Origin of the sequence: Sphingomonas sp. (assembly GCF_035758555.1) — a bacterium.
GTDB lineage: Bacteria > Pseudomonadota > Alphaproteobacteria > Sphingomonadales > Sphingomonadaceae > Sphingomonas_B.
Genome location: NZ_DASTXI010000179.1, coordinates 1 through 51,856, shown reverse-complemented (window position 1 = coordinate 51,856; position 51,856 = coordinate 1). Strand labels below are relative to the sequence as shown.

The following is a 51,856-nucleotide window of genomic DNA, read 5'->3' as shown; positions in this document are numbered from 1 at the left end:
TGTGGCGTTCATGTTCGCGCGGCGCTCAGCCCTTCCGCAGCGATCCGCTCTGCTTCGGCGCACAGCGCCGGATCGACGGTTGCGCCCGAGGCGGCGGCATTCTCCTCGACCTGCTCGGGGCGGCTGGCGCCGACGATCGCGGACGCGACGTTCGGCTCCTTCAGCACCCAGGCAAGCGCGAACTGGCCGAGCGTGAGCCCGGCTTCGGCCGCGAGCGGTTTCAGCTTCTGCACTGCCTCCAGCACCGGCCGCTGCATCCAGCGATCGACGAACCCGCCCATTTCGTCGGACGTGGCGCGCGTGCCCTGCGGCGGCGGGGCATCGGGCAGATATTTGCCGGTCAGCACGCCCTGAGCGAGCGGCGACCAGACGATCTGCGAAATGCCGTTTTCGCGCGAGAGAGGGATGATCTCCTCCTCCGGCCGGCGCCACAGCAGCGAATATTGCGGCTGGCTGGAAACGAATTTCTCAGCGCCGGCCACCGCCAGCGCTTCGCGGATGCGATCGGCCGGCCATTCGGAAAAGCCGAGCCAGCGGACCTTGCCCCCCTTCACCGCGTCGGTCAGCGCCAGCATCGTCTCGTCGACCGGCGTGTCCGGATCGTGGCGGTGACACTGGTACAGATCGATCGTATCGACACGCAGCCGCTTCAGCGACGCGTCGAGCTGCTTTTCGACCTGGGCGCGGGAGAGGCCGCGGTCGCTCTCGGTCATCGGGAAGAACAGCTTGGTCGCGATCAGATAGCGGTCGCGCGGCACCCCACTCAGCACCTCCCCCAGGAAGCTCTCCGCCGCCCCGCGCCCGTAGATATTCGCCGTGTCGATGAAGTTGATGCCCAGTTCCAGCGCCCGATGCACGCACGCCGCGGCCCGATCGGCACCCACGCCGACGCCGTAGGTGAGCCAGGAGCCCAGCGAAATCTCGGAGACCTGAAGGTCGCTCGAACCGAGCTGCCGATAACGCATGCGAACCGCTCCTGCCTTGCCACCCCATATCGGGCGTCTGCGTTAGCTCAGTCGCAACGCAGCCAAACGCAACCCCGAAAGCGCACGATGAATGGCTTACCGCGATCGTAGTTCACCCGGATAGCCGATGTCGGCTTCCGACCCATAGCGGACGTTGCATCGCTCACCCCTTCGTCACCCCGGCCTTGAGCCGGGGTCCCGCTTCTTCTGATTTTTTGGCCAGCGGCAAAGGATCCAGTCGAACAGATCGTTCCAGTCCGGACTGCCGCGCTCGATCAGCGCGACCTTCCATTCATTGGTCCATGCTGCAAGAACAGAAGAAGCGGGACCCCGGGTCAAGCCCGGGGTGGCGAAGCCTGTTGGGCGGCGGGTTTCGGGTCAGAGGACCGAGCCATGCCCCATGGAGAAGGGATAGCCATCGCGATCGACCCATCGCGCATGGCGCACCACGGCTGATGGCCGTTACTGCGACAGCTTGCCCGTGACGCCCCAGGTGTCGGCGACGACATAGCCGGCCGGCCAGGGGTCGGTGGGGTCGAGCCGGTAATGGTGGTAGCCGGTGATCCAGGCGCGGCCGCGGATTGTCGGGACGATGGCGGGGCGGCCGCAGATCTCGGTGGTTCGGACGATGCGGCCTTCGAACGACGAGCCGATGATCGAGCTGTGGGCCATCGGCTCGCCGACACCGATCTGGCCGCGCGCGTGGAGCACCGCCAGTCGCGCCGAGGTGCCGGTGCCGGTGGGGCTGCGGTCTGATCGGCCGGGCGACACGATGCAGGTGTTGCGCGTCGATTTTCCCGGCCCTTGGAACGGCTCGGCGAACTGGACGATCGAGACGCCGTTGATGCCCGGATTTTCGGGATGCACGACGTCGAGCTGCTCACGGGCGGCGACCCTGACTTTCTCGCCCAGCTCGGCAAGCACGCGCGCATTTTCAGGCGCGACCCTCAGCCCGAACTGCGTCACGTCGACGATCGCGAAAAACATGCCGCCATAGGCGACGTCCAGCGCGACCGCGCCGACGCCCTCCACTTCGATCGTCGCATCGAGCCGGTCGACGAAACACGGCACGTTCTCGAACTCGACCGACACGCACTTGCCGCCCCGACAGGTGGCCGTGGCGCGCACCACGCCGCCGGGCAGGTCGAGCGTGACGATCGTCTCCGGCTCCGTCATGGGCACGATGCCGGTTTCGAGCAGGACCGTGACGATGCACATCGTGTTGGAGCCCGACATCGGCACATATTCGGTCGGCTCCATGATGATCGCGCCGACCTCGCAGTCCGCCCGGGTGGATGGAACCAGCAGGTTCACATGGCGGCTGACCGTCCCGCGCGGCTCGCACAGCAGCAAGCGGCGGATATGGTCGTGCTCGCGCTCCATCGCCCGCATCTTCGCAAACATCGTGTCGCCCGCCGGCGGCAGCACGCCGCCGATGATCACGTCGCCGATTTCCCCTTCGGCATGGCAACCCACCACGGAAATGATCCGTCCCGTCATGCTCTCCCTCGCGGCCCACGACGCAGGCGCTCAGCTGCATCCTGCTTCTCTCGCCAACCCGGCGCTAAACAGTATACGATTTTGGCGCAACCGTGCCGCGAACACCGGCTCAAAAGGGCAGCGGGTGGTTCTGCGCCATCTGCTCGAAACGGCGGGCGCCGCAGGCCCAGGGATCGTCGCGCTCCACTGCGGCGAGCAGCGAGGCGTAGCTGGTGGCGAGCCAGGTCGGCAACGCTGGCGCCCCCTCGCCGGCAGCCGTCTTCCGGCAGGAATCGACGAAAGCATCCGCCTGTGCACAGAGCTTCGGGTCGATGCTCATCCGGCTGTCCGCGGGGTAGCGCTGCTGCGCCTTGTAGCGGAAGGACGAGGGCAGCGGCGCGCTCATGTCCCAGGCGATCGCCGGCATCCTGACGATCGGATAGTCAGAACCGAAGGCGAGCAGATGGGGACCCAGGTCGATCAGCCGGTCCCCCGCCTCCACCCAATAATGGGGGTGCGGCTCGCGGCCCGACTTGAAGCCCTGGACCGCCAGCCGTCCCTGGTCCGGCGTCATCACGAATGCGGCGAACTGTCCGCCGACCAGCACGGCGTCCACACCGGCATCGCGAAGCAACGCGCGGACGCCGAAGGCGGCGAAGGGGCAGCGGCGAAAGAAATCGTCCGGGAATGTTTCGCACAGGCGTGCCTCGACGATGGCCAGGACGCGTTCGATCTCCGCGAGACCGATGGCGCTCATCCAGCCGTAATAGCCGGTTGCAAGCATGACTGCCGCGCCGTCAGCGGCGCGCCAACGTGAATCATTTTTTCGGAACCCCCCGCTCCGGTTTGCCATAGCTAAGCCGGGATTTACCATCCCGTATTGGACAAATGCGACATCCGCGCGCCGAAGTCACGGGAATTGAACCGGTTTTTTGACGCGCGAATCCTATAGCGGCAGGTGAAACACACCAGCTAAACCTATTGTTTTGACTCAGGAAAGGTCCGGCGGGACGAAGCTCAGCCGCGCCTCGACCGAAAACAATAGCCCGGGCGAGTAGAAGCGGAGCGGCCAGTCGCGGCGGCCGCGGTCGCTCAGCAGCAGCGCGTTAACGCGGGTGCAGAGGTCCTGCCCTTCCGTCTCGGCGGCATGCGCGCGGACGGCCGCCAGGAACACCCGCGTGATCGTCTCGTGATAGCCTTCGCTGTCGGTATTCCGGCCGCCGACGCTCTCATTGTAGCGGCGGATGATGCCGGGCAGTTCGGCGTCGAGGTCGATATCGGGCCGCTCGACCACGAGCCAGCTGGTCGCGGCCAGGTGCGCATCGTGCGTCCATTCGGGCCGCGGCAGCGAGCGTGCGAGCAGCCCCCTGCCGATGCGGCGGATCGCGTCGGCGGAGGCGAACAGGCGGGGTGAAAGTGCGGTCATCGGATCGGGCTTTCTCCTGGGAGTGCCCGATCCTTCAGACCGGGCCAGTTAAGCGGCTTTGGGCGCGCTCTGGCGGACGCCCTCATCGACATGCGCTTCGAATTGCGCGAAATTGTCGATGAATTGCTGCACCAGCTTGCGTGCGGTCTGATCGTAGGCGTCCTTGTCCGCCCAGGTGCCGCGCGGATCGAGGATCGACGGATCCACGCCCGGCACCGCGACCGGCACCTTGAAGCCGAAATTCGGATCGGTGCGGAATTCGGCATTGTTCAGGCTGCCGTCCAGCGCCGCGTTCAGCAGCGCGCGCGTCGCCTTGATCGGCATGCGCTTGCCGGTCCCGAATTTGCCGCCCGTCCAGCCGGTGTTGACCAGCCAGCAATCGACGCCCCCCTTGGCGATGCGCTCCTTCAGCAGATTGCCGTAGACGGACGGGTGGCGCGGCATGAATGGCGCGCCGAAGCAGGTCGAGAAGGTCGCCGACGGCTCGGTGACGCCGATCTCCGTGCCGGCGACCTTGGCGGTGTAGCCCGACAGAAAATGGTACATCGCCTGATCGGGCGTCAGCTTCGCGATCGGCGGCAGCACGCCATAGGCGTCTGCGGTCAGCATGATGATGTTCTGCGGAACGGGGCCGAGATTGTCTTCCGACGCATTCGGGATGAAGTCGATCGGATAGGCGCCGCGGCTGTTTTCGGCCAGGGTCGCGTCGTCCAGGTCGAGCTCGCGCGTGACCGGGTCCATCACGACATTCTCGAGCACCGTGCCGAAGCGCTTGGTGGTCGCGTAGATTTCCGGCTCCGCCTCGGCCGAAAGGCGGATCATCTTGGCATAGCAGCCACCTTCGAAGTTGAAGACCGCGGTGTCGGACCAGCCATGCTCGTCGTCGCCAATCAGCGTGCGGCTGGCATCGGCCGACAGCGTCGTCTTGCCGGTGCCGGACAGGCCGAAGAACACGGCAGTGTCGCCGTTCGGGCCGATATTCGCCGAGCAATGCATCGGCATCACGCCCTTCACCGGCAGCAGGTAATTGAGCACGCCGAACACGCTCTTCTTCATCTCCCCGGCATAGGCGGTGCCGCCGATCAGGATCAGCTTTTCGGAGAAATTGACGGCAACGACCGTCTCGCTGCGGCTGCCGTGGCGTTCCGGGTCGGCGCGGAAGCTTGGCAGGTCGATGATCGTGTATTCGGGCACGAAATCGGCCAGCTCATGCGCTTCCGGCCGCACCAGCATCGTGCGGATGAAGGCGTTGTGCCAGGCAAGCTCGTTGATCACCCGGACGCGGACGCGGTGCTCCGGCTGGGAGCCGCCGAATAGATCCTGCACGAACAGCGTCGGCTTGGTCTTCAGCGCGTCGAGGAAATCGGCCTTCAGCGCCTGGAAGTGATCGGGCGTCATGCCGCGGTTGCTTCCCCACCAGATCGTGTCCTCGGTCTCCGCATCGCGGACGATGAACTTGTCGTTGGCGGAGCGGCCGGTGTGCTTGCCGGTGGCGACGACCAGCGGCCCGTCCTTGGCAAGCAGCCCCTCGCCGCGGCGCACGGCATGCTCGATCAGGGGCGCCGTCGTCAGGTTCCAGTGAAGCTCGGCACCGGTTTCGATACCCTGAGAACCAAGCGAATAAGCAGGCGCGCGATCGGCCAAGAGAACCTCCCCAAGCAAAGACAAAGGGCGCGCTCCTGAGGACCAGGGCGCGCTCCAGACACCCCGGCCGATTACTCCCGGGGACCCTTTCCGTCAAATCAACGAGATGGTGAACGGGTTCCCGCACGCGCGCATTCCTCCCCGAGCTTGCTCGGAGAAGGGGGCCGCCGAAGGCGGTGGAGGGGCGGCGGCGGTGAAACCGACGCCGTTGGGGTCGGCCCCTCCACCATGCTTCGAATGGTTCCCCTCCCTTCAGCGTTGCTGAGGGGAGGACCGAAGTGCCAGAGGGTCTATAAGCCGGGTTCTGTCCTCGCGCGAACGCGATGTGCGGCCATTCCTCTCGGGCTGCCGTTGCCGACAGCCTCCAGCAACCAACCCGGGCGACGGGCCGGAACAAGGCCCATATGCCGCCCCTATTCGGTCTTGCTCCCGGTGGGGTTTGCCGTGCCGTTCCCGTTGCCGGGCCCGCGGTGGGCTCTTGCCCCACCCTTTCGCCCTTGCCCGGCCGAAACCGTGGCGGTCTGCTTTCTGTGGCACTGTCCCTGATCCCGCTTGCGCGGAACCGCCGGGCGTTACCCGGCACCGTCGTTCCGTGGAGCCCGGACTTTCCTCGGCGCACCGAAATGCGACGCGGCCGCCCGACCCTCTGGCGGGGCCGGATATAGGTCAGCTCGGCAGTTGCGCCAAGCGTTGCTCCAGGTCCGCCTTCCACGGCGCATCCGCAGGCGCGCGGGCGAGCAGCTCGGTCCAGATCGCGCGGGCTTGGGCGAACTGGCCCGATTGCGCCAGCGCCAGCCCCATGAAGAAGGGCGGCCCAGGATGGTTCGGCGCGATCTCCGCCGCCTTCTGGAACGCATAGGTCGCGGCCGGCGAGACCATGCCGCCGCTATGCACGACCAGCGCGTTGCCGAGCCCGACCCACAGGTCTGGGTCGCGCGGGTTCTGCTTCAGGCCGGACTTGATATAGGCGACCGCCGCGGTCGGCAGTCCGGCGCGCATAGCGCCGTCGGCGGCCATCAGCCAGGACGGGCCGGTGCCGAACCGCTGCTGGCCCATCTGGTTGCGGATTTCGATCTCCGCTTCCTTGGCCTTCGACAGGTCCTCGGGCGGCTTGACCGGATGGTCGGGCAGGTTCGGGCTACCTTGAAGCGCATAGCCGGCAAGCCCCAGCAGCAGCGCCGCCGCGATCGGCTCGAAAGACGAGCGCGGCAGGCGGCCCCATTTCCACAGCGCCCCGCCGGCGATCGCTGCGAGCGCGACGACGATCGCCCAGCCCATCAGCGGTGCCTCCGGAAACGGCCCCGGGCGAGGAGCGCGCCCAGCCCAAGCAGGATCAGCGGCGCGAACCAGAGCGGCCAGGTCAGCGGCTCGACCACGGGTTTGTAGCTGACCCATTGTCCGTAACGGTCGATCAGCCAGCGCCGGATCGCTTCCGGCGTCTCGCCCGCGGCGATCCGGCTGCGCACCATCGCGCGCATGTCGCCAGCGAGCTCGGCGTCGGAATCGGCGATCGACTGCCCCTGGCAGACGACGCAGCGGATCGTCTCCATCAGCTCCGTCGCCTGCGCTTCCTGGCGCGGGTCAGGCAGCTGCTCGTTCGCCCATTTCGCGGCCGGCATGTTGGAATCGGCCAACGCGGGGGTGGCGAGGAGGGCGAGGGCAAAAACGAGGAGAATTCCCCTCCCTGAAAGGGAGGGGTTAGGGGTGGGTGTCGGCCGCAAGCCGAGCGAAGCGCGGCTGCCGAGGGTGCTCGCTCCGCTCGCTACCCACCCCCTGCCCCACCCTAAAAGGGAGGGGAGATTCGGAACGCCCCTCACCGCGCCTTCTCCAGCTGCTCGAGGATTTCCGGCACGTCCTCCGGCCTTATGTCGCCGATGTGCTGGTGGCGGATCACGCCTTTGGCGTCGATCACGAACGTCTCCGGAACGCCCGACGAACCCATCGCGAGCTGCACGCGCGAAGCGGTGTCGGAGCCGATCTTGTCGTACGGATCGCCGTTGCGGGCGAGGAAGGCGGCGACGTCTTCCGGGCGGTCGCGGATCGCAATCGCGTCGATCGTCACGCCCTGCTGCTTCAGCTGCATCAGCACCGGCGCCTCGGCGATGCAGGGGATGCACCAGCTGGCGAAGATGTTGAGCAGCCTGGGCCCGCCACCCTGTAGATCCTTGCTGGAGAAGGCGGTACGGCCCGGTGCGCCGGCGGGCAGGTCGAAGGCGGGGATCGGCTTGCCGATCATCTGCGATTCGATCTGGCGATTGTCAGGCCTGATCAGCCCGAACGCCACCACGGCGAAGAAGATCACGAAGCCGGCGAGCGGCGCCCAGAGCCAGAAACGTTTCATGCCCAGGCGATCCGATCCTGATAGCGCCGTTCGCGGCGCAGGCGGCCGAGCAGCGACAGCGCGCCGCCGAATGCGACCATGCCGCCGCCGAGCCAGATCAAGGTCACGAACGGCTTCCACCACAGGCGGAGCTGCCAACGTCCGTCCTCGTCCTGCTTGCCGAGCACCGTGTAGAGCTGGCCGTCCCATTTGGTCGAGATCGCGGATTCGGTGGTCTCGGTCGGCGGGTTGGGCCAGCTGCGCGATTGCGGCTTCAGCACGAAGGGCGTGCCGCCGTTCCGAGAGGCGGTGAGCGTTGCCTCAAGCGCCGTCCAGTTCGGGCCCGCAATCGGCTCGATATCGTCGAGGCGGACGCTGAACGGACCGACCTGCCTGGTCTCGCCGATCTTCGCTGCGACGAGAGTCTCCTTGGTGAACGCGCTTTCGCAAGCCATGCCGGCAAGGGCGACTGCGATGCCCAGATGTGCAATCACCATGCCCCAGGTGAAGAGCGGCGTGCGCCTGAGATTGCGGCCCCAGAGCGGTGCGAGGCTGGCCGCGCCGACGCCGATGGCGAGGATGAGCCCCAGCGTCGGCAGCACGCCGATGGGTGGTGCGAGGGTGACGACCAGCAGCAATATGATCGCGGTGCCGAGGATCGGCAGCGCCAGCCGGTTCAGCACGATCCGGAACCGGTCGCGTCGCCAGCGCATCAGCGGCCCGGCGGCCATCACCACGACCAGCAGCAAGGCAAGCGGCCCGGCGGCGCTGTTGAAATAGGGTGGGCCGACCGACAGCTTCTCGCCCGACAGCGCCTCGACGAACAGCGGATAGAGCGTGCCGACGAACACGATGCCGAGGATCGCGGTCAGCAACAGGTTATTGACGACCAGCGCGCCTTCGCGGCTGACCGCCTCGAACTGCGCGCCTTCCTTCACGGTCGAGACGCGAAGCGCGAACAGCGCCAGCGCGCCGCCGATATAGATGGCGAGCAGCGCCAGGATGAAACTGCCCCGCTCCGGATCGACCGCGAAGGCGTGGACCGAGGTCAGGATGCCGGAGCGCACCAGGAACGTGCCGACCATCGACATCGAGAAGGCGACCACCGCCAGCATCACCGTCCAGGCGCGGAGGGAATCGCGGGTCGCGAGCACGGTCACCGAGTGGAGCAAAGCGGTCGCCGCCAGCCATGGCATCAGCGACGCGTTCTCGACCGGGTCCCAGAACCACCAGCCGCCCCAGCCCAGCTCGTAATAGGCCCAGTAGCTGCCGGCAGTGATGCCAAGCGTCAGCAGGATCCAGGCGCCCAGCACCCAGGGCCGCATCGCGCGGGCGAACGCAGCGTTCACTTCGCGCGTGACCAGTGCCCCGACCGCGAAGGAGAAAGCGACCGACAGCCCGACATAGCCCAGGTAGAGCGTCGGCGGGTGGAAGGCGAGGCCCGGGTCCTGCAGCAGCGGGTTGAGCCCCTGCCCGTCCGCCGCCGGAATCGGCAGCCGCTCGAACGGGTTGGACGAGAATAGCAGGAACGCGAAAAAGCCGAGGCCAATCGCCGCCTGTGCCGCCAGCGTAGCGATCAGCATCCGTTCGGACACGCGCCGTTCGAAAATCGCGACCGCCGCGCCAGCGACGCCCAGGATCGTCACCCACATCAGCATCGAGCCTTCGTGGTTCCCCCAGGTGCCGGCGAATTTGTAGAGCAGCGGCTTCATCGAGCTGCTGTTCGCCGCGACCAGCTTCACCGACATGTCCGAGGTGACGAACACCGCGATCAGCGCAGCGAAGGCGAGCAATGTCAGCAGACCCTGCACGATCGCCACAGGGCGCACGATCGCGCCCGCTTCCTCGCGGCCGGGCGTCAGCGCGACAGCGCCCATGATCAGCTGCAGCAGCGACAGCGCCGCCGCCAGCCACAATGCCGCCAGCCCCCCTTCCGCGATCATCGCTCCAGCGTCTCCGTCTTGTGCTCGACCTGCCCGTCCTTGCGCGCCAGCTCGGGCGGCATGTAGCGCTCATCGTGCTTGGCGAGAATCGTGTCGGCGACGAACACCCCGCCGGGATCGAATGCGCCTTCGGCAACCACGCCGCTATTCTCCTTGAACAGATCGGGCGGGAAGCCGCGGAAGCGCACCGGCGTCTTCGCGCCGCCGTCGGTGACGACGAAGTCGATCGTCACCCCGTCGGGCTGGCGCTCGATCGACTTGTCTTCGACCATGCCGCCGAGCCGAATGTGCTTGCCGGCCGCGACCGGGTTCTTCTGCAGGTCTGCGGGCGAATAGAAATAGGCGGCCTGGTCGCGCAGCGCCGAGGCCGCAAGCAGCCCCGCGCCGATCAGCGCCGCCAGCGCAAGCAGCGCCAGCGTCAGGCGTTGGTGCTTTGCTTTCATGAAGAAATGCCGCTCGTCCCGAGCGAAGTCGAGGGGCGCTTCTCCGAGTCTGTGCCAGCGCCCCTCGACTGCGCTCGGGACGAGCGAGAAGTGGAGAGCGCCTCTGCCTGCTTCTCCGCGCGAACCATCCGCAGCCAGCTCCAGAGCGCCAGCCCGGCCATGCCGCCGATGGTCAGCACATAAGACGCGATGATGTAAGGCCAGTGGCTCATGCGGTGGCGAGCCTCCGGAGGCGCGCCTCGACCTTGGCTGAGGCAAGCACGGTGCGCATGCGCATCAGCACGATCGCGGCGAACATCAGTGTGAAGCCAAGCGTCGTGAAGGCGAGCGGCCAGAGGATTTCCGGGGCGATCGTCGAGCCCCTGAGCGTGATGCTCGGGCCCTGGTGCAGCGAGTTCCACCAGACCACCGAGCGGTTGATGATCGGCACGTTGACCGCGCCGATCAGGCCGAAGATCGCGGTCGCCTTCGATACGCTGACCTTTTCGTCGCCAGCATTCGCGAGCGCGATATAGCCGAAATAGAGGAACAGCAGAACCAGCATCGATGTCATGCGCCCGTCCCACTGCCACCAGGTGCCCCAGGTGCGGCTGCCCCAGATGGAGCCGGTGACGAGGCAGATGGCGGTGAACAATGCGCCCGGCGCCGCGATCGCACGCGCGGCGACGCCGGCCAGCGGATGCCGCCAGACGAGTTGCGTCAGGCTTGCGACCGCCAGGCCCATCCAGCCGCCCATGCCGAGCCAGGCCGCCGGCACATGGACGTACATGATCCGCACGCTTTCACCCTGCAGATAGTCGGGCGGGGTCAGGAACAGGCCGGCATAGAAGCCGAATCCCGACAGCAGCGCGCCGAGCCACAGCAGCCACGGCGTCATCGGACGGGCGATCGAAAGGAACCGGGCGGGATTGGCGAACGCGTGCATGGGGACAAGGGTTATGTAGCGGGGCCGGGCCGCAAGCGAAAGCTGGGGAATTGTCCTAATAGCCCCTCTCCCGCTTGCGAGAGAGGGAGGGGCCCGCTCGCGAAGCGAGTGGGAGGGCGAGGGCCTTTCCACGCTCGCTGCGCTTCGCTCTGGTCCCTCACCCCGCTCGCCGCCGCTGGCCGCGAGTCGCCCTCTCCCCGAGGGGAGAGGGGCTGATCCTACCCCCGCCCGATCAGGCGTTGCGCGATGCGGTCCGCGACGCGGGCGGCGGGATCGCCGGAGGTGGCGCTTTCGGCCCAGACCTGCTCCAGCCTGTCCGGGATCAGCCGGATGCGCGAGCGGACCTCGGCTTCGTCGCCGCGGCCGAGATATTCCAGGCCGACATTGATGATGCCGCCGGCGTTGATCACGTAATCGGGCGCGAACAGGATGCCGCGCGCGTGGATGCGGTCGCCGTCCTCGGGCGTGGCGAGCTGGTTGTTCGCGCCGCCCGCGACCACCGGCGCCTTCAGCGCGGCGATGCTCCCCTCGGTCAGGATCGCGCCCAGTGCGTTGGGGCTGATCACGTCGGCCTCGACGCCCAGGATTTCGTCGGCCTCGACCGCCTTGCCGCCGAGCTCCTTGGCAAGGGCGGCCGCGCGGGCGCCGTTGACGTCGGCCAGCGTCAGCTTGGCGCCTTCTTCAGCGAGGAGGCGCGCCAGCCGGCCGCCGACGCTGCCCAGGCCCTGGACCGCGACGTGCACGCCGTTGACGCTGTCCTTCCCCAGCCCCCGCTTGACCGCGGCCTTGACGCCCAGGAATACGCCATAAGCGGTGAACGGGCCCGGATCGCCGCCGGCGCTGCCTTCTGCGACCGGAAGGCCCGAGACGAACTTGGTCGCCTTCGAGATCGCGACCATGTCGTCGGTCGAGATGCCGACATCCTCGGCTGTCACATAGCGACCGCCGAGCGAATCGACGCTTTTGCCGAACGCCTGGAGCAGCGACGCGGTCTTGGTTCCGGCGGCATCGGCGAGGATCACGCCCTTGCCGCCGCCCAGCGGGAGGCCCGCCATCGCATTCTTGTAGCTCATGCCGCGCGACAGACGCAGCGCGTCGGTCAGCGCGTCGACGCGGTTCGGATAATGCCAGAAGCGGACGCCCCCCATCGCAGGGCCCAGCGCGCTGGAGTGGACAGCGACGACGGCGGTCAGGCCGCTCGCGCGGTCGCGGAACAGATGGACGCCCTCATGGTCGTCGAAATCGGGAAGGTCCCAGGCTGTCACGGATAAACCCCTGAACTAGCTACGAAAACTGGGGCGATCGACGGGGATTGAACCCGCAACCTCTGGTACCACAAACCAGCGCTCTAACCAATTGAGCTACGATCGCCGTGACGGCGGAAACCGCGGCCGCGCACATAGGGGCGCGGGTGCCGGGGCGTCAACCTGTATTCCCTGCGGGCGGCGCCGGACTCAGCGGCCGTCGGATCGGACTTCCCAGCGGCCGTCGCCGGAGATGCGGAGTTCGATCCGGCCGCCGGTGCCGCCGACCGCGAACGGCAGCGACACTGCCCCGCGATCGCAGCGCGGGGTGGCGGACAGGCTGGCCGGCAGCGTCGTTCCGCCGGCAAGGTTCGCGCGCACCATCCCTTCCGCCTGGTCGCATTGTCCGTCGCGGAAGCGGACGGTCACGTCGGTCAGCTCGACGGAGGTCACGGGCAGCGCGCTGAGCGACGTTTCGAGCGGGACCAGGCCGGTCACGTTCTCGATCGCCCGCCGGTTGCGCGACACGATCAGGGCGCCGGACAGCCGGTCCGCCGCGCCGCCGGGGCGGGAAAGGCCGATGCGCAGGCGCCCGGTCAGCAACGGCAGCGGCGCGACCCGCACCTGCAGATCGCCGAGCACGGCCGGGCCGATCCGCGCTTCCTTGAGCGCGCCCGACCAGACGCTGCCGCTCGCCTCGCGCGCGGCGATACCGCTTCCCGCCAGCACCAGCCGCAGCGGCAGGAACGCGATCAGCGCGAGCACGAACAGCGCCGCGAACAGCACGACACGGCGTATCGGCAGGCGGATGCGCATCAGCCGCCCCCCGCCAGCGTTGCGTCGACAGCCAGCGTCGGATCCGCATTCGCGCGTGCGGACAGCTGTTCGACGACGATGCCGCGCGCCTCCAGCGACGCGATCCAGGCGAAGACGGGGGCCGGCCGGGCCGAGGGGATCGACACGCGCACGCGGCGGTCGCCCTGCGGCGTCACGACGGCGTTGGCGAACCCGGCATCGGCCGCCGATTGCGTGACGACGCTCGCCAGCGGCCCCGGCAGAGCAACGGCAGGGCCTTGCTTCAGGGCGGCCGCCCCGGCGCGTATCTCTGCAAGCCGGATCGCTGCCTGCTGGTGGCGCTCGCGTGCGCCCGACAGCGCATCCTGCATCGGCCGGTAGATGCCGAGCCACAGGATCGTGACCGCCAGCAGCGCGAACATGACCAGCAGCAGCCGCTGCTCGCGGACCGAACGCACACGCCACCAGTCGAGGAACGGCGCCTTCATCGTCCGCCGATCCGGAATTCGCCGCGGATGCGGCCGTTTTCGCTGGTGAACGGCGTTGCCTCCACGGTCAGGCCCGCCGCCTGGATGCGGGCGCGCAGAGCCTCCGCATCGGCTGGCCCCGGCGCCACGATGGTCGCGCGCAGCAGACCGTCGGCGTCGAAGGTCAGGCTCGACAGCTCGACGTTCGGGCTGGCCTGCACGGCAGCCATCAATGCGCCCGCCGTGGCGCTGAAGCCGAGCCCGGCGCCACGCCGCGCCGCCATTCGCGCCTCAAGCGCGGCAGCCGCGTCCGGGCCGGCATCCGGCACCGCGGCGCGGGCGGCGGCCTGCGCCTGTGCATCGAGGCGGTCGGCGGCCATGCCGTAACGAACCGTCTGCACGATTGCGATCAGCAGCGTCACGGCGACGATGGCACCGGCCAGCATGGCAAGCCGCCGGACCAGCAGCCAGTCGATCGCGAACCGCCGCCGCCGGGCGAAATCGCCCTGCCGCAGGTCGAGCTCCGGCGTGTCCAGCCCGGCCAGCACCAGCGGCTCGGGGTCAAGCTCCTCTACCGATGCGTCGCCGACCAGCAGCTCGGTAAGGCCCGGTTCTTCGGCGAAGGCTGCGCTGCGGCCGCGCAGCACGGTTTCGGCACCGATCGCCGCGCGCACGAAGCCGGCGTCCGGGCGCGGCAGCAGCAGGGCGGCGGGCAGCACCGCGTCGGGGTCGACGCCGTGCGCCTGGAGCGAATCGAGCCAGGCCGCGATCCGGCCTTTGCCCAGCACTGCCACGCTGCGGTCGGCGCCGTCGGCCTCTCCGACCGCGACGTGCTGGGTCTCGATCGGGGCGACGCTGGTTTCCGTCGCCAGCAGACGTGCCGCCGCCCGTGCCTGGGCCGTCGCGAGCGCGCCGAGCTCGGCGACATGAATCGTCATCGCCCCGGCCGGCGCGACCGCGACCACCCGCTCCGGCAGCACGGACGGCAGCGGCGCCTCGGCGTCGCCTCGCGCCGTCACTGCGCCGTCGTCCGCGATCCACCAGCTGTCGAGCCGGTCGTCGGGGGCAATGAAAAGGATCAGCGTGCTCATCCGCCCCAGCTCCGCCGGACCAGCCGCGCCGGCAGCACGGTCGCGTCGATCAGCGCAGTTTCGTCGACTTCGCTGTCGCCGAGCGCGACGTGCAGGTCGAGCGCGAACCAGCGCGTGCGCACGCCGGTCTGCGCCTCGACATCGCCGCCCGGCGCGATGCCGGCCAGCGAAGAGGTGCGCCAGAAGGCATAGCCGCTTTCATAGCCGCCGGCGGGACGGCCGATCAGCAGCGCCCGGGCGCGATCCGGCGAGAGCTTGTCGGGCAGCAGCATGGCGAGAAGCGGGGCCTGCTCCGGCGTGAGCGTGTTGACGTTGATCGGCGACAGGTCGGTGGAGGGAAGCGCGCAGATCCAAGGCTTCAGCCGTTCGTAGATGGCCGGCGTGACGCCCGCAACCGCGCGCAGCTCGCTCGGGTCGGCGATCAGCGTGTTGGCCGTCTTGTAAGGCGTCGGGCCGCCGGCATAGGCGGCGTCTTCCGCGCCCTGCGGCAGGGGAAAGCCGTCGCTGTCGATCCAGTCGGCGAGCGAGGCCGCCACGCGGATCGCCTCGCCTTCACCGATCTCCAGTATCTGCATCAGCGCCTCGAACTGGGCGATGCCGGCGGGCCGGGCCATCAGCCGCTGCCCCGGCTGGCCGGTCACGACGCTGTTCAGGTTGAAGCAGTTGCCGCCGTCGTGGACGACGACGCTGGCGACGCCGCCGGGCAGCGGCAGGCTCGTCTCGCGCCCGACCCAGCCCGCGGGCGTACGCGCAGGATCGGCCTGGACCAAAGTCGTGATCCGGTTTGCGGCGATATCTTCGGCAGCCAGCGCATAGGCGCGCGCCTGATCGATCGCGCCTGCATTGGCGGCGATGCGCGTGGACAGCCGCAGCCGTTCGAGCGCAGAGGCCGACAGCACCGCCATCACCGATACGAGCATCAGCACCGTCAGCAGCGCCGCGCCGCGTTCGCCCGGCCTCACGCTCCTGCTCCCACCAGGAAGAGGTAGCGCATTTCCGGACCCCGCACCGGCCGCACGATCATCTCGATCGCGCGCGGCAGCAGGTCGGGGCGGATCGGGTCCCAGACGTCGCGCCAGCCATCCTGCGAGCGATAGCGCAGCGTCACCGATGCGACGTGATCGACCAGCGTGGCCGGCGGGCCGGGCTCGGCGCCGTCGAGCATCGGCCAGGTCTGGCGGGTCACCCCGCCGCCTTCCACCGAATAGGCGATTTTCTGCAGGGACGGCCGGCTCATATCATCCAGCGCATCGAGCCCAGCACGCACCAGGGTAAAGCCGCCGGGGCCGCCGTCGAACGCCTGGACCGGATCGCCGGCCGGATTGCGCGTGATACGCGGCACCGCCTGGGCCGTGTCGGACGCGATCAGCGCCACGACCCGGCGCTCGGACGCGATCGCCTGCAGCCGCGTCCTGGTCGCTGCCTGCGCGTCGACGCTGAAGCGCAGCAGGCCGACGCCGGCGGCTGCGATCATGCCGAAGATCAGCAGCGCGACGAGCATTTCGAGGAGGGTGAAGCCATTGCGGCTCATGTCGCGGGCCTGACGATTGTCAGCGTGGACGGCGCGCGGCTGGTCGCGACGCTGATGTCGACGCGGACAAGCTGATCGTCGGGCGTGCGGCTGGTCACGCGCGACCAGCGCCAGCGGCGGCCGCCGTTGACCGCCTCGCCCGCGCTCGTGCCGATCGGCGGCGCGGCGGGGTCGGTCAGCGTCTCGACCGCGAGGTTGCGGGCGACAAGCTGCGCCAGCATGCGCTCGTCGAGCTCGCCGGTCTGGCGGACGGTGGCGCCTTCGAGGCGCAGCAGTGCGAGCGCCGCCAGGCTGAAAACGGCCAGGGCGACCAGCATTTCCAAAAGGGTGAAGCCGTTCTCAAGTCCGCTCGTCCCGCGCGAAGTCGAGGGGCGCTTTTCGGACTCGGCGCAGTAGCCCCTCGACTTCGCTCGGGACGAGCGGGGTTGCAGGCTATGTGCCGACACGGACGCCTCCGTCCGCGGAGATCGCGACGCGAGCCTGCTCGCCATTGCGTGTGAGCGTGATCGTGGCAGGCGCACTCGGTTGGCCGGTCGCATCAAAGGCCGTGCGGATCGTGCCGCCCTGCCCCACCAGCGCCGCGGTGCCGTGGCTCCAGGGCCGGGAACGGAATTCGCCGTCGGGAATCGGGGACCATTCGCCGCGCTGACGCCGGTCGAACGCATAGCCTTGCGCCGTCACGCGCACCGCGACCGGCCGCCCTTCCAGGATCGCCAGATCCCGCGCCGCCACGGTGCGGGCGGCGAACCGTTCCGCCTCGTGCGACAAGCGCCCGCGCGGATCGGGAATCGCCATGATCACGCCCGCCGCGACCAGGCCCATGATCGCGAGCACGATCATCAGCTCGATCAGCGTGAAGCCACTTTCGCGCGAACGCGAAAGTGGCCCTGCGGAAGCAGGGGCCCATGGGCTCCTGCTTGCGCAGGAGAACAGACGTCTACTGCCAATTGCCGATATCGGCATTTTCGCCCTCGCCGCCTTGCTTGTCGTCGGCGCCGTAGGAGAAGACGTCGAACGCGCCGTGCTGGCCGGGGTAGATGTAGCGGTACGGATGGCCCCAGGGGTCGTCGGGCAAGCGCTTGATATAGCCGCCCTGGCGATAGCGCTGCGGCTGGGCGGCGCCCGGCGGGGCCGCGACCAGCGCCTGCAGGCCCTCGGTGCTGGACGGGTACGTAAGATTGTCGAGCCGGTACATCTCCAGCGCCTGTTCGAGCGTGGCGATATCGGCTTTCGCCTTGGCGGCATTGCCCTTGCCGAGCGCCGGCAGCACGTTGATCGCGACGATCGTCGCCAGCAGGCCGAGGATCACGATCACCACCATCAGCTCGACAAGGGTGAAGCCCTGCTCCCCCCTCCCTGAAAGGGAGGAGTTGGGGGTGGGTGTCGGCCGAAGGCCGAGCGAAACACCGTCCTCTGAGGCGTGCTCGCTGCGCTCGCTACCCACCCCTAACCCCTCCCTTCCAGGGAGGGGAATATTTAGGAAAATGTTTCGGGTCATCACGCGCCTGCCAGTGTTTCGAGCTGAAGGATGGGAAGGAGGATTGAAAGCACGATCGTCGCGACCAGGCCGCCCATCACGACGATGATCGCCGGTTCGAGCAGCGACAAGGCGGCGGCCGTGAAGCTGTCGAACTCCCGCTCCAGATAGTCCGCGGCGCGCTCCAGCATTGTGTCGAGCCGGCCCGAGGCTTCGCCGCTGGCCGCCAGATAGACGAGCAACGGCGGGAACACGCCGGCGCGGCGGAGGGCGGCGGAAAGGCTGCCGCCGCCGCGGATCGCCTCGACGATTTCCTCGGATGCCGACCTGAGCGCCCGGTTGCGGATCGTGGCCGTGGTCAGCGCCACGCCTTCGAGCAACGGCAGGCGGGACGAGACCATCGTCGCCAGCGTCCGGGCCATGCGAGCGGCGTGGAGGTCGCGGATGAGCCGCCCGATCAACGGCCAGCGCAGCAGCCAGGCGTCGAAGCGCAGCCGCGTCTTCGGATCCTCCAGCGCGCGCCAGGCGACGGCCCCAACAATCACCGCGGCGAGGAGCATCGCCCACCACCAATGGACGAGGAGGCCGGAGACGCCGATTACGATGCGAGTCAGCAGCGGCAATTGCTGGCCGACTGTTTCGAATTGCTCGACGACCTTGGGCACGACGAACATCATCAGCGCGGCGACCACGAACAGCGCGACCAGCGCCAGCACGGCCGGATAGGCCATCGCGGTCAGCACCTTGGCGCGCACCTGCGCCTGGCGTTCGAGCAGGTCGGCGAGGCGCTCCAGAATGGTCGGCAGCGTGCCCGAGCTTTCGCCGGCACTCACCATCGCACGGTACAGAGCGGGGAAACTCTTCGGCTCGCGCGCCATCGCCTCGGACATGCGGCGGCCTTCGAGCACGCCCGCATGCACCGCGCCGGTGATCGCGCGCACGTGCGGCTTCTCGGTCTGGCGCGAGATGGTGCGAAGCGCTTCCTCCAACGGGCTGACCTGCACGAGGGTCGCGAGCTGGCGCGTGAACAGCGTCAGCTCCTTCGCGGTCAGCTTGGCTCGGCCGAAGGTCAGCAGCGACCGCGAGGGTTTGGGGGCACCCGATCCCGGTTCGATCCTGACGACGTAGAGTTTGCGCGTGTCGAGCCGCGCGCGCGCCGCCTCGATCGAAGGAGCGACCACGCTGCCACGCCGCTCACCGCCTCGCGTGTCGATCGCGAGATAGTCGAAGTCAGGCATGGCTGGAGTCTAGCAGAGTTCGCTCGTCCCGAGCGTAGTCGAGGGGCGCTGGCACCAAATCCGGGAAGCGCCACTCGACTACGCTCGGGACGAGCGGGTTTGGACTGTGCCGATTACGCATCGACCTGCTCCCGGCGCGTGATGCGGACCGCTTCCTCGGGCGTGGTCAGCCCTTCCGAAACCAGCGCGCGCGCCGCAGCGGCGAGGCTGGGAGCACGGGCGAAAGCGTGGCGGGCGATCGCGGTTTCGTCGCCGCCTTCGTTGATCAGGCCGCGAATCGTGTCGTCGATCCGCACCGCCTCGAATACGCCGACGCGGCCGCGGAACCCGGTCTGGCCGCAGGCGTCGCAGCCGCCGGGCTCATAGACCGTCGCGCCCGGCTGAAGTCCCAGCAGCCGCGCCGCCTGCTCGCTCGCCGGCTCCGGTCGCCGGCATTCGGGGCAGAGCCGCCGCACCAGCCGCTGGGCGATCACCGCGCGCAGCGTCGAGGCGAGCAGGAACGGCTCGACCTTCATGTCGCGCATCCGGGTGATCGCACCCACCGCGTCGTTGGTGTGGACGGTCGAGAGCACCAGATGACCGGTCAGCGACGCCTGCACCGCGATCTCAGCGGTCTCGCGGTCGCGGATCTCGCCGACCATCACCACGTCCGGGTCCTGGCGCAGGATCGCGCGCAGCCCGGCCGCGAAGGTCAGCCCGACCTTCGGATTGACCTGGGTCTGGCCGACGCCGTCGATCGCATATTCGACCGGGTCCTCGACGGTCAGGATGTTGCGCGCGCCGTCGTTCAGCAGGCGGAGACTGGAATAGAGCGTGGTCGTCTTGCCGGAGCCGGTCGGCCCGGTGACGAGGATGATGCCGTTCGGCTCCGCAAGCGCATCGTGCAGCACAGCCTCCGCCGTCTGCGACAGGCCGAGTGCGGCGAGGTCGAAACCGGCATTCTCCTTGTCGAGGATGCGCAGTACCACCCGCTCGCCGGCGCGGCTGGGCAAGGTCGAGACGCGCACGTCGAGGAGCTTGCCGCCGAGCATCAGCGAAATGCGGCCGTCCTGCGGCACGCGGCGTTCGGCGATATCGAGCCGCGCCATCACCTTGATGCGGCTGACCAGCACGGGTGCCACGTGCGCGGGCATGCGGAGCGTCTCGCGCAGCACCCCATCGATCCGCATCCGGACGATCAGGCCGGACTCATACGGCTCGACATGGATATCCGACACGCCCTGCCGCACCGCGTCGGCAATGACGCCGTTGATCAGCCGGATCGCGGGCGCGTCGTCCGACGAGTCGAGCAGATCGTCGGCGGTCGGCAGGTCACCCGCGATCAGCGCCAGATCGTCGCCGAGGCCGAGCGAGCCGGCCGCGGCCGCCGCCGCTTCGCCGCCGAACGCGTAGCGGTCCGACAGCAGCTTGTCGAACGCATCGGTCGATACGGGCTCGACGGCCATTGCCTGGCCCAGATGGCGCCGGACCTCGAGCAGCGCGCGCGGATCGCTGCCTTCGCGGAGCGCGACGCGGAAACGATCGCCGTCGGGCTCCAGCAGCACCACGCCGAACTTGCGCGCGAAGGTATAGGGTACGGTGACGATCGGGATCGCACTACCGCTGTGCTCCGGCGGGACACTATGGAGCTCGCTCATTTCTTCGGCTCGCGTGGCGGCGGCGGTACCGGCTGGACCGTCGTCGTCGAGCTGTGCACCTCGGGCGTGATCACCTGCGGCGGGGCGAGCGGCGGCGGCGTGCTGCCGGGGAGCGCGACGGGAGGCACCGGCGGCACCGCGCCCATATATTCGCGCACCAGCTCGTCGATGCTCGGCTCCTGGTCCGGCCGCTGCAGCAATTGACGCTCGCGCACATAGCCGTAGCGGCGCTCGGCCAGCGCACGCGCATCGGCGGCGGAGCGCAGGATGGTCGGGCGGATGAACACCATCAGGTTGGTCTTCTGCCGCGACTTGGACCGGGACTTGAACAATTCTCCGAGCAGCGGAATGTCGCTCAGAAACGGAATCTTCTCCAACGTGCGCCGCTCATTATCGTCGAGCAGGCCGCCCAGTGCGATGATCTCGCCATTGTCGACGGTTACCGTCGTCTCGATCTCGCGCTTGTTGAGGATCAGCTCGCTGTTATCGTTGGAGACCGGGCCAGCGATCGAGCTCACCTCCTGCCGCAGTGCCAGCTTGATCGCGCCGCCCTCGTTGATCTGCGGTCGCACCTGCAGCTGGATGCCGACATTCTCGCGCTGCACCGTGCGGAAGGCGTTGTCGAAATTGTTCGACAGCGCCTGGCCGGTGGTGATCGGGATTTCCTGTCCGACCAGGATGCGCGCTTCCTGATTGTCGAGGGTCATGATCGACGGCGTCGACAGAATGTTGGACGTGCTGTCGGACCGCACCGCGTTGATGATCGCGCCGAAGACGCCGTCGCGCCCGATATTGGTCGCGAAGCCGCCGATGCCGCCGGTCGCGTTCAGGATCGAGTTCACCGCCGCCTGCGCCAGTTGCTCGGACGCGGGGCTGCTGGTGCTGGTGGTCGTGATGTTGCCGTTGGTGACGGTCGTCTGCCGGTCGAGCTCGCGCGCGCCGACCGCACCGGCGATCGTCAGGATGTTGGGCTGCGCATTTGAGTAATTGGTGACCGCGAACGGAATGTCGCTGCCGGGCTTGCCGCCGAGCAGGAACTGCACCCCCAGCCGCTTTGCGAGGCTGTCCGAAATCTCGACGATGATCGCCTCGACCAGCACCTGGTCGCGGCGCACGTCGAGCTGGCGGATCACTTCGCCCAGCGTGCGCTGCGTCTCGGGGTTGGCGGCGATGATGATCGCATTGGCGCCCTCGAAGCGCGTGACGATCGCCTGGTTGCGGCCGATGATGCTTTCGCCTGTCGCAGGTGCGGGGGCGGAGGCCGCAACCGGCTCAGGCGCGTTGACGATCGGCGCTTCCGTGACCGTGTTCGCCCCCATCCGCCCGCCGCGCGGATTGACCGGCGTCAGGCCGCGCGGCGCGGCAGGCTGCGTCACCGGCTGGCCGGTCAGTTGCTGCAGCACGGGCAGCAGCAGCTCGGCATCGGCGTTCTGGAGCCAGTAGACGCGGACCTCGGTGCCGTTGGCAGCCCGCTGATCGAGGTCGCGCGCAATCGCGGCCAGACGCGATACGGTACCCGGATCGCCGCGGAGCACGATCGAGTTGGAGCTGTCGACCGCGACGATCGTCGCCGGGCCGGGTGCGTTCTGCGCGCCGGGCGCGCCGCCGACCAGCTGGCCGAGCGACTGGGCGACTTCGCGCGCGCCGGCATTCTTCAGCGGCACCAACGTCGTCGCGGCGCTGTCCTGGTCGATCCGGCGCAGCACTTCGCGGACGCGGCGGACATTGTCGCCGAAATCGACCACCACCAGCGAATTGCCGGCGCGGTTCGCGGTCACCGATCCCTGCGGGCTGACCAAAGGCCGGATCGTCTCCACCGCGCTCGGCGCGTCAATCGATCGTAGGCGGAAGATCTCCGTCACCAGCGCATTCGACGCGCCTGGGGTGCCGACCCGGCTCGGCTGCGTCGCGGCGCCCTCGAGCGGCTGGACGCGCAGCGCCCCGCCCGGTGCCGGCACGGCGACCAGTCCGTTGGCGCGCAGCGTCGACAGGAACACCTCGAAATATTCGGAGCGGCTGAGTGGACGGTCGGTGACGACCGAGACTTTCCCCTGCACCCGCTGGTCGATGATGAAGGTGCGGCCCGTCACTTTCGCCGCGTCCTGGATGAAGGCGCGGATATCCGCATCGCGGACGTTCAGGCTGTATTGCGCTGCGGCCGGGCCTGCGACGGCAAGCACGATGGTGGGGATCAGAAATTGACGCATCATTGTCCCGAAATACTGATCGCGAGCGGGACGATCTGCGCCCCCCGCTCGACGCCGATCGAAAGATTGCCGCCATTGGCCAGACCGGCGGCGGCGCGCTGCAGGTCGTCGGGGCTGCCGACCGGACGGCCCGAGACCTGAACGATGATGTCGCCCGGCTGCAGGCCCAGCCGGGCGAGCAGGGACGGATCGCCGCGGGGCACCAATCCGGTCATGCGTCCGCCCGCCTGCCGCGGCGTCACGGTCAGCCCCATGCGCAGCTGCGACAGCGTCACCGCGCCGGGAGCAGATGTTTCGGCGGCCGGCGCGCTCAGTAGGGCAATGCTGGCCGGCGCCGGGACCGCCGGCGCGACGACCGGCGCAGCGCCGGATTGATCGAGATAGAGCGTCTCGTCCCTGCCGTCGTGCGCGATGGTGACGCTGTCATAGCCCACCGATTTGAGGATCACGCCAGGCTGGATCGCGTCGCCGACCGAATAGCTGGTCTGGACATTGTCAGGCCCGGCGATGATCGCCGCGCCGCGCCCCGTCGCTTCATCGACGCGGACGCCGAACAGTTTCAGCTGCAGCGAGGTGACGACCGATGCGCCGGCCCCGCCGGCCAAGCGGAAGAACGGATCGAATCCGCTCGCCAGCACCGCGCGTCCGCGCTCCGCAGCGGGGCCGGCCGCCGGCCTCCAGTCGCCGAGCGGACCGATCGGCGTCGCCAACGCCCAGAACAGCCGTCCGCACTGCACCGCCAGTAGTGCGAGCAGCGCCAGTTCGGTCAGACTCAGCAGGCTGGAGCTCGGCAGGTGCCGGAGGACGGGCGAAAGGCGCGGACTGATCGCGAGACGCATTCACTCTCCCCCCGCCCCGATTGCTCGGGTGCGAACGACGCTCTGGGACGATTTGATGACAGTTTTAGGTCACGGAGTCACGCTTGACGCGCGGTCCTTAAGCATCGCACTTGGCACGCGTTATAAGAGGCCACGAGGCGCATGGACAATCCCTTCGACCAGATGGTCATCGACAGCATGATGGCCCAACCCGGCATCCAGCGGGTGCCGAACCCGAAGCTGAGCCTGTTCGTCAATCGCCGCTTCCTGAGTCCTGAAGAGTGCGCCGCCGTGATCGACCGGATCGACCGCAACCGCCGCCCCTCGACCGTCGCCAACTACAATGGCGACGCAGCATTCCGGACCAGCGAGACCTGCGATCTGGACGGCAGCGATCCGGTCGTGCGCGCTCTGGACGAGAAGATCGCCGCCTTTTCCCGTCTCGACCTTGCCTATGGCGAACCGATGCAGGGCCAGCGCTATGAAGTCGGCCAGGAGTTCAAGGCGCACACCGATTATTTCGAGCCGCAGAGCGTGGACTACGAAAAATACACCGGTGTCGCCGGCCAGCGCACATGGACGGTGATGATCTATCTGAACGACGTGGAGGCAGGCGGCGCAACCCGGTTCAAGGCGATCGACAAGATGGTGCAGCCCGAAACCGGCAAGCTGCTCGCCTGGAACAATCGCCGGCCGGACGGCAGCCCCAATCCGTCGACGATCCACCATGCGATGAAGGTTCGTGCAGGACAGAAATATGTCGTCACAAAATGGTTTCGGGAGCGCCCTTGGGGCTGGGCGTAGGATTCAAGTCCGGCCCAGGATCGTCACCCCGGACTCGATCCGGGGTCTCGCTCCTCTTTGCCGAATGGAAGAAGCGGGATCTCTGCTCAAGGCCGGATGACTTTGAATATCAATCGCAGCCTGACGCCTCTGAAGTCGTTGGCAACAAAAAAAGGGCGGCCGAAGCCGCCCTTTCCGTTTGCCGATCGCAAATCCTCAGGCGAGGACGCTGCGCACCCGGTTGTTGCGCCGTGCGACACCGCCGATCAGACCGAAGCCCGCCAGCATCATCGCCCAGGTCGCCGGTTCCGGCACCGTCGGCGCGAAGGTGATGCCCTGCAGCGACGAACCGTCAAGCACGCCGAACGTGCCCGACTGGAAGGAAAAGGCGTTGGTGCGCAGGATATAGGTCGCGCTGTTCTCGGTCCCGATCAGGCCATTCGGGCCGATGCCCTGGAAATTGACCTCGACGACAGTGCCGTCGAAGCCGCGGTTCGCGGCCGTCGTCGAACCGCCGGGGTTGTTGACCGCCTTGAAGCCGCCTGCCCCGTCCGGATCGCCCGCGCTCACCAGCGCATCGACCAGCCAGCCATTATAGGCGGCGACGGTGAACTTGGTGATCTCGTGATCGTTGCCGGTCGCGTTCGAGCCCGGACCGGTGCGCTCGACCTGATAATAGAAGTCGAGCTTGCCGTCCGTGTTGCGATACACCGCCGAACGGAAGATGCCGGCAAAGGTCAGCGCCTGGCCCTGGACTTCGCTGAACGCGATGCGGGTGCCCTGCGTGTTGAAATCAAACGGCGAGAACGGCTGGGTCTGTGCGCCCGGCAGCAGCACGGTGGCCTGAGCGGGCATTGCCACCAGAGCGGCGGCGCAAAGCAACAACTTCTTCATCGTACTACCCCCTTACGCTAAGCAATCACGGAGCCGGAGAACCCCGGCTTCTGTTCTGGGTGACGGCTCAGTAGCCGCCCGACCCGGCGACGAAAAGTCCTAAATCCGCGTTAACCAATCCCGATATGGCACAGGCCCGAAACAATCGCGGCGTCACCGGCGCGCCAGCTCCGTGCCAACAAAAAGGGCGGCCGAAGCCGCCCTTTCCGTATTCCCGACGCGGGAAATGTTCAGGCGAGCGCCTGCCGCGGACGGCGGCTGCGCCGAGTCGCGATGCCGGCCAGCGCGAAGCCGCCCAGCATCATCGCCCAGGTCGCCGGCTCCGGCACCGTCGGTGCGAAGGTCGGGCCCTGCAGCGTCGAGCCGTCGATCACGCCGAACGTGCCGGACGTGAACGAGAACGCGCTGGTGCGGAAAATGTAGGTCGTGCTGTTTTCGGTATCCTGCAGGTTGTTGGATCCGAAATTGACGCCGACCACATCGCCACTGAAGCTGCGATTCGCCGTCGATGTGAACGTGCCGGGATTGCCCGCTGCCGAGAAGCCGCCGGCCCCGTCGAAGTCCGACCCGTCGCGGAACGCGAAGGTGTCGAAACCATCGAAATTCGCCGCGGTGAACGACTGGATGGCATTGCTGCCGGTCGAGCCCGGGCCGTTGCGAACCACCTGATAGTAGAAGTCGAGCGTGCCGCCGGTATTGCGGTACACAGCCGAGCGGAACGTGGCCGCGAAGGTGAGCGCGGTGCCCGTCGTCTCGCTGTAGGCGAGCAACGTGCCGCGCGTCATGCCATCGAACAGGTCAATGGTCGCGCCCGGACCGCCAATGCCGTCACCCGGAAAAACTTGTGCGGCCTGTGCCGGGAATGCAGCCAAAGCCGCCGCCGTCGCCGCAAACAAAGCCAGTTTCTTCATGGGCATTCCCCCTTCTGAATAGCGCCTACTCGTGCAACTCCATCGTCCCCTGACGGGCTTCTTTGCGGGAACTACTATATCCGCAAATCGGCGGGACGCAAAGCGGTTAATAACGCGTTCACGGTTCCCGATTTGGCACGCTTCCGCGCCGGAACTCAGGCGACGAGCTGCTCGACCAGGTGTTTCACCTTGGCCTGCCGCCACTGCGGAGTCGGCGCGAACAGCCAATAGCCGAGTCCCTGGTCGACCGGCTCGCCGACATTGCGCAATGTGCCCGATTCGAGATCGCCCCGGACCAGCAATTCCGGCACCAAGGCCCGGCCCAATCCGCGTGCGGCGGCGTCGATCGCAAGGCCGGCATCGGCAACGCGGATCACCGCATCCGGCGCGGCATGGCCGGGCCAGGCGATCCAGCGCTCGCTTTCTCCCGCCGGCCCGGCAACCTTGCAGAAATGCGTGCCGCCGACTCGCACGCCTTCATGCTCGCCCTTGTCGACCATCAGGCGAATCGCGAGGTCGAGATTCGCTTCGGTGAAATCGATCGGCTCGTCGGCGGCGATCAGGTGGAAGCGCAGCTCCGCATCGTCCCCGACGATCGCGGCGAGCCGCCCGGCCAGCCAGCGCGCTGTCAGATCGCGCGGCGCCGCGATCGTGAGCACTTTCGACGACTGGCCGGACTGCATCGCCCGCACCGCGTCCTCGAAACACAGGAAGCCCTGGCGCAGCGCTTCGAGCCCCCCCTCGCCTTCCGGCGTCAGCTCCAGCCCGCGCGCGGTCCGGCGGAACAGCACGACGCCCAGCGTATCCTCGAGCGCGCGGATCTGCTGGCCGACCGCAGCCGGCGTGACTGCAAGCTCGTCGGCGGCGCGGGTGAACGAAAGATGCCGCGCGGCGGCGTCGAGCACGCGTAGCCCGTTCAGCGGCAGGTGAGTGCGCTTCATGCCTGCACGGCCGGCGCAACCAGCGGAAAGCGGGGAATGGCGATGTCGAACATCGATCCATCCTCGCCGATCATCCGATAGCTGCCGCGCATCTGCCCGGTCGGCGTGGCGAGCGGACAACCGGAGACATAGTCGTACGATTCGCCCGGCGCGATCACCGGCTGCTCGCCGACGACGCCTTCGCCCTGCACTTCGTGGCGCGCGCCTCGGCCGTCATTGATGATCCAGTGGCGGGTCAGCAACTGCACCGTCATCCGGCCTTCGTTCTCGATGCGGATATGATAGGCCCAGAACCAGCGGCCTTTCTCCGGGTCCGATTGTTCAGGGAGGTAGCTGACCGACACGCGCACGGTGACGCCGCGCGTCGTCAGCGCATGAGGGAACAGCGCCTTCACAACCCCGCCGCCCGGAGGGCGCGGTCGAGATCGTCGACCAGGTCGGCGGGATCCTCCAGCCCGACGTTCAGCCGCAGCATGCCTTCGGTGATGCCCATCGAATCGCGCACCTCCTCGCTGACGCCCATATGGGTGGTCGACGAAGGGTGCGTCATCAGCGACCGCGAGTCACCGATGTTGTTCGAAATGTCGATCAGCTCGAGCCCGTCGAGCAGCGCATGCGCCTGCGCGCGGTCGCGAACGTAGAAGGACAGGATCGTGCCCCCGGCAGACATCTGGCGCATCGCCAGATCGTGCTGCGGATGGCTCGCCAGGCCGGGATACAGCACGCGCGGCACGCGGCCTTCGAGGAATTGCGCGACCTGCAGCGCGTTGCGGCACTGGCGCTCCGCGCGGATATCGAGCGTCTCCAGCCCTTTCAGGACCACCCAGGCATTGAACGGCGACAAAGTCGGCCCGGTGTTGCGCACGAACGGCAGCAGCACGTCGTTCACGAACGCTTCCGTCCCGCAGACGGCCCCCGCCAGCACCCTGCCCTGCCCGTCCATCAGCTTGGTCGCGGAATAGGCGACGACGTCGGCGCCGAACGCCATCGGCCGCTGCAACGCCGCGGTCGCGAACGCATTGTCGGCGACGGTCGTGATGCCGTGCGCCTTGGCGATCCCGCAAACCGCGGCGAGGTCGACGATTTCGAGCGTCGGGTTGGCGGGCGTTTCGAAGAAGAATACTTTGGTGTTGGGCCGGATCGCGCGTTCCCAGCCGTCGGTGTCAGAGGCATCGACGATCGTCGTCTCGATGCCGAAGCGCGGCAGCAGGCTGTCGGTCAGCCACCGGCACGAACCGAACATCGTCCGCGCACCGACCAGATGGTCGCCCGCGGAGAGCTGGCACAGCAACGCCGCGGTCATCGCCGCCATGCCGCTCGCCATCGAGCGCGCCGCCTCCGCGCCTTCCAGCAGCGCAATGCGGTGCTCCAGCATCTCGACCGTCGGGTTCTGCAGCCGGCTGTAGGTCATGCCCTGCTGCTCGCCGGTGAAGCGCGCTGCCGCCTGGCCGGCCGAATCATAGGCATAGCCCGACGTCATGAAGATCGCTTCCGACGTCTCGCCGAACTCCGACCGTGCGGTTCCGCCCCGCACGCCCAGAGTGGCCGGCCGCCATTTGGCGGTAATGCTGCGATCCTGTCCCGTGCGCCTCTTCATGACGGACGCTTTGCAGGCTACGGGTGCGAAGCGTCAACCGCGCGGGGGCAATATGAAATCTTGGGTGGCATGGCTGGATCGCTTTAGCCCGGTCCAGATGGCGGTGCTGCTCGCGCTGCTCGCGGAGCTGCTGTTCGCGGTGCATCTGAGCCAGCCGACCAAGCTGATGTTCGACGAAATCTATTACGTCCCGGCCGGCCGCGCCGTGTTCGATATGATCCAGCCCACGAACGAGGAGCATCCGCTGCTTGCGAAATGGCTGATCGGGCTGTCGACGGCGTTGTTCGGCGACAACTCCGCCGGCTGGCGGGCGCTCAGCACGGTTGCGGGCACCGGCACGGTGCTGGCGATCTACGCCATTGCGCTGAGACTGTCGGGCGAAGTGCGGACGGCCGCCACGGCCGCCTTGCTCGCGATCCTGAACCAGATGCTGTTCGTCCAGGCCCGGATCGCCACGCTGGACGTGTTTGCGGGCGCGTTCCTGTTTGCGGCGATCGCAATCCTGGCCTGGGGCTATGGCGGCACGCGGCGCTGGCTGATCGGCGCCGGCATCTGCACGGGGCTGGCGGCCGGGTGCAAATGGAGCACGCTGCCGTTCGTAGCGCCGTTGGGACTCGCGGTGCTGTGGGGCTGGCGCGGACAATGGTTGCGCGCCGGCGCGACGTTCGGGCTCGCCGCCGTGCTCGCCTATTTCGCGACCTTCGCGCCGGCGCTGTTCTACGCCACCGACCCGCTGAAGCTCGACCGGCTCTTCGCCTGGCAGGCGCACATGTACGATCTGCAGACGCAGCCGCTGGCGCACCACACGTACCAGAGCACGCCGTGGCAATGGCCGCTGATCACACGCCCGATCTGGTATCTGTACGAGCCGGTCGAGGGCGTGCAGCGCGGCGTGCTGCTGGTCGGCAATCCGGCGATCATGTGGGGCGGGCTGGTCGCCCTCGCCGCCTGCCTGTGGGACGGGCTGAAGGCGCGCAAGACCGCGCTGCTGGTGCCGGCCGGCCTCTACATCTTCGCCCAGGGAATCTGGATCCTGATCCCGAAGAAGATCGGCTTCTATTACTATTATTATTTCCCCGGCCTGTTCCTGACGCTGCTGCTCGCGGCGGCGTTCCACCACAATTACCGGCGCGAGGACCGCTGGCTGCCCGCCGCGTTTATGGTGCTGAGCTTCGGCCTGTTCGTCTATTTCTACCCGATCATCTCCGCCGCCCCGCTGCCGAACGACCGCGCGTTCGAGCATTGGATGTGGCTGTCGACCTGGCCTTAGTAGCGGCCCCAGGTGAAGCGCGACGACAGCGCGTAGTTCCAGACTGCCGCGACCAGGATGCCGGCCAGCGCCGAGACGGTGGCGTAGGCGTAGCGTTCCTCGAACAGGAAAGCGGCGACCCCGACGTTCGCCAGCGCGCCGACCGAGCAGACCGCGCAGAAGCTCAGCCAGCCGCGGACCAGCGCGCGCGTTCCGTGCAGGCGGCGGTCGCGATAGGTCAGCGTGTTGTTGAGGAAGAAGTTGAACGTCATTGCGCCCAGCGTCGCGAGCGCCTGCGCCGGCAGGAAGGCGAATCCGGCGAGGCCGTAGGTCAGCCCCAGCAGGCACATGTGCACGATGACGCCGATCCCGCCGATCACCGCGAACATCGCAAAGCGCGTCGGTATGTAGCGCCCGAACACCCGGTCGTAGAGCGCGAGCAGGAATTCGAGCGCGACGACATGATCGAGCTTCGACTCGCCGATCTCGCGCCGATGGAATTGCAGGGGGACCTCGGCAAAGGTCAGCGGACGCCGGGCGGCGGTCAGCAGGTCGAGCAGGATCTTGAAGCCGATGCCGGACAGGTTCGGCGCCAGCTCGCGGAAACGATCGGCGCGGATCATGAAGAAGCCGCTCATGGGATCGGTCAGGTCCGCCTTCAGCACCAATTGCGCGATCCGGCTGGCGGTTTCCGATTTGGCGACGCGATCGCGCTCCCAGTCTCCGGTGCCGCCGCCCTCCGTGAAGCGGGAGGCGATCGCCAGGTCGATGTCCGGATCGGCGGCGAGCGCTGCCTCCAGCCGGGTCAGCACGTTCGGATCATGCTGCAGATCGGCGTCCATCACCGCGATCAGCGGCGCGCCGGTCGCCAGCATCCCCTCGATGCAGGCCGAAGAGAGTCCGCGCCGGCCGATCCGCTCGATCACGCGGATGCGCCGGTCCTGCCGGGCCAGGTCGCGGAGGATCCGTGCGGTGCCGTCGGGACTTTCATCGTCGACGAACACGGCTTCCCAGGCGCGGCCGGCCAGAGCGACGTCGAGCCGGCGCACCAGTTCCGCGACGTTTCCCGCCTCGTTGAAGGTCGGGATCACGACCGCGATTTCGAGCGACTTCATAAGCAAGCGAGCACCCGATCGCCCATCGCGCGCGTCGAAAGCGTTCCGCCCAGATCGGCCGTCCGCGCGCCCTCCGCCAGCGCCCGCGCGACCGCCGACTCGATCCGCTCCGCCGCTTCGGGCGCTTTCAGCGAATAACGCAGCATCATCGCCGCCGACAGGATCGTCGCGAGCGGATTGGCCTTGCCCTGCCCGGCAATGTCGGGCGCGCTGCCGTGGATCGGCTCGTAGAGACCCTTGCCCGCCGCATCGAGCGCGGCCGACGGCAGCAGCCCGATCGAGCCCACGCAGGCCGACGCCTGGTCCGACAGGATGTCGCCGAACAGATTGCCGGTCACGATCGTGTCGAATGCCTGCGGATTCAGCACCAGCTGCATCGCGGCATTGTCGACATACATGTGGCTGAGCTGGACATCCGGATAGTCGGCCGAGACCTCGACCACCACCTCGCGCCAGAGCTGCGACGTCTCCAATACGTTCGCCTTGTCGATCGAGCAGAGCCGTCCCTGCCGCTTGCGCGCGGTCTCGAAGCCGGTGCGCGCGATCCGCGCGACTTCGGCCTCGTCATAGCGCATCATGTCATAGCCCTGGCGCAGGCCTGCCTCGGTCGTGCGGCGGCCGCGCGGGTCGCCGAAATAGACGTCGCCGGTCAGCTCGCGCACGATCATCAGGTCGATGCCGCCGGCGATCTCCGGCTTCAGCGCAGATTCGCCGACCAGTTCCGGGAACGCCCTGGCGGGGCGAAGATTGGCGAACAGGCCGAGGTCCTTGCGGAGACCCAGGATCGCCTGTTCGGGCCGCAACTCGCGCGGGAGGGAATCGCAGTCCGGATCGCCGACCGCGCCGAACAGGATCGCATCCGCGCGCCGGGCGAGGTCGAGCGTTTCCGGCGGCAACGGATGGCCGTGCGCCTTGTACGCTGCGCCGCCGACGTCGCCTTGCTCGAAGCGCAGGCCGAGGTTCAGGGCTTCCAACACGCGCACGGCTTCGACGGTGACTTCGGGCCCGATTCCATCGCCCGGGAAAACAGCAATCAGCATTCGACCCCTTTCGTTTCCGCGCACTGAAGAGAAGCTGGACCCCGGGTCAAGCCCGGGGTGACGGGTAGAGGCGATCGAGCCGCTCCACCAGCCGCTCGCGCGCGGCCATCACGTCGATCTTGCGGCCGGCGAACAGGTGGGTTTCGAGCGCGCGGCCGTTTGCGCGCAGGCCGTCGCCCGCCGCCTCGCCATAGCCGAGTTCCGCCAGCAGCAGCTGCTCGAACCGCACCAGCCCCTCCAGCCAGCCGCGCGCGCTCGGGGCGTGCTCGATCGCGTCGAGCAGACCGCTCAGCCCTTCATAAAGGCGCGGATAGGGCTGGCCCTCCGGCAGCGCCGCCGCCACCAGCGCCGTGACCCACTCGATCGCCGCCGCCGGGAGCGGTTCGCTGAGTAGCGGCGCGCGGCTGTGGGCGAGCTCGACCGTGGCGGCGGCCAGCTGCTCCTCGACCCGGGCGCGGAACTCCGCCTGAACCAGATTGCCCGGAACCAGCACCGGCCGCAGCCGCCGCGACCGCCCGCCGCGAACATAGCCGGCATGAAGCCCGTCATTGGGCGTGAGGGCACGCACGATCGCGCCATGTTCGCCGTGCGGGCGGACGGCGACAACGATGGCCGGGGTGGTGAGGATCATGCGCGGGCCTTCCCCTCCCTTTCAGGGAGGGGTCGGGGGTGGGTGCGCGCGTCTGCGCGCTCAAAAAGACTCCGTGCGGCACCGACAGCAGCGAAGGCGGCATCGAGCCGCCTCCGCCGCTTACCCACCCCTGGCCCCTCCCTGAAAGGGAGGGGGGCTGCCTCACCGCGCATGGTAGAAATCATATACCTGCTGCGCGACCGACCGGCTCACGCCGGGTGCTTTGCGCAGGTCTTCCAGCGATGCCGAGCGCACGGCCTTCGCCGTGCCGAAATGCATCAGCAGCGCCTTCTTCCGCGCCGGGCCGATCCCCGGCACTTCGTCCAGCGAGCTGACGCCGATCGCCTTGGCCCGCTTCTGCCGGTGCGCGCCGATCGCGAAGCGGTGCGCTTCGTCACGCAGCCGCTGAAGATAGAACAGCACCGGCGAGTTGACCGGCAGCGTCAGCTCGCGCCCGTCCATCAGATGGAAGACTTCGCGCCCCTCGCGGCCATGATGCGGCCCCTTGGCCACGCCGACCAGCGCGACGTCCTCGACGCCGATTTCGTCCAGCGTCTGCATCGCGGCGTTGAGCTGGCCGCGGCCGCCGTCGATCAGCACCAGGTCCGGCCAGTCGCCGCCTTCGCGGTCCGGGTCCTCGCTCTTGGCACGGGCGAAGCGGCGTTCGAACACTTCGCGCATCATCGCGAAATCGTCGCCCGGCGCCGTTTCCGCGCGCTTGATGTTGAACTTGCGGTAGCTGTTCTTGCGAAACCCCTCGGGCCCGGCGACGACCATTGCACCCAGCGCATTGGTGCCCATGATGTGGCTGTTGTCGAATATCTCGATCCGGTCCGGCGGCCCGTCCAGCTCGAACAGATCGGCGAGTTCGCGCAGGATCTTCGCCTGGGTCGTGCTCTCGGCCATGCGCCGGTCGAGCGCTTCCTCGGCATTGCGCTTCGCCTGCTCGATCAGCCGCCGCCGGTCGCCGCGCTGGGGCTGCGAGATCGTGACCCGGCCTTTCGCCTGCTCGGCCAGCGCCTCGGCGATCAGCGGCCCCTCGGCCAGCTGGCGGTCGAGCAGGATCGTGCGCGGCGGCGGCACTTCCTCGTAGAATTGCATCAGGAAGCTCGCGAACACTTCGTCTTCGCTCAGGTCTTCCGTGTGCGCGGGAAAGAAGCTGCGGTGCCCCCAATTCTGGCCGCCGCGGATGAAGAAGCCCTGGATGCCCATCGTCCCGGCCTTGGAGGCCAGCGCGAAAATGTCGGCGTCGCCCACGCCTTCCGCGTTGATCGCCTGGCTGCCCTGGATGAAGGTCAGCGCCTTCAGCCGGTCGCGGTAGACGGCGGCCAGCTCGAAATCCATGGCCTCCGCCGCCTGCTGCATCGCCGCGCCCAGCTTCGCCTGCACCTGGGTCGACTTGCCCGCCAGGAACGCCTTGGCGTCACCGACCAGCTCGGCATAGCCGGCCTCGTCGATCCGGCCGACGCACGGCGCGGAGCAGCGCTTGATCTGGTAGAGCAGGCACGGCCGCGAGCGATTGGCGAAGAAGCTGTCGGAGCAGGACCGGAGCAGGAACAGTTTCTGCAGCGCGTTCAGCGTCCGCGTCACCGATCCCGCGCTGGCGAACGGGCCATAATAATTGCCCTTCGCCTTCTGCGCCCCGCGATGCTTCTGGACGCGCGGGAAGGCGTGGTCGGCGCGAAGCAGGATGTAGGGGAAGCTTTTGTCGTCGCGCAGCAGCACATTGTAGGGCGGGCGGTAACGCTTGATCAGCTGCGCTTCGAGCAGCAGCGCCTCTGCCTCGTTGTTGGTGGTGACGATCGTCATCGACCGGGTCTGCGCGACCATTCGCTGCAGCCGCTTCGACAGCCGCGCGACCTGGGTGTAGTTGGTGACGCGGTTCCTCAGTGCGCGCGCCTTGCCCACATACAGCACGTCGCCGCGCGCATCGTGCATCCGGTAAACGCCCGGCCGCACCGGCAGCGTCTTCAGCACGTTGCGGATCGCCGCCACGCCCTTTTCCAGGTCCGGCGCGTCGGCGCCGCGGACCGAATAGGTCGCGGTCTCCTCGTTGAAGCGGTCGGGGCTTTGCGGACGGGACATGGGCGTGTCACAGTTAGGCACTGCCACGTGAGGCGGCAACGATGATGAAGGGGGCATCATGAGGATCAACGGAAAGACCGCGCTCGTCACCGGCGGCACCGACGGCATCGGGCTCGAAGTCGCGAAGCAGCTAAAGGAACGCGGCGCCATCGTTGCGGTGTGCGGGCGCGATGCCGGGCGGCTGGCCTCGGCGCGCGATGCCGGCTTCCAGGCGATCGAGGCGGACCTCTCCACAAAAGCCGGATGCGACAGGCTGATCGAGGAATTGAGCGGCGTCCCGCTCGATATCCTCGTCAACAATGCCGGGATGGGCGGACCGTCGGACCTGCTCGGCGATTTTGATCTGGACAGGACCGACCGCGCGATTTTCCTGAACCTGAATGCGCCGATGCACCTGATTGCAGCATTCCTGCCGGCGCTGCGCGAGCGGCCGGAAGCGGCGATCGTCAACGTGACCTCCGGCCTGGCGCTGGCGCCGCGCGCCGGCGGACCGGTCTATTGCGCGACCAAGGCGGGGCTGCGCAGCTTCACCCAGGTGCTGCGCCATCAGCTGAGGAACACGCGGATCACAGTCACCGAAGCGCTGCCGCCTGTGGTCGAGACCCGGATGACCGAGCAGAACCCGCACAGGAAAATGCCCGCGCCCGACTGCGCCGCCGCGATCATCAAGGCCATCGAGACCGGGCAGGCGGAAGCGAATATCGGCGCGACGAAGCTGCTCCGCGCGGTCAGCGAAATCTCTCCCGCCCTCGCCCGGCGGATCATGATCCGGTACTGAAATTCGGCTCGGTTCGGAAGAGGCGCTGAGATAATCCTGTCCTACACGTCCCCCGCACGGTTACGAATCCGGCTCTGCCGAATCGCGGACGCAACGGCTCTTTGACCCTGTGCAGACCTGATCGAACGGAGCTTCGGGCGAAGCCGGGAATTTTCCTGAATCCATGTGCATGTCATCGATGTCGTTCGTATCGTCGATGTCGTCCATGTTGGCGGGCGCTCGCCCCCTCCCTATCTTCGTTACGAACCCAGGCAGGAGGATTTCGGCAATGGCCGGCGGCTGGGCGCCTGACGGCGCGGTGCAGGATCAGATCGACGATACGGTGAAGGACGCCGTGCTCGGCGCCCGCGCGCGGATGCCGGCGGGCGAAGGCAGCGAATATTGCGAGGATTGCGGCGAGCGGATTCCGGAGCGCCGGCGCCTTGCGCTGCCGGGGACCCGAACCTGCGTCTCGTGTCAGACGGCGCGCGACGCCGTCATCGTGCGCGGCGGCATCAACCGGCGCGGCAGCAAGGACAGCCAGCTGCGCTGAACCGATCTCCGACGGCCTCCCCGGCACGCGGTTCCGAGGAGCCCGAAACCTCCGATCATCAGCAGCCATGCCTCGGGCTCCGGAACGGGGCTGACCAAATGGATGCTGCTGTGAAAGCCGTCGAGCGCGGCGGGCTCCATCCGCAAGCCGATGCTGATCTCAAGCGGGTAATTGTCGAGCGCCGCATTTCCGGACCAGGCGAAGCTGCCTTCGATGCCGTTCGACAATCCCACCAGGGTCAGCGTCTGCCCGGCGGCCTGAAGCGTGCAGTTCGCGTTCGCATGAACGCCGCAGCCATAGCGGACGCCGCCATTCAGGTTGAAGAAGACGAGAGCCGACTGAAAGTTGTCGCGTTGCGAGGTGAACGTAAAGTCGTAGAGCGCGCTGGTTCTGCCGAACGGCCGCTCGGTCAACAGATGGACGTAGCTGGTCGGCTGTGCAGCAGACGCACCACTCCCGACGCTGGCGACAGCGATCGCAAATGGCACGACAAGCCCGCGCATTGAACCACCCCCCGATGTTTCGGTGCGTCCGGATGTTGGTCGCCTTGTCCCGGCGACTCGAAAACTCCGCAGGCAGAATGAGCGAATCAGCGCAAATAGTAAAGCAAGCGGAAACCATGCCATGCCCCGTCATGGGACACGGTATAGTTAACGATCTCGATTGCTTTAGTCTTTCAAATACTTCGAATAACGTCGGGAAAGTTCTCTGCTTCTGCTTGCAGATGCACAGAACCAAAGTTGCGGTTCCAACGGCTTACCGGTGCGTCACCGCGCGATTGACCGGCCGGCCCGCTGCCGATCCTGCGCCCGCGGTCAGCCGCTGTTGCGGAGCGCGGTGGCGATGGCGTTGATCGACAGCTGAATCCCCTCCGCAATCCGCGGATCGGCCTCGCCCGCGCGGTGCCGCTTCAGCAGCTCGATCTGCAGCAGGTTGAGCGGTTCGATATAGGGCAGGCGCAGCCGGATCGAGATGTCCAGCCCCGGCGTCTTCTCAAGCAGCCGGCTTTGGCCGGTGACGTCGAGCAGCGCGTCGCGCGTGCGGTGCCAGCCGTCGCGTATGCGCCCGAAGATCGCCGCCCCGGCTTCGCGGTCCTCGACCAGCTCCGCATAGCGCGCGGCAATGCCCATGTCGGACTTGGCGAGCACCATCTCCAGATTGGCCAGGGTCGGCGCGAAGAATGGCCAGGCCGCGGCCATCTCGCGCAGCAGCGCCTTGTCGCTAAAGCCCGCGAGCGCATGGCCCACGCCATACCAGCCGGGCAGCATCACCCGCGCCTGCGACCAGCTGAACACCCAGGGAATCGCGCGCAGATCCTCGATCGCATCGGACTTGGTGCGGCTGGCCGGCCGCGATCCGATCTTCAGCGTCGCGATTTCGGCGATCGGCGTCATCTGGCGGAAGAAGCTGCGGAAGCCATCCGTGTCATAGACCAGCGCGCGATAGGCCTTGAAGGCGCTTTGCGACAGGTCGGCCATTGCCTGTTCGAACCGCGCCTTGTCGCTGCCGGACAGCGACGCCGGCTCGAGGCTCGCAAGCAATGTCGCGGCCGCGATCGCCTCAAGATTGGTCGCAGCGCTTTCCGGGGTGCCGTATTTGGCGGCAATCACTTCGCCCTGCTCGGTGATGCGGATCCGGCCCTGAACGGTGCCGGTCGGCTGGCCGCGGATCGCCGCGAACGAGGAACCGCCGCCGCGGCCGACTGCGCCGCCACGGCCGTGGAACAGCTGCATTGCCACGCCCGCCTCGGCAAAGACGTCGCGGAGCGCCTCGCTGCCCCGATAGAGCGACCAGACCGAGGTCAAGTAGCCGCCGTCCTTGTTGCTGTCGGAATAGCCGAGCATCACTTCCTGCCGGCCGCGCTCGCGCGCCCAATCGGCCACGCCGGGCAGGCCGAACCAGTCGCGCATGATGAACGGCGCCGCCTCCAGATCGGCGATCGTCTCGAACAGCGGCACCGCCATGATGGCCGGCGCCTTGCCCGGCGCGAACAGCCCGGCTTCCTTCAGCAGGATGTTGATTTCGAGCAGGTCGGACACCGACTTGCACATCGACACGATATAGGCGCGGATCGATGCCGGTCCGTAGCGGCGGTGCGCCTCGGCCGCGGCGCGGACGATCTCCAGCTCGCTCTTCGTCTCGTCCGAATAATCGGCGAAAGGCGTCGACAGCAGCCGCGTCGAGTGAAGCTCGCGCAGCAGCAGCGCAACGCGTCCTGGTTCGTCGAGCCCGGCGTAATCCGCTTCGACGCCGGCGCGTGCCAGCAACTCGCCGACCACGCGCTCATGCACCGCGCTGTTCTGGCGAAGGTCGAGCGTCGCCATGTGGAAGCCGAACGTCTCGACTGCGCGGATCAGCCGGCCGAGCGGCCCCGGCCCCGCCAGCGGTCCGCCGGCGCCGCCGATCGAGCGGCCGAGCACGCGCAGGTCGGCGGCAAGCGCTTCCGGCGTCTGGTAGGGATCGGCGGCGATATGGGTCGGCCGCGGCGGTGGGTGGCCCGCCAACGCTTCGAAAGTCGCGCTCAGCCTTGCATAGATGCCTGAAATCGCGCGGCGATAGGGCTCGTCGATCCGGGCGGCGGCTTCGTCGTGGCTCGCCTCCGCCAGCGCGATCACGGCCGGCTCGACATCGGCCAGCGTCGAGGACACCGACAGCTCCGCCCCGAGCGCATGGAGCCGGTCGAGATAATGCGCGATCGCCGTCTCCGCCCCGCGCGACAACGCCAACCGCAACGAATCGGCTGTGACGAACGGGTTGCCGTCGCGGTCGCCGCCGATCCAGGACCCGGGCCGCACGAAGCTCGGCGGCCGGAAACCGAGCGACCGCTCCCAGCGCGCATAGAGCGAGGGCAGCACCGGCAGGAACACGTCCTGGAAATAGGTGCGCGCGGTCTCGACTTCGTCGGCGACATAGAGCCGTTCGCGCCGCAGCGGCCGCGTCTGCCACAGCAAGGCGATCTGCCGCTCGATCGCAAGCTCGACCGGCTCGCCTTCGGGGGTTTCCTCGGCTCCGGCATCGCGCAGATGTATCAGCTCAGCAATTCGGTTGCGGTGGTCGATCACGCTCTTGCGCCGCACCTCGGTCGGGTGCGCCGTCAGCACCGGCGCGATCAGCGCGTCCTGCAGCAGCGCCGCGATCGCTTCCTCGCTGATGCCGTCGTCGCGCAGCCTGGCTGCGGCGTCGGCAATGGCGGCTCCCGGCTCCGCAGCGACGCCCTGCCGGTCCTCCGCCAGGTTGGCGAGCATCGAGAACAGCATGAACCCGCGCACGAAAGCGAGCGTGTCGTCGAGGCTGAGCGCATCGAGCCCGGGATCGATCGAGGCCGCGTCGGCCAGCCCCCGCGCCCGGTCGACCGATGCGGAGCGGATATATTCGGTCCGCCGGTAAAGCGCGTCGCCGCCATAGTGGCGGATAACGTTGCCCAGCAGCTTGCCGAGGAAACGGATGTCGGGATTCTGCGAAATCGGTTGGGCTTCGGCCATGACACTCTCGCTTGTTCCGCGACGACGCATAGCCGCGTTGCGTCCGCTCGCGAACCATTTCGCGTCCGCCGTGTTTAATCTGCGTTCAGGAATCGGGAGCACGCCATGGAAACGCAGCATCAGGCAGGCGACGGTACGCCGCGGGCAAGGCGGTCGTTGCTGCTCGCGATTCTGGCGGCGATCGTGGCGCTGCTGGGGCTGGCGACCGGGATCGGCGGCGCCTGGCTCGCGGTGCTGGGCGGCAGCCTCTATTATCTGATCGCCGGGATCGTGCTGATCGCGTGCGCCGTGCTGCTGTGGCAGCGGCGGCCCGCCGCGCTGTGGCTCTACGCCTTGCTGCTGGTCGGCACGATGGTCTGGGCGCTGGCCGAAGTCGGCCTCGACTTCTGGCAGCTCGCGCCGCGCGGCGACCTGCTGGTGATCCTTGCGGTCGTCCTGATACTTCCCTGGGTGGTTCGCAGGCTGGCGGCGAATACGCGATGGCCGGGACCGGCCTGGCCGCTGGTCGGCGCGGTCGGGCTGGCGGCGCTTGTCGCGCTGGTCGCCGCGTTCGGGAACCCGCACGACCTGGAAGGCACGCTGCCGGGCCCACGGGCGACGCTGGCGGCGAGCCTATACGGCAATGTCCCGCAGCAGGACTGGACCGCCTATGGCCGCTCGTGGCGCGGCAATCGCTGGTCGCCGGTCAATCAGATCACGCCGGACAATGTCGGCAAGCTCCAGAAGGCCTGGGAATTCCACACCGGCGACCTGAAGCGGGAGGGCGACCCGGACGAGTTCACCTACGAGGTGACGCCGATCAAGGTCGGCGGCCTCGTCTATCTCTGTTCGCCGCACAACATCGTGTTCGCGCTGGATGCAGAAACGGGCAAGCAGGTCTGGCGCTTCGACCCGCACATCACCGCCAGCAAGGAGATGCAGCACCTGACGTGCCGCGGCGTCTCCTATCATTCGGCAGCGATGCCCGGCGCCTCGCGCGCGGCCGATGGCGAGTGCCCGGAGCGCATCCTGATGGGCACCAACGACGCGCGGCTGATCGCGCTCGACGCAAAGACCGGACAGCTCTGCCGCAGCTTTGGCGACAACGGACAGGTGAACCTGTGGCCCGGCGCGCCCGACTGGCAGCGCGGTTGGTGGCAGGTGACCTCTCCGCCGGTGATCGCGGGCAATCTCGCGATCCTGGGCGGCGCCGTCTACGACAACAAATCGACGTTCATGCCATCGGGCGTGATCCGTGCCTATGACGTGGCGACGGGCAAGCCGGTGTGGAGCTTCGATCCCGGCAATCCGAACGATACTTCGCCGCAGCCGCCGGGCACCGGCCGCTTCGTGCCGTCGACGCCGAACAGCTGGACGATCTCCGCCGCCGACGAGGCGCTGGGCCTCGTCTATGTGCCGACCGGCATGGCGGCGATCGACCAATGGGGCGGCCGCCGCTCGCCGGAAACGGAGCGCTTCTCCTCGGCGATCATCGCGCTCGATATCGCGACGGGCAAGCCGCGCTGGGTGTACCAGACCGTGCATCACGACCTCTGGGACATGGACGTGCCCGCGCAGCCGGCGCTGGTCGATCTGGAGCTGCCGGGCCGCGGCCGGGTGCCGGCGCTGGTGCAATCGACCAAGACCGGCAACATCTTCGTGCTCGACCGCCGCACCGGCCAGCCGGTGTTCCCGGTGCAGGAGCGGCCGGTGCCGGGCGATCCGGCGCCAGGCGACCGGCTGTCCCCGACCCAGCCTTTCTCCAGCGTCAGCTTCATGCCGACCGGGCGAGTCAGGGAAGCGGACATGTGGGGCGCGACGATGCTGGACCAGCTCGCCTGCCGCATCACGTTCAAAGGCTTGCGCTACGAAGGCCCGTATACGCCGCCGTCGCGGCAGGGTTCGCTGGTGTTTCCCGGCAATTTCGGCGTAATGGACTGGGGCGGCATGGCGATCGACCCGATCCGGATGGTTGCCTTTGCCCATCCCAATTACATGGCGTTCGTCGACCGGCTGATTCCGCAGGATTCGACCGTGGCGCCGGAACGCAAAGGGCAGACCGGGCCGGCAAGCGGTTCCGACATGAAGGGGTCGGACATCAAGGGTTTCAACCCGAATTATGGCGCACCCTTCGCAGTCGCGCTCAACCCGTTCCTGTCGCTGATCGGCCTGCCCTGCCAGGCGCCGCCATGGGGCTATGTCGCCGGGCTGGACCTCGTCTCCGGCAAGGTCATCTGGCAGCACCGCAACGGCACGATCCGCGACCAGAGCCCGATCCCGGTGCCGTTCAAGCTGGGCGTGCCGTCGCTGGGCGGACCGATGGTGACGGCCGGCGGCGTCGCGTTCATGGGCTCGGCGCTCGATTATTATCTGCGCGCCTACGACACCGCGACCGGGAAGGTGCTGTGGAAGGCGCGGCTGCCCGCCGGCGGCCAGGCGACGCCGATGAGCTATTGGTCCGCAGCGAGCGGACGGCAGTTCGTCGTCATCGCCGCCGGCGGCCACGGCACACTCGGCACCAAGGCGGGCGACGTGATCGTCGCCTACGCGCTCCCGAAGGGCAGCTGAACGCAATTGGACAGACGCGGCGCGCGTGATACGCGAAGCTGATGCAGCGCAGCCGCCGCGATCTGATCCCGTTGCTGGTTTTCCTGCTGGGACTTGCGGCGTCGCTGGCGGCAGCGGCTGTCGTTTCGCACGCGGAAAGCGCGCGCCGGGCCGCCCGGTTCGAGGTGCTTGCCGACAATGCGGTGGCCGCGATCCGCGCTCGCATGCTTTCCCAGCTCACGCTGCTTCGCGCGACCGCAGGCTTCTTCAAAGCGTCGGACCAGGTCCGGCCCGACGAATTCCGCAACTTCGTCGAGCGGCTGCGGCTGAGCGGCTATTATGCCGGCGTGCTCGGCATGGGCTATGCCGAATATCTGCCGGACCGCGCCAGCGTCGCCGCCTATGAGCGCGACGCCAGGTCCGAGGAGTTTCCCGACTTTCATGTCTGGCCGGAAGGCGCCCGCAACGGATATTCCGCGATCCGTTTTCTCGAGCCGCTCGACCGGCGCAACCGCGCCGCGATCGGCTACGACATGCTCAGCGAGCCGACCCGTCGGGCGGCCATGAACGCGGCGCTCTCCTCCGACGAGGCGCGCGTCAGCGGCCGGGTGCGGCTGGTGCAGGAGATCGACCCGGTCAAGCAGCCGGGCTTCCTGATCTATCTGGCGCTGTTCGACGGCACCGGCGCCGCGCGCAAGCTGCGCGGCTGGGTCTACAGCCCGTTGCGCGCCTATGATCTGTTCGACGCGACCTTCGCCGGCAGCGATCTTTCGCAGCTGACGGTCGAAATCTTCGATCACGAGCCGGTCGAGCAGCAACTCCTCTACCGCTCAGCCCCAGTACCGCCCCATCCTTCGGTGCAGCGCATACGGCGCTTCGACACCGGTGGGCGCACCTGGGTCGTGCGGCTGAGCTCGACGCCCAAGTTCGACGATGCCCAGAGTTTCCAGCTGACGGCGCTCGTTGCCGGCGCCGGCACGCTGATCAGCGTGCTGATCGCGATCCTGATGTTCCAGCAACGGCGGGCAACAGCACGTACCGAACAGGAGGTCGCGCTGAGGACCGCCGAGCTTCGCGACGCCAACGGCCGACTGATCGACGAAGGAAACGCCCGCGCAGAAGCGGAAGCGCAGGTCCGGCAGATGCAGAAGATGGAGGCGATCGGCCAGCTGACCGGCGGGATCGCTCACGACTTCAACAACATGCTGGCGATCATCCTCGGCAATCTCGATCTCGCCGAGCGGCGGCTGGAAGAGCCGGACCGGGTGCGGCGCGCGATCGGCCATGCCCGCGAAGGGGCGATGCGCGCGGCACAGCTGACCCAGCGCCTGCTCGCCTTCGGCCGGCGCCAGGCGCTCGCGCCGCGGGTCGTGGATGCCAACGCGCTGATCCTGGGCATGGCTGAGCTGATGCGCCGCGCGCTGGGCAAGGAGGTTCGGCTGGAAACCGTGCTGGCCGACGACCTGTGGCGCTGCTTCGTCGACGCGGTGCAGCTGGAGAGCGCAATCCTCAATCTCGCGATCAACGCCCGGGATGCGATGCCCGACGGCGGCGCGGTGACGATCGCCACGGCCAACATGCGCCGCAGCACCGGCGCGCAGAGCGAAAGCGGCCAGAGCAGCGACTTCGTCTCGATCAGCGTGCGTGATACCGGGTGCGGCATGTCGGAAGATGTCGCCGCACGCGCGTTCGAGCCGTTCTTCACGACCAAGGATGTCGGCCGCGGCACCGGCCTGGGGCTGAGCCAGGTCTACGGCTTCGTCAGCCAGTCGGGCGGGACGCTGGAGCTTACGTCGGCGCCCGAGCGCGGCACGACCGTCGTAATCCTGCTGCCCCGCGAGCGCCGGAACCAGGCCGCCGCGCATGAGGCGATCGAGAAGGACGCGCGCGTGCCGGCCGGGCGCTCCGACGAGACCATCCTGGTCGTCGAGGACGAAGACCAGGTGCGCCGGATCGCGGTCGAGACGCTCCGCGAACTCGGCTACACCATTTTGGAAGCGGCAGGGGGCGAGCAAGCGCTGGCATTGCTGGACCAGCATCCTGAGGTCACGCTGCTGTTCACCGACCTGGTCATGCCCGGCATGAACGGGCGGCGCGTCGCTGCGCTGGCGCGGGAACGCCGACCCGAGCTGCCGGTCCTCTACGCAACCGGCTATGCGCCGGAGGAGATATTGGGCGCGGACGAAAACGACGGCGATATCGAAACGCTGCGCAAGCCCTTCGAAACGGCCGATCTCGCCCGCGCGATCCGGCGGACGCTGGACGCCTGAACGTCAACCCGCCGCCGCGGCTTTCCGGCGCCCGCCCCGGCCCGTCACGCGTCCCTCGCGTCGCGCGGGCACGGGTGCTGCCGCCGCCTGAAGCTGCTCGCTCTTCTTTTCCTCGTGCATGCCGAGCAGCGACTGCATCAGCTCCTCGTCCGCGCTCGACATGACCGCCAGCACTTCGGCCTCGTCGCAGCCTTCGGCGGCCAGATAGGCGTGGCCCATGCTGGAATCGATGTAGATCGACTGCCCCTCCTCCAGCGTCACGGTGTCGTAGAATTCCGTGGCGACGATGATGCGGCCTTTCAGCACATAGACGAATTCCTCGCCGGCGTGGCGGACGAGCTCTCCGAATTGCTCGGTGGTCTTGGCGCGGATCTTGGAGATCACCGGGATCATCCGCTTCCGCCTGAGCTCCGTGCAGAGATAGTAATAGTCGTAGTTCGGCGTCTCGACGCGCACCGATCGCGCCATATCGCCGAGGCTGCGGCGTGCGGTGACCGGCTGCGACGCGTCGTCGCCGGTCTCCGCGAACAGCTCCGACATGCGCATGCCGAGCCGCTGGCTCAGCTGATAGAGCTTGTCGTAGGTCAGCGTCAGCCGGTCGTGCTCGACCTTGGACAGGGTCGAGACCGGGATGCCGCTCTCTTCGCTCATCTGCTTGAGCGTCCAGTTGTTGCGGCTCCTGAGCGCGCGCAGCAGCGCGCCTAAGGTCGGGACGGGCGATGCCACGAAACGACTTCTCCTGATTATTGACCAATTTTCTGATTGGGATAAGAAGTCCCGATCAGAACATATTTCGGCCGATACTACCGACAGGCCGGGGCGGGAGCAATCCCATGGGGAGAGCGGGAGCAAAATCATGAGGACGATCAAGTCGATAGCAGTCGGCGTGCTGGCCCTGGCGGCGAGCGTCGCGATCGCGCAGCAGGCCCCGAAACTGGCGCCGACTCTCGCTCCCACCGAGTCGGCGGAGTTTGCGCCCGCACCGCCGGTGACGCCGCCGCCGCAGCCCGGCGGCCATGCGCTGACCAAGGCGGACGTCGACACCTGGCTCGACGGCTACATGCCCTATGCGCTCCATTCGGGCGATATTCCGGGCGCCGTCGTGACGATCGTCAAGGACGGGCAGATCCTGACCGCGCGGGGGTTCGGCTATGCCGATGTGGAAAAGCGGACGCCCGTCGATCCTGCAAAGACGCTGTTCCGTCCGGGTTCAGTCTCCAAGCTGGTCACCTGGACCGCAGTGATGCAGCAGGTGGAAGCCGGCAAGCTCGACCTAGACCGTGACGTCAACACGTATCTCGATTTCAAGATTCCGCTGCGCAAGGGGCAGCCGGCGACGCTGCGCCAGATCATGACCCACACGGCGGGCTTCGAGGAGCACGCCAAGGACATCATCTTCTACGATGCGGACCATCTGAAGTCGCTGGAAGACTATCTGAAGTCCTCGTCTCCGGAGCGGATCTACGATGCCGGCACCACCCCCGCCTATTCGAACTGGGCAACGGCGCTGGCGGGCTATATCGTCCAGCGCGTCTCGGGAGAGCCGTTCGACGATTATGTCGAGCGTCACATCTTCGCGCCGCTGGGGATGACCGACTCCACCTTCCGCCAGCCGCTGCCCGCGCGCCTGAAGCCGCAGATGGCGACGGGCTACTCCAAGCCCGGCAAGGCGGACAAATTCGAAATCGTCGGGCCGGCCCCGGCCGGGTCGCTGTCTTCGCCCGGCATCGACATGGCGAAGTTCATGATCGCCCACCTGCAGGGCGGTGAGCTGAACGGGAACCGCATCCTGTCGCCGCAGACGGCGGCGGCGATGCACAACAGCCCGCTCGACAAGGTGAACCCCTATTCGCTGATCCCGCCGCTGAACCGGATGGAGCTCGGCTTCTTCGAAACCAACATCAACGGCCATGAAGTGGTCGGCCATCTGGGCGACACCTCGGCGTTCCACACCTCGCTGCACCTGTTCATCGACGACGGCGTGGGCCTGTACGTGTCGTTCAACAGCCCGGGCAAGCAGGGTGCCGTCGGCGCACTGCGCGGCGCGCTGTTCCAGGATTTCGCCGACCGCTATTTCCCGTCGACCGTCAAGGACGGACAGGTCGACAAGAAGACGGCCGCCGAGCACGCCCGGATGATGGCGGGCCTCTGGGAAAACAGCCGCCGGTCTGAATCGAGCTTCCTGAAGGCGATCGGCCTGTTCGGGCAGACCAAGGTGACGGTCGGCCCCAAGGGCGAGCTGGTCGTCCCCGACTTGAAAGGCCTGAACGGCCGCGTGCGCGAATGGGTCGAGATCGCCCCGTTCGTCTGGCGCGAAAAGGGGGGGCATGAGCGGCTGGCGGCCAAGGTAGTCGACGGCAAGGTCGTGCGCTGGAGCTTCGACATGGTGTCGCCGTTCATGGTCTTCGACCCCGTGCCGGCGAGTCAGTCCTCCAGCTGGATCCTGCCGGCGCTGTACCTCAGCATCGCCGTGCTGCTGCTGACCTTCCTCTACTGGCCGGTCGCATGGGTGATCCGCCGCCGCTACAAGGCGCCGATCGGCGTCAGCGGCCGCGCGCTCCAGGCTTATCGGGCGACGCGGATCATGGCCGGGCTCGACCTCGTCGTGCTGGTCGGCTGGATGATCGTGGTCTCTCTGCTGTTCAGCAGCCTCGAGAACCTCGCCGGCGCGTTCGACGTATGGCTGTGGCTGCTGCAGATCGCTGGCGCCATCATCTTCGTCGGCGCGGTGCTGATCAGCGGCTGGAACCTGTGGCTGACCTGGCGCGACGGGCGGCGCTGGACGCGCAAGCTGTGGAGCGCACTTGTCTTCCTCTCCACGCTGCTGGTGCTCTACGTCGCCATCGTCTTCAAGCTGATCGCGATGACTGTGAGCTACTGATGCTGTCGCTGGACGTACGGACGGAGACGCTGCGGCTGGCGGCTCCGTTCCGCATCTCGGGCTATGTATTCGAGACGTCGGACGTGGTGGTCGTCACGCTGAGCGACGGCCGGCATGTCGGGCGCGGCGAAGCGTCCGGCGTCTATTACACCGGCGACGATGTGCCGGCGATGGTCGCAGCGCTGGAGGCGGCACGGCCGGCGATCGAGGCCGGGCCGGGCCGGCAGGAGCTGCGCGGCCTGCTGCCGCCCGGCGGCGCGCGCAACGCGGTCGATTGCGCGCTATGGGAGCTGGAGGCCGCCCGCGCCGGCGTGCCGGTCTGGCAGCTCGCCGGGCTGCAGCCGCCACGGCCGCTGCGCACGACCTTCACGCTGGGCGCGGCCAGCCCGGCGGAGATGGCGGCGGGGGCGCGCCGCTATGCCGAGGCGCGCTCGATCAAGATCAAGCTGACCGGCGAACTCGATCTCGACATCGAGCGGGTGCGCGCGATCCGCGCCGCCCGGCCGGACGCATGCCTGGGCGTCGACGGCAACCAGGGGTTTGCGATCGGCCAGCTCGACGCGCTGGTCGCGGCGATGCAGGAGGCGGGCGTATCGCTGATCGAGCAGCCGATCGCGCGCGGGCGCGAGGCGGACCTGCAGGGCTATCGCTCCCCGATCCCGATCGCGGGCGACGAAAGCATATTGTCGCTGGCCGACGTACCGGGCGCGGCGGGCCGATTCGACGTGATCAACATCAAGCTCGATAAATGCGGCGGCCTGACCGAAGGGCTGATGATGGCCGAGGAAGCGCGGCGGCTGGGGCTGGGCGTGATGGTCGGCAACATGGTCGGCACCAGCATGGCGATGGCGCCTGCGTTCGTGCTCGGCCAGGTCTGCGACCTGGTCGATCTCGACGGCCCGACCTTCCTGACCCGAGACCGCACGCCCGGCGTCGACTATCGCGACGGCGATATCTGGGCCGGTCCGGACGTCTGGGGCAGCGCGCCGGCGACGGTGGCGTGAACGGCCAACGCGCCTGGTTCGGGCAGCCTCCCGGTCTCACCATCCTGTTCCTCACCAATATGTGGGAGCAATTCTCCTATTTCGGGATGCGGGCGCTGCTGGTCTATTACATGACCAAGCAGCTGATGATCGGCCAGGGCAGCTCCTCGGTCATCTACGGTGCCTACACCGCCTGCGCCTATTTCACGCCGATCGTCGGCGGCGTGATCGCCGACCGGCTGCTCGGCAAGCGCCGCGCGATCATCACCGGCGGCAGCATCATGGCCGCCGGCCATTTCATGATGACGTTCGAGCCGCTCTTCTACCCGGCGCTGGCGACGATCGCGATCGGCAACGGCCTGTTCCTGCCCAGCCTGCCCAGCCAGATCGACGACCTGTACGAGCCCGGCGATCCGCGCATCGGCTGGGCGTACAATGTCTATTACGTCGGCGTGAACATCGGCGGGTTCCTGGCGCCGCTGATCTGCGGGACGCTGGGGGAGCTCTACGGCTGGCATTACGGCTTCGGCGCGGCCGGGATCGGCATGGTGCTGGGCCTGCTGATCTATATCGGCGGGCAGCGGCACCTTCCGGCGCAGGAGCGGCGGGCCGCGGCGGCGGAGACGGCCGGGAGGTTCGAGCGGCAAACGGTGCTGGTGCTGGCGGGCATCGCCTTGTCAGTCACCGTGTTCCGCGGCGCCTATGAGCAGGTCGGCAACACCGTTGCGCTCTGGGCGGACGCGGGCGTCGACCGGGCCGCCGGTGCCCTCACGATCCCGATGACCTGGTTCCAGTCGCTGAACCCGCTGCTGGTGATGCTGATGACGCCGCCGCTGCTGCGCTACTGGCGGCAGCGGTCGGAGGACGGGCGCCACGAAGCGCCGGCGCGAAAAATGGCGACGGGCGCGCTGATCGTAGGCGGCGCCTATCTGCTGCTTGCACTCGTCGCGCTGCTGGCGGACGGGCGCGCGGCCTGGGCCTGGCTGGTGCTGTTCTTTGCGGTCTTTACCTTCGGCGAGCTGTTCATCCTGCCGACCGGCCTCGGCCTCTTCGCACGGCTCGCGCCCGCTGGCCTCGGCGCGACCACGGTCGCGGCCTGGTACATTACGATCTTCAGCGGCAGCCTGACCGCCGGACTGGTCGGCACGCTGTGGAGCCGGATGGGGCACGGTGCCTATTTCGCGCTGCTGGCGGGAATAGCGGCCGTCGCGGCGCTGCTGCTGCGCACGCTAGACCGGCCGCTCTCGCAACTGCTGGCGGCGCAGGAAACGGGGAGGACGGAATGACGGGTGTCGATCGACGATCGCTATTGGGCGCGGCGATTGCGGGGTCAGCGGCGCTTGCGGCACCGCGTGCCGTGGCCAAGCCGGCGACCGACCCGCGCGCGGGCTATTCTGCGCGGGCGCGGCGGATTGTCGAGCAGACGCTGGTGATCGATATGCTCGCTCCACCCCGGCTCGACCTGTCGGAGACCGGCTGGACGCGCCCGCTGAGTGACAAGGAGCGCGCGGATTTCCGCACCTCGGGCATCACCGGCATGCACAATGCGATCGGCATCGGCGGGCCGGATGCGCGCGTCGACGCACTGACCTTCCTCGCCGCCCAGCAGGGATTCGCCGGGCGCAATGCCGACATCTTCTCGCTGATCGGATCGGTCGCCGACCTCGACCGCGCCAAGGCCGAGCGGAAGATCGGCATGATCATGGGCTTGCAGAATGCCGAGCAGTTCGAGACCGCGAAGGATGTGCCGCTGTTCTACGGCCTCGGTCTCCGTTGCGCGCAGCTGACCTACAACTCGCAGAACCGGATCGGCTCCGGCTGCACCGACCGGGTCGATGGCGGCGTCAGCGACTACGGCGCGGAAATCGTCGCCGAGATGAACAAGACCGGCATGCTGGTCGACGTCTCGCATTCGGGCGACCGGACGACGCTCGACGCGATTGCGCTATCGAAGGGCCCGATCGCGATCACCCATGCCAATTGCCGCACCCTCTCCCGCCATCCGCGCGGCAAGACCGACGAGGCGATCGTCGCGCTCGCGAAGAAGGGCGGCGTCATGGGCATCAGCGGCGTGCGCCAGTTCGTCAAGGATCGCGATCCGACGACAGTGGCGGACATTGTCGACCATATCGAATATGTCGTGAAGCTGACCAGCGTCGAGCATGTCGGCATCGGATCGGATGCCGACCTGAACGGCTATGACGACATGGCGCCCGACCAGTACCAGGCGCTGAAGGCGGCATACAAATCCAGCTATGCCTTTCGCGACCGGATCGACATCGAGGGGTTCGACCATCCCCGCAAGATATACGACCTGACCGAGGAGCTGATCAGGCGCGGCTGGAGCGATCCGAACATCGCGCTGGTGCTGGGCGGCAACTTCCGGCGGCTGCTGGGCGCCACCTGGAAGTAGATTTCCGTTTGAGGCACGGCGCATGGCGACCTATCGAGGGACGCGGAAGCCGGGGGCGGCCTCCCTAGAACAGAGAGGATGAATCGTTAGCCATGAGAACATTCGCGTCGCTCGCCTGCCTGACCGCGCTGCTTGCCGTTTCGACGCCGGCTGCGGCGCAGGATTATTCGGCGCGGGTCGCGCGCATCCTGAAGACGACGCCGCTGATCGACGGCCATAACGACTGGCCCGAAGTGCTGCGCGAACGGGAGGGTGATGCGCGCTGGACGATGGACCTGACGCACGGGCTCGACAAGCGGCCAGAGCCCTACAATACCGACATTGCGCGGCTTCGCCAGGGCATGGTCGGCGGGCAATTCTGGTCGGTCTATGTCTCGGCCGATCTGCCGGGCCTGGAGCAGGTCAAGGAGACGCTGGAGCAGATCGATCTGGTCCACGACATCGTCGCGCGCTACCCCAAAGACTTCGCGCTTGCCCGCACCGCCGACGACGTGCGGCGCATCCACCGCGCCGGCAAGATCGCCGCGATGATCGGCGTCGAAGGCGGAGGCCAGATCGACAAGAGCCTGTCGGTGCTGCGCGCCTATCACGCGCTCGGCGCCGGTTATCTGACGCTCACCCATTCGCGCACGATCGAATGGGCGGATTCCGCGACCGACGATCCCAAGCATGACGGTCTCACCCCGTTCGGCGAGGAAGTGGTGCATGAGCTGAACCGGCTCGGCATGCTGGTCGATCTGAGCCATGTCAGCGAAGCGACGATGCGCGACGCGCTCCGCGTATCGAAGGCGCCGGTGATCTTCTCCCATTCGAGCGCCCGCGCGCTCGACGATCACCCGCGCGACGTCTCCGACGACGTGCTGAAGCTGGTCGCGAAGAACGGCGGCGTGGTGACGGTCAACTATGCGCTGCCCTATGTGTCCGATGCCTATCGCCACTGGTCGGCGGACCGTGCGGCGGAGAAGACGCGGCTGAACGCGCCGCCCTTCGGCGGGCTCTATATCGGCCAGCCGGAGAAAGCCGCCGCCGCACTCGCCGAATGGGACAAGGCGCACCCTGCTCCGACCGTCACCCTGTCCGACGTCGCCGACCATA

At 67.8% G+C, this 51,856-nt stretch carries 47 protein-coding genes, 1 tRNA gene and 1 other RNA gene; 11 read left to right on the top strand and 38 right to left on the bottom strand.

Annotated features, from left to right (window positions below; translation table 11 throughout):
- Window positions 1-8: 8 nt before the first annotated feature.
- From VFT73_RS10645 to VFT73_RS10520, 26 genes are all read right to left on the bottom strand, one after another.
- The gene (locus tag VFT73_RS10645; protein ID WP_326410786.1) at window positions 9-965 is read right to left on the bottom strand and encodes an aldo/keto reductase family protein; all 957 of its coding nucleotides are present in this window, start codon (window positions 963-965) and stop codon (window positions 9-11) included.
- Between the two features lie 462 nt (window positions 966-1,427).
- On the bottom strand, window positions 1,428-2,465 hold the full coding sequence (locus tag VFT73_RS10640; RefSeq protein ID WP_326410784.1) for a proline racemase family protein: 1,038 nt from the start codon (window positions 2,463-2,465) through the stop codon (window positions 1,428-1,430).
- A gap of 109 nt (window positions 2,466-2,574) precedes the next feature.
- Window positions 2,575-3,228: a hypothetical protein gene (locus VFT73_RS10635; protein ID WP_326410781.1), complete on the bottom strand. Its 654-nt coding sequence runs from the start codon at window positions 3,226-3,228 to the stop codon at window positions 2,575-2,577.
- 207 nt (window positions 3,229-3,435) lie between these two features.
- The gene (locus VFT73_RS10630; RefSeq protein ID WP_326410779.1) at window positions 3,436-3,870 is read right to left on the bottom strand and encodes a hypothetical protein; all 435 of its coding nucleotides are present in this window, start codon (window positions 3,868-3,870) and stop codon (window positions 3,436-3,438) included.
- A 48-nt stretch (window positions 3,871-3,918) separates the two neighbouring features.
- Window positions 3,919-5,514, bottom strand: coding sequence for a phosphoenolpyruvate carboxykinase (locus tag VFT73_RS10625; RefSeq protein ID WP_326410777.1), 1,596 nt, complete (start codon window positions 5,512-5,514; stop codon window positions 3,919-3,921).
- Window positions 5,515-5,791: 277 nt separating this feature from the next.
- Window positions 5,792-6,164: RNase P RNA component class A (gene rnpB / locus VFT73_RS10620), an RNA gene on the bottom strand.
- Window positions 6,165-6,180: 16 nt separating this feature from the next.
- Complete coding sequence (locus tag VFT73_RS10615; RefSeq protein ID WP_326410775.1) at window positions 6,181-6,792, bottom strand: tetratricopeptide repeat protein; 612 nt, start codon at window positions 6,790-6,792, stop codon at window positions 6,181-6,183.
- Window positions 6,792-7,133 (bottom strand): cytochrome c-type biogenesis protein, encoded by a 342-nt coding sequence (locus tag VFT73_RS10610; RefSeq protein WP_326410772.1) that lies wholly within the window; start codon window positions 7,131-7,133, stop codon window positions 6,792-6,794. Before VFT73_RS10610 ends, VFT73_RS10615 begins: the two co-directional genes overlap by 1 nt.
- Before the next feature lie 194 nt (window positions 7,134-7,327).
- Window positions 7,328-7,855, bottom strand: coding sequence for a DsbE family thiol:disulfide interchange protein (locus VFT73_RS10605; RefSeq protein ID WP_326410770.1), 528 nt, complete (start codon window positions 7,853-7,855; stop codon window positions 7,328-7,330).
- Window positions 7,852-9,777 carry a heme lyase CcmF/NrfE family subunit gene (locus VFT73_RS10600; protein WP_326410767.1) on the bottom strand — a complete coding sequence of 642 codons (1,926 nt, stop codon included), beginning with the start codon at window positions 9,775-9,777 and terminating at the stop codon, window positions 7,852-7,854. Before VFT73_RS10600 ends, VFT73_RS10605 begins: the two co-directional genes overlap by 4 nt.
- Complete coding sequence (gene ccmE / locus VFT73_RS10595) at window positions 9,774-10,220, bottom strand: cytochrome c maturation protein CcmE (protein ID WP_326410764.1); 447 nt, start codon at window positions 10,218-10,220, stop codon at window positions 9,774-9,776. Before ccmE ends, VFT73_RS10600 begins: the two co-directional genes overlap by 4 nt.
- 208 nt (window positions 10,221-10,428) lie before the next feature.
- On the bottom strand, window positions 10,429-11,145 hold the full coding sequence (gene ccmC / locus VFT73_RS10590) for a heme ABC transporter permease CcmC (protein WP_326410762.1): 717 nt from the start codon (window positions 11,143-11,145) through the stop codon (window positions 10,429-10,431).
- Window positions 11,146-11,363: 218 nt separating this feature from the next.
- The gene (locus VFT73_RS10585) at window positions 11,364-12,410 is read right to left on the bottom strand and encodes a Glu/Leu/Phe/Val family dehydrogenase (RefSeq protein WP_326410760.1); all 1,047 of its coding nucleotides are present in this window, start codon (window positions 12,408-12,410) and stop codon (window positions 11,364-11,366) included.
- A gap of 29 nt (window positions 12,411-12,439) precedes the next feature.
- Window positions 12,440-12,516: transfer RNA gene (locus tag VFT73_RS10580), tRNA-His, on the bottom strand.
- Between the two features lie 83 nt (window positions 12,517-12,599).
- A complete protein-coding gene (gene gspN / locus VFT73_RS10575) occupies window positions 12,600-13,205 on the bottom strand; it encodes a type II secretion system protein N (RefSeq protein WP_326410758.1) in 606 nt (201 codons plus the stop codon).
- On the bottom strand, window positions 13,205-13,672 hold the full coding sequence (gene gspM / locus VFT73_RS10570; RefSeq protein ID WP_326410755.1) for a type II secretion system protein GspM: 468 nt from the start codon (window positions 13,670-13,672) through the stop codon (window positions 13,205-13,207). Before gspM ends, gspN begins: the two co-directional genes overlap by 1 nt.
- Window positions 13,669-14,742 carry a type II secretion system protein GspL gene (gene gspL / locus VFT73_RS10565; protein WP_326410753.1) on the bottom strand — a complete coding sequence of 358 codons (1,074 nt, stop codon included), beginning with the start codon at window positions 14,740-14,742 and terminating at the stop codon, window positions 13,669-13,671. Before gspL ends, gspM begins: the two co-directional genes overlap by 4 nt.
- Window positions 14,739-15,704, bottom strand: coding sequence for a type II secretion system minor pseudopilin GspK (gspK, locus tag VFT73_RS10560; protein WP_326410752.1), 966 nt, complete (start codon window positions 15,702-15,704; stop codon window positions 14,739-14,741). Before gspK ends, gspL begins: the two co-directional genes overlap by 4 nt.
- Window positions 15,701-16,273, bottom strand: a complete 573-nt coding sequence (locus VFT73_RS10555; protein WP_326410750.1) for a GspJ family type II secretion system protein — start codon at window positions 16,271-16,273, stop codon at window positions 15,701-15,703. Before VFT73_RS10555 ends, gspK begins: the two co-directional genes overlap by 4 nt.
- Complete coding sequence (gene gspI / locus VFT73_RS10550; protein ID WP_326410747.1) at window positions 16,270-16,764, bottom strand: type II secretion system minor pseudopilin GspI; 495 nt, start codon at window positions 16,762-16,764, stop codon at window positions 16,270-16,272. Before gspI ends, VFT73_RS10555 begins: the two co-directional genes overlap by 4 nt.
- A complete protein-coding gene (gene gspH / locus VFT73_RS10545) occupies window positions 16,706-17,206 on the bottom strand; it encodes a type II secretion system minor pseudopilin GspH (protein WP_326410788.1) in 501 nt (166 codons plus the stop codon). The genes gspI and gspH overlap by 59 nt, the downstream gene beginning before the upstream one ends.
- A 4-nt stretch (window positions 17,207-17,210) precedes the next feature.
- Window positions 17,211-17,717 (bottom strand): type II secretion system major pseudopilin GspG, encoded by a 507-nt coding sequence (gene gspG / locus VFT73_RS10540; protein ID WP_326410745.1) that lies wholly within the window; start codon window positions 17,715-17,717, stop codon window positions 17,211-17,213.
- 53 nt (window positions 17,718-17,770) lie between these two features.
- On the bottom strand, window positions 17,771-18,988 hold the full coding sequence (gspF, locus tag VFT73_RS10535; RefSeq protein WP_326410743.1) for a type II secretion system inner membrane protein GspF: 1,218 nt from the start codon (window positions 18,986-18,988) through the stop codon (window positions 17,771-17,773).
- Window positions 18,989-19,101: 113 nt separating this feature from the next.
- Window positions 19,102-20,625 carry a type II secretion system ATPase GspE gene (gene gspE, locus VFT73_RS10530; protein ID WP_326410740.1) on the bottom strand — a complete coding sequence of 508 codons (1,524 nt, stop codon included), beginning with the start codon at window positions 20,623-20,625 and terminating at the stop codon, window positions 19,102-19,104.
- Window positions 20,622-22,832: a type II secretion system secretin GspD gene (gene gspD / locus VFT73_RS10525; RefSeq protein ID WP_326410738.1), complete on the bottom strand. Its 2,211-nt coding sequence runs from the start codon at window positions 22,830-22,832 to the stop codon at window positions 20,622-20,624. Before gspD ends, gspE begins: the two co-directional genes overlap by 4 nt.
- The gene (locus VFT73_RS10520; protein WP_326410736.1) at window positions 22,832-23,671 is read right to left on the bottom strand and encodes a type II secretion system protein N; all 840 of its coding nucleotides are present in this window, start codon (window positions 23,669-23,671) and stop codon (window positions 22,832-22,834) included. Before VFT73_RS10520 ends, gspD begins: the two co-directional genes overlap by 1 nt.
- Before the next feature lie 141 nt (window positions 23,672-23,812).
- On the opposite strand from VFT73_RS10520, the gene VFT73_RS10515 reads away from it, so the two are divergent.
- A complete protein-coding gene (locus VFT73_RS10515) occupies window positions 23,813-24,454 on the top strand; it encodes a 2OG-Fe(II) oxygenase (protein ID WP_326410734.1) in 642 nt (213 codons plus the stop codon).
- Between the two features lie 195 nt (window positions 24,455-24,649).
- Here VFT73_RS10515 and VFT73_RS10510 read toward each other — a convergent pair whose 3' ends face one another.
- The 5 genes from VFT73_RS10510 to VFT73_RS10490 all read right to left on the bottom strand — a co-directional run bounded on the left by VFT73_RS10510 (window position 24,650) and on the right by VFT73_RS10490 (window position 28,776).
- Window positions 24,650-25,327 carry a PEPxxWA-CTERM sorting domain-containing protein gene (locus VFT73_RS10510; RefSeq protein WP_326410732.1) on the bottom strand — a complete coding sequence of 226 codons (678 nt, stop codon included), beginning with the start codon at window positions 25,325-25,327 and terminating at the stop codon, window positions 24,650-24,652.
- Window positions 25,328-25,557: 230 nt separating this feature from the next.
- The gene (locus VFT73_RS10505) at window positions 25,558-26,238 is read right to left on the bottom strand and encodes a PEPxxWA-CTERM sorting domain-containing protein (protein ID WP_326410730.1); all 681 of its coding nucleotides are present in this window, start codon (window positions 26,236-26,238) and stop codon (window positions 25,558-25,560) included.
- A 155-nt stretch (window positions 26,239-26,393) separates the two neighbouring features.
- Window positions 26,394-27,179: a LysR family transcriptional regulator gene (locus VFT73_RS10500; protein ID WP_326410728.1), complete on the bottom strand. Its 786-nt coding sequence runs from the start codon at window positions 27,177-27,179 to the stop codon at window positions 26,394-26,396.
- Window positions 27,176-27,574, bottom strand: coding sequence for a Co2+/Mg2+ efflux protein ApaG (apaG, locus tag VFT73_RS10495; RefSeq protein WP_326410726.1), 399 nt, complete (start codon window positions 27,572-27,574; stop codon window positions 27,176-27,178). Before apaG ends, VFT73_RS10500 begins: the two co-directional genes overlap by 4 nt.
- A complete protein-coding gene (locus VFT73_RS10490) occupies window positions 27,571-28,776 on the bottom strand; it encodes a trans-sulfuration enzyme family protein (protein ID WP_326410724.1) in 1,206 nt (401 codons plus the stop codon). Before VFT73_RS10490 ends, apaG begins: the two co-directional genes overlap by 4 nt.
- Before the next feature lie 52 nt (window positions 28,777-28,828).
- Between VFT73_RS10490 and VFT73_RS10485 the strand changes: the two genes are divergently transcribed.
- Window positions 28,829-30,046 carry a glycosyltransferase family 39 protein gene (locus VFT73_RS10485; protein ID WP_326410722.1) on the top strand — a complete coding sequence of 406 codons (1,218 nt, stop codon included), beginning with the start codon at window positions 28,829-28,831 and terminating at the stop codon, window positions 30,044-30,046.
- Here VFT73_RS10485 and VFT73_RS10480 read toward each other — a convergent pair.
- The 4 genes from VFT73_RS10480 to uvrC form a co-directional block, all read right to left on the bottom strand.
- On the bottom strand, window positions 30,043-31,140 hold the full coding sequence (locus VFT73_RS10480; protein WP_326410720.1) for a glycosyltransferase family 2 protein: 1,098 nt from the start codon (window positions 31,138-31,140) through the stop codon (window positions 30,043-30,045). The two genes, VFT73_RS10485 and VFT73_RS10480, sit on opposite strands and share 4 nt — an antisense overlap.
- Window positions 31,137-32,180, bottom strand: a complete 1,044-nt coding sequence (gene leuB, locus VFT73_RS10475) for a 3-isopropylmalate dehydrogenase (RefSeq protein WP_326410717.1) — start codon at window positions 32,178-32,180, stop codon at window positions 31,137-31,139. The genes VFT73_RS10480 and leuB overlap by 4 nt, the downstream gene beginning before the upstream one ends.
- A gap of 46 nt (window positions 32,181-32,226) precedes the next feature.
- Window positions 32,227-32,811: a DNA repair protein RecO gene (recO, locus tag VFT73_RS10470; protein ID WP_326410714.1), complete on the bottom strand. Its 585-nt coding sequence runs from the start codon at window positions 32,809-32,811 to the stop codon at window positions 32,227-32,229.
- Window positions 32,812-32,973: 162 nt separating this feature from the next.
- The gene (gene uvrC, locus VFT73_RS10465) at window positions 32,974-34,896 is read right to left on the bottom strand and encodes an excinuclease ABC subunit UvrC (protein WP_326410712.1); all 1,923 of its coding nucleotides are present in this window, start codon (window positions 34,894-34,896) and stop codon (window positions 32,974-32,976) included.
- 58 nt (window positions 34,897-34,954) lie between these two features.
- Between uvrC and VFT73_RS10460 the strand changes: the two genes are divergently transcribed.
- Window positions 34,955-35,674, top strand: a complete 720-nt coding sequence (locus VFT73_RS10460) for an SDR family oxidoreductase (RefSeq protein ID WP_326410710.1) — start codon at window positions 34,955-34,957, stop codon at window positions 35,672-35,674.
- Window positions 35,675-35,942: 268 nt separating this feature from the next.
- Window positions 35,943-36,206 (top strand): DksA/TraR family C4-type zinc finger protein, encoded by a 264-nt coding sequence (locus VFT73_RS10455; protein ID WP_326410708.1) that lies wholly within the window; start codon window positions 35,943-35,945, stop codon window positions 36,204-36,206.
- Here the strand turns inward: VFT73_RS10455 and VFT73_RS10450 are convergent.
- Window positions 36,131-36,709, bottom strand: a complete 579-nt coding sequence (locus VFT73_RS10450) for a PEPxxWA-CTERM sorting domain-containing protein (protein WP_326410706.1) — start codon at window positions 36,707-36,709, stop codon at window positions 36,131-36,133. The two genes, VFT73_RS10455 and VFT73_RS10450, sit on opposite strands and share 76 nt — an antisense overlap.
- Before the next feature lie 312 nt (window positions 36,710-37,021).
- A complete protein-coding gene (gene ppc, locus VFT73_RS10445) occupies window positions 37,022-39,688 on the bottom strand; it encodes a phosphoenolpyruvate carboxylase (RefSeq protein WP_326410704.1) in 2,667 nt (888 codons plus the stop codon).
- A 105-nt stretch (window positions 39,689-39,793) separates the two neighbouring features.
- On the opposite strand from ppc, the gene VFT73_RS10440 reads away from it, so the two are divergent.
- Together VFT73_RS10440 and VFT73_RS10435 are read left to right on the top strand one after the other, a co-directional pair.
- A complete protein-coding gene (locus VFT73_RS10440) occupies window positions 39,794-42,235 on the top strand; it encodes a membrane-bound PQQ-dependent dehydrogenase, glucose/quinate/shikimate family (protein WP_326410702.1) in 2,442 nt (813 codons plus the stop codon).
- A 41-nt stretch (window positions 42,236-42,276) separates the two neighbouring features.
- Complete coding sequence (locus VFT73_RS10435) at window positions 42,277-44,484, top strand: CHASE domain-containing protein (protein WP_326410700.1); 2,208 nt, start codon at window positions 42,277-42,279, stop codon at window positions 44,482-44,484.
- 3 nt (window positions 44,485-44,487) lie between these two features.
- Here the strand turns inward: VFT73_RS10435 and VFT73_RS10430 are convergent, their stop codons facing one another.
- A complete protein-coding gene (locus VFT73_RS10430; protein ID WP_326410698.1) occupies window positions 44,488-45,210 on the bottom strand; it encodes an XRE family transcriptional regulator in 723 nt (240 codons plus the stop codon).
- Between the two features lie 130 nt (window positions 45,211-45,340).
- Between VFT73_RS10430 and VFT73_RS10425 the strand changes: the two genes are divergently transcribed.
- The 5 genes from VFT73_RS10425 to VFT73_RS10405 form a co-directional block, all read left to right on the top strand.
- On the top strand, window positions 45,341-47,365 hold the full coding sequence (locus tag VFT73_RS10425) for a serine hydrolase domain-containing protein (protein ID WP_326410696.1): 2,025 nt from the start codon (window positions 45,341-45,343) through the stop codon (window positions 47,363-47,365).
- A complete protein-coding gene (locus VFT73_RS10420) occupies window positions 47,365-48,369 on the top strand; it encodes a dipeptide epimerase (RefSeq protein ID WP_326410694.1) in 1,005 nt (334 codons plus the stop codon). The genes VFT73_RS10425 and VFT73_RS10420 overlap by 1 nt, the downstream gene beginning before the upstream one ends.
- Window positions 48,366-49,634: a peptide MFS transporter gene (locus tag VFT73_RS10415; RefSeq protein WP_326410692.1), complete on the top strand. Its 1,269-nt coding sequence runs from the start codon at window positions 48,366-48,368 to the stop codon at window positions 49,632-49,634. The genes VFT73_RS10420 and VFT73_RS10415 overlap by 4 nt, the downstream gene beginning before the upstream one ends.
- Window positions 49,631-50,761, top strand: coding sequence for a dipeptidase (locus VFT73_RS10410; RefSeq protein ID WP_326410690.1), 1,131 nt, complete (start codon window positions 49,631-49,633; stop codon window positions 50,759-50,761). The genes VFT73_RS10415 and VFT73_RS10410 overlap by 4 nt, the downstream gene beginning before the upstream one ends.
- 92 nt (window positions 50,762-50,853) lie before the next feature.
- Window positions 50,854-51,856, top strand: a 1,003-nt coding sequence (locus VFT73_RS10405; protein ID WP_326410688.1) for a dipeptidase, incomplete at its 3' end; no start/stop codon positions are given.

What these genes read in the sequence shown, in the direction of transcription:
- VFT73_RS10615 (WP_326410775.1), bottom strand. Translation starts at nt 6,792, where the DNA reads ATGGGCTGGGCGATCGTCGTCGCGCTCGCAGCGATCGCCGGCGGGGCG.
- recO (WP_326410714.1), bottom strand. Translation starts at nt 32,811, where the DNA reads ATGATCCTCACCACCCCGGCCATCGTTGTCGCCGTCCGCCCGCACGGC.
- uvrC (WP_326410712.1), bottom strand. Translation starts at nt 34,896, where the DNA reads ATGTCCCGTCCGCAAAGCCCCGACCGCTTCAACGAGGAGACCGCGACC.
- VFT73_RS10485 (WP_326410722.1), top strand. Translation starts at nt 28,829, where the DNA reads ATGAAATCTTGGGTGGCATGGCTGGATCGCTTTAGCCCGGTCCAGATG.
- VFT73_RS10645 (WP_326410786.1), bottom strand. Translation starts at nt 965, where the DNA reads ATGCGTTATCGGCAGCTCGGTTCGAGCGACCTTCAGGTCTCCGAGATT.
- VFT73_RS10520 (WP_326410736.1), bottom strand. Translation starts at nt 23,671, where the DNA reads ATGCGTCTCGCGATCAGTCCGCGCCTTTCGCCCGTCCTCCGGCACCTG.
- VFT73_RS10605 (WP_326410770.1), bottom strand. Translation starts at nt 7,855, where the DNA reads ATGAAACGTTTCTGGCTCTGGGCGCCGCTCGCCGGCTTCGTGATCTTC.
- VFT73_RS10635 (WP_326410781.1), bottom strand. Translation starts at nt 3,228, where the DNA reads ATGCTTGCAACCGGCTATTACGGCTGGATGAGCGCCATCGGTCTCGCG.
- VFT73_RS10450 (WP_326410706.1), bottom strand. Translation starts at nt 36,709, where the DNA reads ATGCGCGGGCTTGTCGTGCCATTTGCGATCGCTGTCGCCAGCGTCGGG.
- VFT73_RS10640 (WP_326410784.1), bottom strand. Translation starts at nt 2,465, where the DNA reads ATGACGGGACGGATCATTTCCGTGGTGGGTTGCCATGCCGAAGGGGAA.
- VFT73_RS10500 (WP_326410728.1), bottom strand. Translation starts at nt 27,179, where the DNA reads ATGAAGCGCACTCACCTGCCGCTGAACGGGCTACGCGTGCTCGACGCC.
- gspE (WP_326410740.1), bottom strand. Translation starts at nt 20,625, where the DNA reads ATGAGCGAGCTCCATAGTGTCCCGCCGGAGCACAGCGGTAGTGCGATC.
- gspL (WP_326410753.1), bottom strand. Translation starts at nt 14,742, where the DNA reads ATGAGCACGCTGATCCTTTTCATTGCCCCCGACGACCGGCTCGACAGC.
- VFT73_RS10630 (WP_326410779.1), bottom strand. Translation starts at nt 3,870, where the DNA reads ATGACCGCACTTTCACCCCGCCTGTTCGCCTCCGCCGACGCGATCCGC.
- gspF (WP_326410743.1), bottom strand. Translation starts at nt 18,988, where the DNA reads ATGCCTGACTTCGACTATCTCGCGATCGACACGCGAGGCGGTGAGCGG.
- VFT73_RS10420 (WP_326410694.1), top strand. Translation starts at nt 47,365, where the DNA reads ATGCTGTCGCTGGACGTACGGACGGAGACGCTGCGGCTGGCGGCTCCG.
- VFT73_RS10505 (WP_326410730.1), bottom strand. Translation starts at nt 26,238, where the DNA reads ATGAAGAAACTGGCTTTGTTTGCGGCGACGGCGGCGGCTTTGGCTGCA.
- ccmE (WP_326410764.1), bottom strand. Translation starts at nt 10,220, where the DNA reads ATGAAAGCAAAGCACCAACGCCTGACGCTGGCGCTGCTTGCGCTGGCG.
- VFT73_RS10440 (WP_326410702.1), top strand. Translation starts at nt 39,794, where the DNA reads ATGGAAACGCAGCATCAGGCAGGCGACGGTACGCCGCGGGCAAGGCGG.
- gspM (WP_326410755.1), bottom strand. Translation starts at nt 13,672, where the DNA reads ATGAAGGCGCCGTTCCTCGACTGGTGGCGTGTGCGTTCGGTCCGCGAG.
- gspD (WP_326410738.1), bottom strand. Translation starts at nt 22,832, where the DNA reads ATGCGTCAATTTCTGATCCCCACCATCGTGCTTGCCGTCGCAGGCCCG.
- VFT73_RS10490 (WP_326410724.1), bottom strand. Translation starts at nt 28,776, where the DNA reads ATGAAGAGGCGCACGGGACAGGATCGCAGCATTACCGCCAAATGGCGG.
- ppc (WP_326410704.1), bottom strand. Translation starts at nt 39,688, where the DNA reads ATGGCCGAAGCCCAACCGATTTCGCAGAATCCCGACATCCGTTTCCTC.
- VFT73_RS10480 (WP_326410720.1), bottom strand. Translation starts at nt 31,140, where the DNA reads ATGAAGTCGCTCGAAATCGCGGTCGTGATCCCGACCTTCAACGAGGCG.
- VFT73_RS10600 (WP_326410767.1), bottom strand. Translation starts at nt 9,777, where the DNA reads ATGATCGCGGAAGGGGGGCTGGCGGCATTGTGGCTGGCGGCGGCGCTG.
- VFT73_RS10460 (WP_326410710.1), top strand. Translation starts at nt 34,955, where the DNA reads ATGAGGATCAACGGAAAGACCGCGCTCGTCACCGGCGGCACCGACGGC.
- VFT73_RS10435 (WP_326410700.1), top strand. Translation starts at nt 42,277, where the DNA reads ATGCAGCGCAGCCGCCGCGATCTGATCCCGTTGCTGGTTTTCCTGCTG.
- leuB (WP_326410717.1), bottom strand. Translation starts at nt 32,180, where the DNA reads ATGCTGATTGCTGTTTTCCCGGGCGATGGAATCGGGCCCGAAGTCACC.
- VFT73_RS10510 (WP_326410732.1), bottom strand. Translation starts at nt 25,327, where the DNA reads ATGAAGAAGTTGTTGCTTTGCGCCGCCGCTCTGGTGGCAATGCCCGCT.
- gspN (WP_326410758.1), bottom strand. Translation starts at nt 13,205, where the DNA reads ATGCGCATCCGCCTGCCGATACGCCGTGTCGTGCTGTTCGCGGCGCTG.
- VFT73_RS10455 (WP_326410708.1), top strand. Translation starts at nt 35,943, where the DNA reads ATGGCCGGCGGCTGGGCGCCTGACGGCGCGGTGCAGGATCAGATCGAC.
- ccmC (WP_326410762.1), bottom strand. Translation starts at nt 11,145, where the DNA reads ATGCACGCGTTCGCCAATCCCGCCCGGTTCCTTTCGATCGCCCGTCCG.
- VFT73_RS10555 (WP_326410750.1), bottom strand. Translation starts at nt 16,273, where the DNA reads ATGAGCCGCAATGGCTTCACCCTCCTCGAAATGCTCGTCGCGCTGCTG.
- gspI (WP_326410747.1), bottom strand. Translation starts at nt 16,764, where the DNA reads ATGGCGAGCAGGCTCGCGTCGCGATCTCCGCGGACGGAGGCGTCCGTG.
- VFT73_RS10515 (WP_326410734.1), top strand. Translation starts at nt 23,813, where the DNA reads ATGGACAATCCCTTCGACCAGATGGTCATCGACAGCATGATGGCCCAA.
- VFT73_RS10610 (WP_326410772.1), bottom strand. Translation starts at nt 7,133, where the DNA reads ATGCCGGCCGCGAAATGGGCGAACGAGCAGCTGCCTGACCCGCGCCAG.
- VFT73_RS10410 (WP_326410690.1), top strand. Translation starts at nt 49,631, where the DNA reads ATGACGGGTGTCGATCGACGATCGCTATTGGGCGCGGCGATTGCGGGG.
- VFT73_RS10425 (WP_326410696.1), top strand. Translation starts at nt 45,341, where the DNA reads ATGAGGACGATCAAGTCGATAGCAGTCGGCGTGCTGGCCCTGGCGGCG.